Here is a 57671-nt window from a genome sequence, read left to right as displayed (position 1 = left end):
TCCACCCTGATCATCGCCCTGGTGCTTTACATCCCCTTGTTGATCATGGCTCCGGCCGTTATCTCCGGAAACAAGCGTCAGTGCACCTGGCTGTGTTTCCTGCTGCTGTTCTACTTCTGTGGCTATGCCGTGCAGCTGCTGGACCCGGCACCAGTGCGCACCCTGGCCATTGCCAAGATCACCCTGACCGTTGTGTTGTTCGTTCTGGCCGCGGTGCAGATTCGTCAGGGCCAGCATGCTGATTGACGAGCGACTCGAGATCGAGACACCGGAGGGGACGTTGCTGACACTGTCCCTGGCCGGCCCGGTTCCCCGGGCCATGGCCTATGGTATCGATCTGGTCATTCGTCTGGTGGTGTTTGGCATCCTCGCTGCGGTAGTGGGTGTGTTCGGGAATGTGGGCACCGGGATGCTGTTGATCTCGCTGTTTCTGCTGGAATGGTTCTACCCCACCCTGTTTGAAGCGTTCCGCCACGGTCAAACCCCCGGCAAGAAATTCATGGGCATTGCCGTGGTGCACAGTAACGGCACCCCTCTGAGCTTCAATGGCAGCCTGATTCGCAATCTGCTGCGTACCGCCGATGCCTTTCCCCTGTTCTATTTTCTGGGCTTCATCTCCACTCTGATCAGCCCACGCTTCCAGCGCCTGGGCGACATGGCCGCCAACTCCGTCGTCATTCATGTGGAGAGCAGCGCCAGCGCGGTGAAGCCCGACGACAGTAGCGCGACGCCTCCGGACTGGCCCCTCAGCCGTGAAGACCAGCTGGCATTGTTGGCCTTTCAGGAGCGTCACGCGCAGTTCTCGGAGCCTCGCCAGCAGGAGCTGGCCCAACTGGCGTACCCGGAACTCTCCCCCCCGCTTGCGCTGCAGCGCCTGAAAGGGGTGACACGATTCCTGGTGGAGGGCGCCCGATGAAACAGGCCCAGTTCGAACAACGATACCGGCCTGTTTGGGAATCCCTTGAGGATCAACTCAAACAGCTGGAGGCTCTCCATGTCAGCCGCCGCAAGGCACTGCCACTGGACCAGTTCGTTACTGATTACCGGCAACTCTGCCATCAGCTGGCCCTTACCCGTGAGCGAGGCTACAGCCTGGAGCTGCAGCAGTATCTGAACAATCTGGTGTTGCGGGCCCATCGGCAGCTGTACCGGTACAACCCACCGCTGGCAGATCGTATCGGTGACTTCCTGGCCCGTGGGTTTCCTCAAGCCGTGCGGCGGCAGTGGCGCTGGCACCTGGTCAGTGCGCTCAGCTTTGTGTTGTCCATCGCGCTGGTCTGGATCCTGGTGCACCAGCAGCCGGATATGGTCTATACCGTGCTGGACGAAAATTCCCTCACCGATATCGAGATGATGTACCAGCCCAATGAAGACGGCGGTAGCGACATCGATATTGGCCGCGGTGGCGATGACGACGTGATGATGTTCGGCTATTACATCAAGAACAATATCGGTATTGCCTTCCGCACCTTTGCCGGCGGCCTGCTGTTGGGCGTTGGGGCCATTATCGTGATGCTGTTTAATGGCAGCTTCTTTGGCGCCATAGCCGCGCACCTTATCAACGTAGGCGGCGACGAACCCTTCTTCACCTTCGTCATCGCCCATGGAGCCCCGGAACTGACCGCCATTGTGCTGGCGGGAGGTGCCGGGCTGAGACTCGGCTGGGCGATTATTGCGCCCGGCCCCTATACCCGCCTCAATGCGTTGCGACTGGCTGCGAAAGACAGCCTGCCAACCATGTACGGGGTGTTTGCCCTGCTGTTGCTGGCCGCCTTTATCGAGGCGTTCTGGTCACCCCGGGATTTTGAGCCGGTGGTGAAATACAGCGTGGGCGCCGCCTGCTGGGGCCTGTTGTATCTTTATCTTTTGTTCGGGGGACGTCATGGAACTGGAAAAGGCTAGCGCCCGACTGGCTCCGCGCAGCCCCTGGCAAGCCGTGGACATGGGCACACAGATGTTCCGCCGCTGGGCCTGGCCCACGGTAAAGATCTGGCTGGCATTCACACTGCTTCCCTTTGTCCTGCTGTTGTCGGTTGCATGGACTCAGGAGGTGTACTGGCCCATGGTGCTGTTCTGGTGGCTCAAGCCCGCCTGGGAGCGGCCACTGCTAGCCTGGTACAGCCATGCCCTGTTTGCCGAGGAGCTTACCCTCAAACAGCTGTTCAAACGCTGGAAGCAGTACGCCCTGCCCGGCCTGTTCGCCCAGCTCACCTGGCGACGCCTGAGCCTGGCGCGCAGTTTCAACACCGCCATCTGGCAACTGGAAGGCGCCCGGGGCGAACAAGTCAGCCAGCGACACCAGGTGCTGCATCGCTCCCCATCCAACCGCGCGGGTATGCTGACGATCATCTTGCTGCATATCGAGCAGTTCATGGGCTATGGCCTCATGGCGCTGATCTACACGCTGGTGCCCTGGCAGTTCAACCTGGAGCTCAGTGACTGGTTCTTCGAACAAAGCCTTCTGCAAACCGTCATCGCCACCTGCTGTCTGTATCTGGTGCTCTGTATTACTGAACCCCTCTATGTAGCTTGTGGCTTTGCCCTGTACCTGAACAAACGCACCTGGCTGGAAGGCTGGGATCTGCAGCTCGGCCTCACCCGTATTGGCAGGCGTCGCGCTCCTGCCGGCGCAGCAGCAGCCTTGCTGATCGCCCTGCTGGCCACGCCCTTCAGTGAACCCGCGCAGGCCGCGACAAATGACGTGGATGCCATGCACAGCGAACAGCAGGAAGTCATCGAGCTGTTGGCTGGCGAGGACTACATGCCCTTCGAGACCCGCACCAGCCGGGAATGGAAGGACCGCGATGAAGACGCTGAAAACAGTAGCTGGTGGCAAGAGTTCTGGAAGGCGTTTTTCGACCGGGCCGATGACCAGAGCTCCAGTTCCCGCAAGCCATTCTCTATTCCGGATAATCTGATCTGGGCAGTATTCTGGGCGCTGTTTGCCGGCATCGTGTTGTGGCTGTTGATGAAGGTCTCGTCGCAACTGGGCTTCGCGACCCCGTCCCGCAAGCGCAAGCACGATATCCCCACTCATGTGGCCGGCCTCGACATCCGCCACCAGAGCCTGCCTGACGACATCGCTGGCGCGGTGGAGAAAGCCCTGGAGGACAGGGATATCCGCACCGCCATGTCACTGTTGCTCCGCGTCAGCCTGGCTACCCTTCTGCGCGAATACCCCGTTCCTCTCGCTGCCGGCAGTACCGAACAGCATTGCCTGCGCACCCTGCAACGAGAGCATGGCAACGCCACGGGTATTGATGTGCTCAAGCCGGTGGTCGATGCCTGGGTGCGCACCGCCTGGGCCCATCGCCCAGTGACTGAAGAGGAGGTGCGCAGCCTCCTAGGCCAATGGCAGGCCGTGCGCTTCGTGGAGGTGGAACATGGCGACCCTGCGTAAGTGGTTCCCCGCGCTACTGGCGCTGACGGTACTGGGCCTCTTCGTAACCTGGTATGCCCTGACCGAGCCCGTCACCACGATCCACCGGGTCGCGCCGGACAGTGCGGTCCAGCGCGATCCCTTCCATGCCGCCCAGGCCTGGCTGAACCAGCGCGAGCAGCCCACCCGACGCATCCTCAGTGCCGCGGCCCTGTTCCCCCTGCCAGACGTGGACACCACCCTGGTGTTCGACAAGCAACGCGGACTGATGACGCGCGATCAGGTAGACACACTGATCAACTGGGTCATGGACGGTGGTGATCTGATTGTGGCCGCCCGCCCCTTGCCGGAATCCCGTGACGAAGGCACGGCCACCGACGAGCAGTGGCGTGACAATGATCCCCTACTCTACCCGCTGGGCATTACGGTCTGGGAAATCGAGGACGACGACGAATTTCAGGTACTGGAGGAAGATCCGCTGATCGCGTTGTTGGCAATGATGCCTGTTTTTGCCGGCGATCCACTGCAGTACTGTATGGAAAGCGACAACGAGGACCTGCGCGCCACCTGTGAATCCCTGTTCTGTGATGCACCGGAACAACCGGAGACCCTGGAACTGCACTCGGATGATGACATGCTGCCGCGGCATATCCAGCTCTACAGCGACCATGTGCTGTGGCACGACAGCTGGGATGAAGAGGACGATATTGAGCCCCATCGCGAGTGGCACACCGAGGTCATCGCCTACGCCGACAATGAACACGGCAGTCAGCTTATCCAGCTCTCCCTTGGCGAGGGCCAGATCACGGTACTCACCGATCTGAGCCTGTGGGACAACGAACACCTGCTCTATTTTGATCATGCCTGGCTGCTGGCCTGGCTGGCCGGCGATGACGGCGTCTGGTTTGTGCGCTCCGTGGCCATGCCACCACTGTTGCAGTGGCTGTGGCAGCGCGCTCCGGAGCTGATACTGGCGTTACTGGTGCTGCTCGCCCTGTGGCTGTGGTTACGCATTCCGCGGCAGGGGCCACTGCAGCCCGTGGCAGACGATTCCCACCATGACTATCTGCAACACCTGCATGCCAGTGGCTACTTTCAATGGCGTACCGAGCAACAGGACAACCTGCTCACCGCACTCCGACAGCAGGCCTCTGCCCGCCTGCGCGGATATCACAACAACGATGAAAAGGCGCTGACACTGGCTGCCCGGGATCTGAACTGCCCCGCCGGTGAATTGCACAGTGCCCTCAATGACACCCCGCAGACCCGTGACCAGTTGATCCATCAGGTCCGGCTGCTGCAAGCGTTAAGGAGCAACACATGAGCCAACCCAACACCCTGCAGGAAGCCGCTACCCTGGCCAGCGACATCGAACAACGCCTGAACCAGGTGCTGATTGGTCAGCAGCAGGTCGTCCGTGAAGTGCTGATCGCGCTGATTGCCGGTGGCCATGTGCTCATCGAAGGGGTACCTGGTCTGGGCAAGACCCTGTTGGTACGCAGCCTGGGGAAGGTACTGGAGCTGGATTTCAACCGGATCCAGTTCACTCCGGATCTGATGCCCACGGACGTCACCGGCCATGCCATGTACGACCAGAAGACCGAGCAATTCCGGATTCGCCGCGGGCCGGCCTTTACCCAGCTGCTGCTGGCAGACGAGATCAACCGGGCCCCGGCCAAGACCCAGGCAGCCTTGCTGGAAGTCATGCAGGAGCGTCAGATCACCATCGAAGGCAAGGCCTTCCCCCTGAAAGAACCCTACATGGTGCTGGCCACCCAGAACCCTCTGGACCAGGAAGGCACCTACCCACTGCCGGAAGCGGAGCTGGACCGCTTCCTGTTCAAGGTCATGATCGACTACCCGGATCATGGCGATGAGACCCGGCTGGTCAACATGGTGCTTGACGGTACGATCCACGCCAGTCTGGACGTGGATAGCCTGACTCCTGCCACCGACGGTGCCGGCCTGATGGCCATTCGCAAGCTATGCGATAGCATCCTGATCGACCCTGAAGTGCTCGACTACGCCCTGCGCATTGTACGTACCACCCGTGATTTCAGTGGACTCAGCCATGGCGCGAGCCCCCGGGCCAGTATCGCACTGGCGCGGGCAGGCCGGGTTCAGGCGCTGGTCGAAGGCCGGGATTTTGTCACGCCTGATGATATCCAGCAGGTGGCCCGCCCGGTTCTGCGACACCGGATTCAGCTCAGCGCCGATGCCGAAATTGAAGGGCAAACACCGGAAACGGTGCTCGGTCGCCTTCTGGAACAGGTGGAAGCGCCGCGCCAATGAAACCGGCCCGCCGACTACTCCAGATTGTCGCGATATGGGCGACACTGGCACTCCCCTTGATCTGGCTGGATTCCACGGGTCTGGTGACCCTGTGGTGGGCCATCGGCGGCGTGGTGCTGGTCATCAGTTTGCTGGATGGCTGGCAGTTGCGACGACAACCCGCGCCGGTAGCTCAGCGGATTCTGCCCAGCGCGCTCTCCGTGCAACAACCTCATCCGGTACGTATCCGGGTCAGCTCGGAGAGCCTGGCCAAAGGCACTTTGCTGGCGGATCGCCACCCCGGTGATGATGCCCATACCGGCTTGCCATGCCGTATTGATCCAGCCCGGGAGGAACTCACCGAGCTTGTCTACCCCTATCGACCCAGCCGACGCGGCCCTACCCGTTTTGGGGATCTGGAGTTCTGGGTACCCAGCCGGCTCGGTCTGTGGCATGCGCGCAAAACGATCCCGGCCCAGTGCACCGTACCGGTCTATCCGGATTTTTCGCGGTTGCATGCATCCAGCCTGGATGCCAGCCATTCCTATCTGTTCAGCGGCAGCCGCTTGCAACCCCGCCGGGGTGAAGGGATGGAGTTCCATCAGCTGCGCGAGTACCACGCTGGCGACAGCCTTCGCCAGATTGACTGGAAAGCCACAGCGCGGCGACGGACCCTGATCAGCCGCGAATACCAGGATGAACAGAATCAACAGATCCTCCTGATGCTGGACGGCGGCCGACGCCTGGCCATGCCGGTGGGTGAGCTGACAGGGTTTGATCACGCCCTGAATGCCGCGTTGCTGTTGTCATGGAGTGCCCTCAAGCAAAAGGACAAGGCAGGCGCCATGCTGTTTTCCGGTGACCAGCCGCGCTGGCTGCCCCCGGTTCAGGGCCAACAGGGCATTAACCACTTGCTGAATGGGCTCTACGATCTGCACCCCAGTGAGCATGCCAGTGATTTCAGCCTTGCGGCCCGGCAACTGCTCAAGCACAGCCGCCGCCGCGCCCTGGTGGTACTGATTACGCGCCTGCAGCAGGAAGACCGTGACGACCTGATGAGTGCCGTCAGCCTGTTACGCAAACATCATCTTGTGCTGGTGGCGGATATGCTGCTTCCCGAGCAGGTGCAGCTTGCGCGCACGCCGGTGGACGATTTTGATGGCGCCCTGCAAGTCTGTGCCGATGCTCAGGAACAACAGGACCGGCAACAACTGCATACCCGCCTGCGCCATGCCGGCGCCCTGGTCACCGCCACCACGCCGCAAAACATGCCGGCGCAACTGAATCACTTGTACCTGATGCTCAAACGCAGTGGGCGGCTGTAAAGACAGTTTCGAGTTGCGAGAAGCGAGTTGCGAAAATCAAAACACGCTAATCCGCAGTGCATACGCTTTTGCCTTTCGTAACTCGTAACTCGAACCTCGTCACTCTGTCTCGCTCGATTCGCACCTCAAGTGGTGCTCCTACAGCACAGAACGCTCCTTTCCCCTGATCCGGTCGACCTTCGCTTACGCAACATCAACCCCGCCGGGGGTGATAAAAAGGCCCCATATGTTAAGGTGAGCCAACAAGGGAACCACTGATTACAGTTTTTGTAGTATTCGCGGTGTGAGACAGCAGTTGAGATCTGACGGTCATCACGCCCTTGTTTTCAAGGCCAGGCCTTGTCCGTCAGTGCGCAGCGCAGAAGCTATGGTTCCCGGTAATGGCATCCCCCAAATCCGGAAAGGAGCTTCCAATGTCAGAGTCTGCCGAGCAGGAAATATCGTCCAAGCCGGGCATACACGACACCATCAATCCCCCTGTTTTCTACGGTTCACTCGCCATCATTGTAGGTCTCGTCCTGTTTTCTGTGGCTGCGCCTGAAACAGCCGGGTCCTTTTTCAACGGTCTCAAGCTGGCAGTCATTGAAGATGCTAGCTGGTTCTATGTGCTGACCGTGGCCATCATCATTTCCCTGGTTGCCTTCCTCGGTATCAGCCGGTACGGCGAGATCAAGCTGGGGCCAGATCACTCCGAACCGGATTACAGCTACGGCTCCTGGTTCGCCATGCTGTTCTCGGCGGGCATGGGTATCGGTCTCATGTTCTTTGGTGTGGCGGAGCCGGTGATGCACTTCACCAGCCCTCCCATGGCTGATCCGGGTACCGTGGCGGCGGCCAAGGAAGCCATGCGGGTGACCTTTTTCCATTGGGGACTACATGCCTGGTCGATCTACGCCATAGTGGGCCTGATTCTGGCCTACTTCAGCTTCCGCCGTGGCCTGCCGCTGACGCTCCGTTCCGCCCTTTATCCCATCATTGGTAAAAAAATCTACGGCCCTATTGGCCATGCGGTGGATATCTTTGCCGTGGTCGGCACCGTTCTGGGCGTCGCCACATCACTGGGCTTTGGGGTGCAACAGGTGAATGCCGGCCTGCACTACCTGTTCGATTTACCCGTCAGCGATACGGTGCAGGTAACACTGATCGTGGTGATCACCGGGCTGGCGACGATCTCTGTGGTCACCGGTCTGGACGCCGGGATTCGCCGCCTTTCGGAACTGAATCTGGCGTTGGCGTTCCTGCTGCTGGCCTTTGTCCTGCTGCTCGGCCCCACCATCTTCCTGCTCAAGACCTACATGCAGAATGTGGGTTCCTATCTTTCTGAGCTAGTGAGCATGACGTTCAACCTGTATGCCTACCAACCCAAAGTGGACGGCGGACCGCAAGCCTGGGTGGGGGGCTGGACCATATTCTACTGGGGCTGGTGGATTGCCTGGTCGCCTTTTGTGGGGTTGTTTATCGCGCGGATCTCCCGTGGCCGCACCATTCGTGAATTCGCCATGGGCGTCATGTTTGTGCCTGCGGGTTTTACCCTGTTCTGGATGACGGTATTCGGCGATTCAGGCATCAGGATGATCATGTCTGATTCCTTCGCTGATCTGGGGCGCCTGGTGAATGAAGACATGTCAGTGGCGTTGTTCCACTTTCTGGAACAGTTTCCCTTCTCAGGCTTTATCTCCGGTGTCGCTACCTTGATGGTGGTGGTGTTTTTCGTAACGTCATCGGATTCGGGCTCCATGGTGGTGGATATGCTCGCGTCAGGTGGTAGAGATGACACCCCCGTCTGGCAGCGCGTGTTCTGGGCCAGCTCTGAAGGGGTGGTCGCTATTGCATTGATGCTGGCAGGTGGGCTTGGTGCCCTGCAATCGGCCACCATCGCAGCGGCTCTCCCCTTCTCCGTGGTACTCCTCGTCGCCGCCTATGGTCTGCTGCGTTCCTTGAAGATCGAGAATATTCGCCAACGCAGCCTTGCTGCCGCTTTGTCACCGCCTCCGGAGGTGCATGTGGGCCATCAGCGCCCCCAGGGAAGCGGAGGCTGGAAATCACGGCTGAAAAACATGGTGAACTTCCCCCTGCGGGTTCGGGTGCTGGAGTTCCTTGAGGTCACCGTGAAACCAGCGCTGGAAACCGTAGCCAAGGAACTGGAGAGCTACGGGCTCAAGGTCGAAATTCGCCATGAGGATGACCGGGCCTACCTGGAAGTGAGCCATGGCAAGGAAACCGACTTTGTCTATGGTGTCCGGGTTCGCGGCTATACCCGTCCCTCCCTGACCATCCGCCAACTGGATCATGCGAAGAAGCATGCCGACAAGGACACCTACTATCGTGCGGAGGTTTTCCTGCAGGAAGGCGGTCAGGACTACGATCTGATGGGTTACACCAAGGACCAGGTGATTGTGGATGTGCTTGATCAGTACGAGAAGCACATGCACTTCCTGCATATGATGCGTTGAGAGACGCTACATGCACCACGCTTCACGCAACAACGCGATCATGGGTTGTTGCTGGCTGAAGACATGGAGGCCGCGCCTGTGAAGGGTGCGGCCTTTTTTGTGGTCGCTCTGCGGCTCCATCACGCAACACGCGGCATGCAAAACCGGGAGAGCCGCACTGTGGAAGCGGTGGCTCCACCGCGAAATCGCGCGCACATCACGGTCGCACCCAAAGGGCATAACAGACGACCGCTCCTATAGCGGCAATTGGAAGGTTTGTTGCAGGGCTTGAGACAAGGGAATCGACTGGCGCTGATAGCGGCCCGCCAGGGCGTCGCACCAGAGGGCGACACGATCGGGAAGACCCTGCTGCAGCAGGGCCTCCGCCCGTGCCCGGACCATCACAGCGAAGGGCCGCTCATCACCGCCATCACCATTCAGGTTGTCCAGCGACACCCGGAAGTCATGCCCACATGAGGCGCAAAACAGGGCTTCATAGGCCTGGGGGAGCACTTCCACGCTAGCAAACTGTGACTGCTGTTCGGCATTACGGCCGTCCGGCGCATACCAGTAGCCATAATCCACCTGCGCACGACGGGCCGCCCCCGCCACGCACCAGTGAGCAATCTCGTGCAGGGCACTGCGAAAGTAGTCATGGGTATAACAGATTCGGTGGGGACTGCCGGGTAAATAGACAGGCTCCGGAGCTCCACCCTCCAGCACGGTGGCAAAATCCTGAAAAAAAGTGGCCCGAAAAAGCGCCTCAAGGTCGGCACTACAGTGCACCTGCCCCCCGCTTTGGGTTATGGTAGCGAGCTTTCTCAGGTCCTGGTTCTCACCCATAAGATTCGTCGCGCCTATGTCTTCCCGCCGTCAGGAGTTTACTGCCCAGCTTACGCTCGCCCTGCCGATCCTCGGCGGCCAGCTGGCCCAGACGGCCAATGGTTTTGTGGACACCTTGATGGCCGGACGTGTCAGTGCCAATGATCTGGCCGCCGTTGCCGTGGGGGCCAGCATCTGGGTGCCCCTGTACCTGTTCATGACCGGGGTACTGATGAGTGCCACCCCGATCCTGTCTCGCCATCTTGGCGGCGAAGCTTATCATCGTATCAACCCTCTGGCCCAGCAAGGCATCTGGCTTGCCATGGGGCTCGGGGTACTGAGCGCCCTGATTCTACGCAGTATCGGCCCTGTTCTGGTGTGGATGGATGTCGACCCGGCAATAAGGCCCATGGTCACCGGCTACCTGGATGCCCTCAGCTGGGGGATGCCCGGTGCGGCACTGATGTTGGCTATGCGTAGCTATACCGAAGCCATGAACCACACCCGGCCGGTACTGCTGATCAGTGTCATTGGCCTGTTAATCAATATCCCCAGCAACTATGTCCTGATTTACGGCAAGCTGGGCTTCCCGGCCATGGGGGGCGTGGGCTGCGGCTGGGCCACGACGCTGGTGATGTGGTCAATGGCCTTGATGATGTTGATCTACACTCATCGCCACCCGGTGTACCAACACGCGCCCCTCAACCTGCGGCAGCGTTACTTCGAGGTCCCCAGCCTTGGCTACATGCTGCGGCTAGGTTTGCCGGTCGGGTTGAGTATCTTTTTTGAAGTCAGCATCTTCGCGGTTATCGCGCTGTTGATCGGCAGCCTGGGGGCTCACACTGTGGCCAGCCACCAGATCGCCCTGAACTTCACGTCGCTGATTTTCATGATTCCGCTGAGCTTTGCTATCGCCGCCACGGTTCGGGTGGGCCATGCTCGAGGCAGGAATGACCAGACCAGCCTTCGTCACGCAGTACAGGTGGCCCATATGATCACCATAGCCATTGGCTCCGTAGCCTCCCTGTCACTGGTCCTGGCGCGACACTGGATTCCGCATATCTACACCGAAAACCAGGAAGTCATCGAGTTGGCCACCTACCTGCTCCTGTTTGCGGCGCTTTACCAGATCTCTGATGCCCTGCAGGTCTGTTCGAATGGCTGCCTGCGTGGCTTCGAAGATACCGGTTGGCCCATGATCATGACCCTGTTCGCTTACTGGGGCGTTGGCCTGCCAATGGGGTATGCCCTCGGTCTCACCACCTTGTTTGGCGACCCCATGGGGCCAGCAGGCTTCTGGATTGGGCTGGTGGCAGGCCTTACCGTTGCCGCCATTCTGTTGGGGCTGCGGCTAAAATGGCGGATGAAACAGCCCATGCCGGCTTCGCAACCTGCACCGGCCAAAGAGCCACAGAAAGCAGCCTGAGGCAAAAGAGCGTGACCTGGAATCAACGTATTCACCAGCCACTGATCTCACCCCGCCATTTATCCCGCTAACCAACCACTCTTCATGTCACTTTCACGACGACTTGCATGGATTTGGCTGACAGGCTAAGTTGAATTAACGGTCGCCATGGCATGTGATCGTGCCAGCACCCTGCCGGGTGTAACACTATTGGCGACCCTCTAGGACACGTACCGGGAGGTGCCCATGACTTCGGCTCACCGGCAACACCCTGGCGGGAACAGCAACGTTGTTCCTTTCTCTCCACGTCGCAAAGCGGCACAGCCCCCTATACTTCGCCTGTCACCGGAATACGATGGCATTGAGCTGCTCTATGCCAATGACCAGCACCCGGACACCCTCTTCTCGCTGAAAATTCTCGCCTGGGCAAGACTTGCCAATGGTGACACTGTCGCCATGGTTCCCTGGCTGAAAAACCCGGTCACCGCCATGGCGCTGGCAGATCCACTCAACGGTCGCTGGGAAGGCTACCGCCTGCCCGATAGTGATTACCTGTTTGTGGATGCGCCGGAGTACAAGGTGCAGGAGCTGGATGCCGCCATCCGCTTCTTTGGCAAACCACGTCCCGGTCAACATACAGTGCAGGAAATCCCGGACACCATTGGCACCCACGCCGTATTCTCCGCTGACGAATTCCACACCATCAGCTTGATGGAAGTAGTGAGCTGGCGGCTGGACGCGGACGGAAAACTCACCGCCATGGTGGCGGAGGAAAGTGACCCGGTGGAAACACCAATCCTGCCGGGGGCTAAATGCCTTGTGTCGGCTCAAGAGAAAGAGGATTTCCGCTACTTTTTCCAGCACGGCATCGCCAACAAACTCAAGGAACGCGACCCGGAAGCCCTGGCGGCAGTGGCTATGTTGGCGACAGAGCGGTGACGTTAATTAATAGTTAATAATGAATAATTAATAACGTCGCGAGACGTGTTTTCGTGTTTTGAAACGAATGAGGCCGCGCCCAGGATTTGGGCGCGGCCTCATTGGCTCCAGATCAAACCATCGCAGGCCCGCGACGTTATTAATTATTCATTATTAACTATTCATTGCTTCTTACGTATCCAGTAAACATACAACTCTCCCTCTACTTGCTGCCCTTCCAGGGTATGGCCCAGAAACTGGCAGAATTTGGGGATATCACGTTCGGTGGAAGGGTCCGTCGCCCTGACTTCGAGAAGCTCTCCAGGTGCCATGTCACGCACCTTGTTATGCAGCATCATGACGGGCTCAGGACACAACAGGCCGGTGGCATCAAGGTGGTGCTGGGCTTCCATGGGGACTCCGTTGGGTCTGGATGGCCCGCCATTATAACGATTGTGGCGCGATTCGCAGCTGAAGGGGCCGGTAGAAACGAGACGCGCCACGACCTCAGACACGCCCCTCTCTCCCAAAGCTGCTAACAGGATCAGGGTGTCTCGGCACAATTGGGTTGCGGTGACGTGCCTGACAGGACCTGTTCCAGGAACTGATTGACCCCGGGATTCCCGCGGTAAACCAGATTGATGTGGCGAATCACACCGCTACTGCCCTGGGTATCCATGGGCACCCAGGTCAGTTCAACCCCCTTGGCACAATACAGGTTGCGAAGATCCTTCGCCTGCCCAAAGGCCACCAGACCATCTTCCATTTCATGATATTGGTAGACCGGCACATTGATGGTGCCGTTGCCTAACTGATTTTCTGCGATGCGTTCAAGCCGGGGGCCAGTCAGCGGATTGATATCGGTGACATCCGCAAGTGAAAGCCCTTGAAAATCCTGCAACAACTCCAGGATACACATATCGCTAACCATATCCTCCACTGCCTGCTTTCCCGATGCATTCAGGTAAGGGTCGAGGGATAACTCCGGATAGAGGTTATCCTGGCCCAGCAAGGCATAGAGAAGTACCCCAAATCCTTCCTGGCCATTCAAGGGTAAAGCGACCTGCGCCAGATTCGCGGGAACGCCTCCAGCCACGACCCCGCGTAAATCAAGTTCAGGGGCATAGCTGTCGATCATCTGCCCGGCCCACATGGCGGCAGCGCCACCCTGGGAGTAGCCCCTGAACATTACCGGCGCATTACTCGACAATGAAACTGCCGGCATACGCTGTGCGGCACGGACGATATCAAGCACCGCTGCCCCCATGGAGCGGCCAATAATATAGGTAGTGGACGGTTCAGGGTGATAGCCCACGTAATCCGTCACGGCCACGGCATAACCGCTTGCCAGCATGTCGTTGATGGCGGGCTGCTCGTAGTAGGCGCCCTTGTTAATCATCCTTGAGGGGGCACAACGAAAGGCAGGCCCCGCTGTGCCCGGAGCAATGGCAATAATGGGCATGCCCTGAGTGGGCAACCCTTTCGGAACCAGCAAGGTGCCCGAGACCGCCATGGGGTTACCCAACCCATCCGTGGACAAATACATCAATTGCCAGGCCTCAGCCAGCGCACGAGCAGAAGGTGGCCCCGCCTGAGCAGAGCGCCACCTGATGATATCCCCCGGCGAACCAGCAGGTAACGGTACGGGTGGCACGTAGAAGCTATCATCAAGAGTGGCGGCTGCCGTTGAATTACACGGAAAGGCCATCACAAAGCCTGCCAGAATAAATGACCGCAAAGCAGGGCCAAAGCCCCTCTCGCGTGCCCCTCTTCCGCGAGCAAGACAGGGAACGCAGAGCAGAACCATAGGGGCAAAGAATAGTTTTAATGACATGGCTCAAAGCTCCCCTGTCAGGGTGATATTCATGTGGTTATCCATTCCGGATATCAACTGATTGATGGCGCTGGTGAGAAGACCGCAGTCAGTAAAAGGCGGAAGCTCAAATTGCCCTTCCAACGGCCCACCACCGTTCAACGAAAAGTTCCCGTCCCCGGGGGTGGATAAGTTCAGCATTACCGGCGACTGAGACTTGCATTGCCCCACCCCTGAACTGGAAATCGGCAGCCCAAACATCTTCAGCCTCGCGTTCTGTAATTGCACTTCTGTGGACTGCCGGAGTGTCAGGCTATCATCACTGATCGAACCGTCAGCCTCACCCTGGGGATGAAAGGCCACATCCGCTTCCAGAGTTAGCGTGTTAAAAAAGCTGATAACCTTGACAATAAGCCGGGCTGAATCAAAAACCATATCCCCAGCTATATCCGTGCTACCCGGTTCGACTGCCAGCACCAAGGTTCCTGACAAGGGCAGGTCGCTGTGTTGATTGATAGTGGCCTGCCCAATAAAAGGAAACACCGCGTCTTGTGAAGTTTCTTCATCAACGATGATGGTGTGCAGCAGCCCGGTCTGTCCGCTATCCAGACTACATTCACTTTCAAAAAAACCGAGCCCAGTCGGGTTCGTGTTTCCATCCAGCGGCTGCAATTGCATGACCAGATCACCAACAACAATATCCACTTCACCTGTGTTAGCGGTGGTAAAGCTCAGCGAAGGTGTTTGCCCTGAGGCAGACACACTGAATGCTTCCTGGCTGTCGGGTAACGCCTTGCTCGGAATTTGCATGGGAATCACCAATGGCAAGGTAAGTCCAGGGGCGGAGATCACGCTGGCCGCATTCACTTTACCCGATAACGTCTTTGAGCCAACGAAGTGAAGGCCATTCCAGGCATCTGCGCTGACTGTCGCAACCGCATCGATATTGAACACACCACTCGCTTCCCCTGGAGCCAACCTTTCGGGCATGTCTGAAGTAATCGCAACCTGCATGGATTGCTCTTCGATAATCGGGAAAACACAGGTGTAATCCAGGGTCGCGTCAACAGGAACGGCCGATACGATACCGGGTGAAAAAGTCATTGCTGCTGCCAAAAAGGCGGTATGAAAACCATCAAATCGATGTTGTTTTGTCATGGTGTATTCCATAAAAAACCGCCGAAACCAGCTCGTTTGTGAAATGACTTGGGCGGTATTTTGGCGTTGCGTAAATGTGAATGCTGTGCCCTTTCGGGCACAGCAAAAGACCTTAGAGGGATAGTGCCCTGATGAATCAGGGCACCTTCACCCATTACAGATCAGGGGTGAGAGACAGGTTGATGGTGTTGCCACTGCCAGCCATGAAGACATTCAGCAGATCGGTCAGACCACCACAGTTCTCGAGAGGCGGCAGGTCATAGGTGCCTGCCAGGCTGCCACCTGCACCCAGCGGGTCAAAGGTTTGACCTTCCGGAGTTTGCAGGCTGATGGATACCGGCTCGGAAGTGCGGCATTCGTCACCACCACCGACTGGCAGCGGAAGACCAAACAGCTTCATCTTCACGGACGGCAGCTTGATATACATCTCGGTGTCAGCTGACAGGGTGCCATCGGTGGCCAGAGTACCAGTCGTCTCACCTACAGGTTCGAACTCGATGTCAGCCTCAGCAGTTACCAGCTTCCAACCCCACAGAATCCTGAAGCTGCCACTGGTGGGCACCAGGCTCAGATCGGCTGTGAACATACCGGTAGCAAGATCCAGCACCGCATCAATGGCACCACTCAGAGAGACATCCCCGTAGGCCTTCTTGATATGAGTGCTGCCTGCCAGACCATAGGCGACTTCAACGCCACCAGAGCTGTTGGAAATACCGGAACCAGTCAGATCTACAACAACACTGGGCGCGTTTGGATCGTTGGACGCGATGGTCAGAGTAGCCGCCTTGGCGCCTTCGCCCGCCGGGGTAAAGGTCAGATCCACCGTACAGGAAGCATCAGGAGCCACATCAACACAATCATTGCTCTGGAAGAACTCGCTGGCGTTGGCGCCACCAACAGCAACGCTGTTTACAGACAGCACCGCAGTACCTTCGTTTGCAACGGAAACGCTCATGTTCTTGCTGGAGCCCACGGTGACGGAACCAAACGCAACCGATGCGGGATCCACGACCACAGACGGCTCGGGTGCCAACACACTCTGTCCGGACAGTGCGACCTCAACAGTCGGGCTGTCTGGGTCGTCAGACTGAATAGACAGCGATGCGCTACGGCTACCCTCACCGGTAGGCATGAAGGTGACATCAACCGTACAGCTTTCACCGGAGGCCAGTGTGGTGCAGTTGTTGGTCTGCATGAAGGAACCAGCATCGACACCATTGAGTGCAATGCCGTTGATACCCAACGCAAGACCACCCGTGTTTTCAATGGTGATTGACTGCATTTCAGTCAGACCACCCTGAACCTGCCCAAAGTCAACACTTTCGGGGTTCACGGCAATGTTCTGTTCACTCGCGCCGGAGGTCACTTCGAACGAATGCAGGAGGTTGGTCACACCGTTTTCAGCCATTCGGGCCTGATCCATTGTACAGTCAACCAGAAAAACTTCCGGGTTGTTGGGATCATGCCAGGCAGAACCAAAGTCTACATAGGTGCCATCGGCCTTGCGGGCAATCATGGCCAGAGTCATGGACTCTTCCACAAAGATGTCAACTGTGCCCACATTACTTTCCATGAAAGTCAGTGATGGCGTGTCACCCGTTGCTACCAGATCAAAAGGACCGGATACGCCAGAAATATCCGTAACCGGAATATTCAGGGGAATGGTGAGAGGCAGATTCAAGCCCGGAGCACTTACCGTTGAATCTGCTTCTGCGGTACCTTCGATGGAAGTTGCCCCAACAAGGCTGAGGCCCTGCCAGGTATTCCCTTCTGCGGTGGCAGTGATATTCAGGGTAAAGGCACCGGTGGCTTCGCCCACACCAATGCTTTCAGGCATATCGGTCTGGATGTCGGCCGTCAGCGGCTGCTGACCGATCAGTGGGTAGGTACATTGAAAATACATGTTTGATTGGACAGGGATCGCAGAAGCAGCACCACTGGCAGCCATCATGGCTGCAGCAGCAAGCGCTCGCATCTTCAACGGGCCCATTGTCGTTTTTTCGGGGGTCATGACTCACTCCTCGTATTGATTGTTATCAATATTGGTTGCATCGCTTTAGTGAGATATCGTCCTGGATCTCACCATCGATTCATGTACCCACTACTTCACAACAGGAACACTCAGGCAGGTGTTGCACTGCTCTCAGGTACATTGAGTCATTATTAGGAAGCCCTTTTTTCTATCATTGTCAGGAATGACGTATTCCTTGTTAAAAGGGACAGCTGTGATCGCTGACACACATGCGAAGAGACCGCTTATTCATTAACAAGCAGTAGGCAGTGAAGTTTTAATCTCAAGAAAAGAAAATATCAGGAAGGTGTTGAAGAAAATTTTCGCCGGGTATCTCCCGGGGTAACGCCGGTCCAGCCCCGGTATGCTTTGGTAAAACTTGCCTGATCGCTATAACCCAGCACTTCGGCAATCTTGTTTAATGGCATGGACGTTTCTTTCAGGTACCGCACGGCAAAGGTCTTTCTCACTTCATTTCGAATATCATGAAATGATACCCCCGCCATTTTAAGGTGATAGCGCAAAGACCGGGCGGACATGCCCATCTTCTCACCTACCCGTTCAAGCGTGCCCTCTCGCCCAGGGTAGCGGGATACGAGCTCACGTACCCTGGCCGCGGTTTCCATATGCTCATTACGTTTTACCTCGTCTCGAGATCGGGCGCTCGCAAGGTAATAGGAAAGCTCCTCATTGCCGTCTCTCGCTGGCCTGCCCGATAAAGGCAATACAACCTGATTCTGGGACGCGGAGAAGGATAAACGGGCATGTGGTGCCAGCCGCTTCCAGTTTTCATCGTCATGGGAAAATGCGAAGTCAAATTCGAAATAGAACCTGCGGCAAATCAAGGAAGTCAGCGCATAAATGCTGCCCATGTAAACCTTGACGAAGAATGGGCGCAGGTTTCCCAGATCCCAGACATCGATTAGCGCAATGCGGATTTCTTCACCACTACAAGACACTTTCATGTCCAGAATCGGCAGAGAAACCCGCAAATACTGCACTATCATATTGGCGAGATCGCGAAAGTCTTTTTGCTTGAGCAAGGCAAACCCCAGCAGCCCATGCCCTTGTAAATCCAGCATTTTTCCAAACTCAAACCCAGCCAGGTCATCATCAATAAAGCGCTGGGAGGACTCCATTAGCTTGGTGAGCTGGTTCATGCTCAACAACGTGTTGACGGAGCCCGAAAGCACATCCTTCAGCCCTGTTCCTTCCAACAGGGCATCACGGCTGATGCCTCTATTCTCCATAAACTGAATAAATCGTTCCGCATAGAGATCGGAAACCAGTGGAACTTCATAAGCCATGCTGTTGATTTTGAACATGCCTGTTCCTCGCCCTGGTCGTTATTTTTTATATTTCAGGGCCTCAATCCCTCCAGAAATCCAGAAGGGAATGGGCAACCTGCGTCCCTGCAGGCTCAATGTCGATTCACCCTTCACAGGGTGAGACAGAAAAGCGAACACAACTAATATTATCTTCTTAATTTATCCAGGCATTTAATGCTCAAGTGCAAACCCCTCTTTCGTTCATGCTTTTAAAAAAACCGTTCAGAGCGAAAAGATACTAGCGCCGTTTTTTTATTTTTATCCAGCCGCTGACCGCTAATGACAAAAAGCTCTGTCAATTCTGGCCGTTTCAATGGGTCGCAATTCAATTTCCGTGACAGGCGTCAAATTTCATTTTTATATCGCTTTCGTATGAACAGCATTTACCAGACTCTGCTTCACTGGGATCCAGGCCAAAAACAATAACGACAGGAGCAATCTTGATGACTTCGCTAAAACACGGCATTTATCTGGGTCTGGTTTTTATGACCTCATTCCTGGTCTTTTTCATTGTGTTAACGCCAGCAGGCATTGTGACGGCGTACCTCTCTTCCGCTGACAAGGACAGCAGTCCGCGACCTGAACTCTACGGCTTGTGGTGGCACGGAAAGGGCGTCTTCGATATCGAAAACCAGAAACTCTCCATTCGCTGGGAGCTGGACTGGCAAGGTCTGGTGCCAGGTCTTAGTCTGGTTATTGGATCAGGGGATGTAGAGGCGAGTGGCTGGGTTGGCGCTGACTGGGGAGAGTGGCGCCTCGCGGACTGGGAGGCCCGACTTCCAGCAGAGGTCATTAACAGCTTCCTGCCACAAGGCAAAGCCAGTGGAATGATGGCGATTACACTGGATGAACTGCACCTCGCAAACAATACCATTACGGCCGCAAGCGGGTTGATCCGTTTTGACGGCGGGCAAGTATCGCTAGGAGAAGGGATGGAGCTTACCGTACCGCCGATCCACGGTACCCTGGCAATGGACAAGGACAGCCCTGTACTGGCCGTGAGCGGACCGGAGGAACAACCCCTTGCCACCGCACGCCTTAGCGGCAAAACGTTAAGCTTGCAGGTATTTCGGGCCTTCCCGCTTCTGCTGGAAATGAGCGAGGGTGGCGATGCTTCAGAGGTCGTTTTTAGTACACAACACGATATCGATCTATCCGGTGGCTACGCTGGCTGACAGCCTTGGTGGCTGCCAACGCCAGGCCAATGGAATGATCATTCCTACCAGCAACGCAGCCAGCAGGAAGTGCCCGTCGTAACCCAGCCACGCTGCACTGAAACCACTCCCCAACGTGAACAGGCCCACTGCAAACAGGCGTACTGAAGCCTGCATGGAGTAATCGCTTCCTTCGTGGCCTTCACGGCAGTAATCCATGATCAGGGTAAAAAACGCCACGGTGGAAAGCCCATCAGTGAACTGTTCAAACAGCGCCACCGGCCAGACCCAAGCCATGGCCTCGTAATGGGCCAGGAGCGCCCAGCCAGCGAAAGCCAGGGCCTGCAGCACCGCGAAGCAGAACAAGGCGGTGCGATGGGCCATGCGGATCATCAACAGCCCAGCCATGGCGGCCCCAGCCAACCCAGCGAATGAAATCACCAGATCCAGGGTGCCAATCTCCACCAGGCTCCAGCCCTGATCCACCAGGAAGGGATTGATCATGCGCGTGCCGAATCCATCCCCTACCTTGTAGAACAACAGCAGGAACAGCCACAGCCCCATGCCAGGACGCCGCCAGAAACGGGACAATTCCCTGAGCCACCAACGGAAGCTGGCCTGCTCACGCTCACGGGGCGGCTCAACGGGCTCATCGAACCGGGTCACCTGAACCAGCACCAGCATCATGCCAACGATCACCAGTCCCAGTGTCGTTTTCCACCCCCACCAACCCACCAGAATCAGCAAGGCGCTGCTGCCGACCATCATGCCAATCTTGTAGCCATTGACCTGAATACTGTTGCCCAGCCCTCGCAAGGCCGGAGGCAACATCCGGGTAGCCAGCCCGTCCGTGGCGATGTCCTGGGTGGCGCTGAACAGGTTAAGGAGGAAAAGGAGCCCCAGCAAAAGTACGAAGCCCGGCCCCAGCAACCACTTCTGCGGGAATAGCGACACCACGAAAACGACCGCCATCACGGCGATCAGGCAGCCCTGAATCCAGCGCTTGCGATGATCAGGACGCCCTGCACCCCAGCGATCCACCCACGGCGCCCAAATGAATTTCAGCGCCCAGGGAATGGCTGGCAACGCCAGAAAGCCAATCCACTCGGTGGGCAGGCCCGCATCGCGTGCCAACGCAGGCATCGCCTTGACGAGCATGCTCACAGGCAGTGCCTGGGCAAAGTAAAGTGCGCCCAACGTCGCGTAGAGGCCCAGGCCCGGCCGCGCAGTCATACTTAATAATCCCGCTGGTAGCTGGCCCACACCGTGATTTCTTCACGGTCATAGTAGAGGTGTGCCGCCTTGATGATCACCTCCCCTCTTTCCGGGTGGCGCTCCATGGTCGTGGCCAGCTTTTCCAGCAATTGCCAGACCTCCTGGAAACGCCGTTTCATGGGCAGTTTCAGGTTAAAAAGTGCCGCCTTGCTCCAGCCCTGATCCAGCCACTTCTCCATCTGCTGCAGGGTTCGGGCAGGCTTGTCCACCACATCACAGACCACCAGATCCACACTGGTTCTGGGCCGCCAGGTAAAGGCATCACCGTAGATATGCTGTACCGGATATTCATCCAGCAGGCGGGCATTCAATTTGCCGTGATCCACCGCCTGGACCTTGATGCCACGGCGGGCCAGCTGCCAACTCCAACCGCCTGGCGCGGCCCCCAGGTCCACCGCGGTTTTGGCAGTGAGTGCCTCGGTGGTACCGAAGAAACGCAGCAGCGCCTCTTCCACTTTCAGTGCCGACCGGCTGGGCGCTTCTGAGGGTAACTTGAGGCGACGCACCCCACCCTCAGCCAAAGGCACCTCCAAGGGACTAATGGTGACCCAGCCATTGTGCGAGTCACTGAAAAACAGATGCACACGGTTCGCTGCCTTGCGGCGCAGCAAGCCCGCCTTTTTCAGACGAGGCTCAAGGGCTTTCCTGAAGCCTTTGAGAAAACGCTGCATTTCTCGCCCGTCGTTGGTGTCCGGGTGATCAAGAAACACCTCCCCAAAAGGCGCAGCTGCTTCCAGCAAGGGCCACAGAGCACTGATGCGATCATCACCGATATCCATGAACTCGCCGATCCCGAGACTCAGGCTACGGGCAAAGATCAGGCCACTGTGCAACAGTGGCGCCATACTGCCCTGCTGGCTGTGCCACAGCACATAACCACTGTTGCCCGTAGTGCGCGGATACCCCGCCACCATCTGCTCTGCCGCATGAAAGTTAAGCTCAGCGGCAAGATCCGCCTCAAAGCCCGGGCGGCACAGTGCCATAAGGGTTTCCGTGCCGGTGTTCAAGAAGTCGCTGGGCATGTCGGTCTCACGCTGGTTACAATACAAGGCTGCTACATTGTCCTTATCACAACGGCTGGATCAATAATGAAAACAACACTGCCGCTGACATTGGCGCTCGTTGGCGCCCTGATTAGTCCCCTGCACGCCGAAGAAGAGCTGGCTCCGCCGGACGTGGATTTCTTTGTTCAGGCCCAGATGACCCAGGCGGACATGGATCCCTATGGCTTCGATACCGCCGATGGCCTCACTATCAATATCGGCATGTGGCTGAATAGTGTCGATCTGGGTGAAAAGTCCCGCTTTGGCCTTGAGGGCGGCTTCGTCACCCAAGGGGATGTGGATGAGCTCAATGAATTTATCCGCTCACCCACCGTCTCTGAGACCGGTGCCGGCGCTGACTCAGTCCGTGTACGCCAGGAAGAGTCTCTGGAATTAAGTGGTTTCACTGCCGGTGTTGTCTGGCAAAGCCCCTACTGGCTTTACCTCAAGGCGGGAGGCTACCTCTATGACCTCAAGCTGGACAATCGCCAGCAACGCATCTTGCTGAATGTAAACGGCGACACGGTGACCACCGTTAATGATGCACCGCAGAGCGAGAGCCAGTCAGGCCTTGCCCCCTACGTTACCGCAGGCATCGCCATTCCCGTGCTCGACCGACTGTCCCTGACCGCCCAATATCAATACACCAATCTGGAGTCCGAGAACTTCGGCACCCTGGGTATCGGCCTGAGATTCACCAACTAAACGCAACAGGCTGCACGCTCACGGCGTGTTACGTGCAGCCTGTTGCCAGATGCGTTATTTAACGAACACCACGGTCTTGTTGCCGTCAACAATCACCCGGTCTTCCAGATGCCAGCGCACAGCGCGCAGCATGACCTGACGCTCCACATCCTGCCCCAGCGCCTTCAGTTCGTCCGCAGAGTGACGGTGGCTGACCCGCTGAACGTTCTGTTCAATAATCGGTCCCTGATCCAGATCTGCGGTGACGTAGTGACTGGTGGCACCAATCAGTTTCACGCCCTTGTCGTGAGCCTGCTGATAGGGGTTGGCGCCCACGAAGGCCGGCAGGAACGAGTGGTGGATATTGATCACCCGGTGTGGGTAGTGAGAAACAAATTCCGGGCTGAGGATCTGCATGTAGCGCGCCAGCACGATCACATCGACCCGGCCTTCCAGCAGCCGCAGCGCCTCCGCTTCAGCTTCGGCCTTGTTGTCCGCTGTCACAGGGATGTGATGGTACTCAATACCGAAACGTTCTACCTCGCCGCGCAGGTCATCGTGATTACTGATCACCAACGGGATCACCGCTGGCATATCACCGCGGGAAGTGCGCCAGAGCAGATCCATAAGTACATGGTCATGCTTCGATACCAGCACCGCCATGCGCTTCTTCTCGCTGGCATAGCTAATCTGCCACTGCATGCCATAAGGCTCGGCCACACGGCTGGCGAAGTTGCTTCTCAGCGCATCACGAGAACAGTCCAGATCCGGGGTCTGAAACTCCAGACGCAGGAAAAAGGTGCCGCCATGGGCATCACTGGAATGCTGATCAAAATCGGTGATATTGGCGCCGTGATTGAACAGGAAGGTGCTGACTGCACTGATGATGCCCGGCTTGTCCGGGCAGGTTACCAGCAGTCGCGCCGTGGTGGCGTCGGTCATGGTCATGTCAGGTCCTGATACAGGTAGCAGCCGGGATCACTGGCTGACACCAAAATGTTCCTTACGATAGCTGGACGGGGTTTTTCCGGTCCACTTCTTGAAGGCTCGGTGGAAGGAGCTGGCTTCACTGAAGCCCATCAACAGGGCAATCTCGTCGATACTGAGTTCCGGCTTGGACAGGTAGTAGACCGAGGCATCCTTGCGGATGGAATCCTTGATCTCCTGGTAGCTGGTATTGGCTTCCTTGAGTCGCCGACGCAAGGTCTGCGGGGTCATGTTCAACTTGCCGCAGATTTCCGTGAAATCCGGGAAGCTGTTGCCATACTCATTGGAAATGATGGCTCGAATCTGGGCCGGCAGTCCCACGTTATGGATATTGCCATCGAACAGCTGAGCCAGCGAATCCTTGAGAAACTTGGACAAGGACAGCTCGTTCTGAACCAGCGGCAGGTCCAGAAATTCCGACTTGAACGTTACTGAGTTCTCGTGCGCTCCGTATTCAATCAGGCAATCGAACAGGAAACGGTGCTCTTCGTCATTTTGGGTATCGGAGTAGTCGAGACGGACCTCCTGGGGCTCAATGGCCTTGCCCACCAACCAGCTCATAAAGCGCAGCCAGATAAACAGGGAGGCCTCAATGATCACCTCACGAAAATCCAGGCGCGGGTCAGCATTCACCACCAGGCGCGCCATCTCTCCGTCTATCTCAACGCCAGTACGGGAGCTGAGCTCAAACAGGTCATAGAAACGGATACCGCGCTCAATCGCTGAACCCAGATTGGGACAGTTGATTACCGCGTGCGCCATCATGGAAAAGGTACCGGGTTTGGATTTACGACCCTGGCCAAACCCCAGGAACTCATCCTGAGTCTGCTCCATGATCAGGAGCATCATCTTGATAAACACATCGCGCTCGATTGTGGCGTCCGGATCTTCCAGAAGCTGGCGGGGAATACCGCATTTATCGAGTAACTCTGGAATGCTGGCACCGGATCGAGCTGCCCCCTGCAACAACTTGACCACTCGATTGATATTGATCGTTCTGCGATGGTACATCGATCAGCCTGTCCTCTACCGTCCAATGCGCCCGTTCAGCATTATTGTCAGCCGGGCTGCTGTTGCTCATAGAGCCTTGAGCCGCCAATAATAAAGAAAATGCAGGCAATTGACATACTCTTGGGAAAAACGCCTTTTGCGCGGGTAACCATATCCTTTTCGAGGGCCGACTACCGCCGAATGTTGCAACTTGTCACACTAATTGCCGCGGTCGTCATTATGCGCTCTTGTGCTCAAACCCCGCTTCAGATAAAAACACCACATGCGCATTCTCGTTGTAGAAGACAACAAGGCGGTTAGCCTGATCATCTGCCGTATCATTGAGGAGCTGGAGCATGAATATGTGCTCGCAGCCGACGGTGAGGCCGCTCTGCGCCTGTTTCGCCAGCGCGAAGTGGATCTGATGATTCTGGACGTGGAGCTCCCCGTTCTGGACGGCTTTAGTGTTGCTCGTGAAGTGCGCAACGCTGACAGTCATATCCCTATCCTGTTCATCTCCGGCAATAGCAGCGAAGCCTACCAGCAGCAAAGTCTGGATGCTGGTGGAGATACCCTTATGGCCAAACCCATCCGCCCGAGTGAGCTTCGCCGCTGGCTGGAGGGTTACCTGGCCAAAGCCAGCTAACCAAACCGCGCCATGACGGGGCCTGCCCGCCACCCCTGACGACTAGTTCTCCGTGTCCTGCAGCAATGCACGATAGCGGTCTATACAGTCCCTGTTTTCTTGAGGATAGTCTGGAGCCAGCGCCATCAGCGTTGCGGCCAGAATCGCGGCCACCTCGGCACGCGCTGCGGACTTGCTGTCGTTGGGAATCACATGCCAGGGTGCACACTCGGTATGGGTAGCGGGTAACACCTCATTCACCAGGCTCAGATAATCGTCACGCGCAGCCCAGCTTTGCACGTCGGCATCATCAAACTTCCAGCGCTTACGTGGCGTTTCAAGCCGCTTGAGCAACCTCTGACGCTGCTCTTCTTTAGAGGTATTGAGCCAAACCTTGATGATTCGTGTCCCTTCGCGATGCAAATGCTGCTCAAAGGCATTGATGGATTCATATTTGCGTGGCCATTCATCACTGGCATGCTCGGAAACGGGCCACAACCGCTCGGCCAAAACCGATTCATAATGGCTGCGATTGAAAACAACCACCTCGCCTCGCTCAGGTAGATGACGCCAGACCCGCCACAGAAAGTCATGATGCACCTCCTCAGCCAGCGGCCGGCTAAAGCTATGCACCCTGAATCCGGCAGGATCCATACCGCGTGACAGCGTTCGTATCAGGCTATCCTTGCCTGAAGCATCCAGCCCCTGCACCACCAGCAACACGCCATAACGACGATTGGCACGCAAACGCCGCTGGTATTCACGCAGCGTGGCCAGCGCCTCATCCAGGTCGGCAACCATGCCCTCAACTGGGCGGGTTCCCAGGCTGTCGATGTTCATTCCCTTTGCAACCACATCGCTGAACGTGGACTTTGGCATATTCCTTACCCTCCCTTGCTCTCTCCAGCATAATGGCATGCAGAACCACCGAATAGCGGAGAAAAAGCGGTGCAACCCAGAATCAGCATGATCACACTTGGCGTCAGGGATCTCGCCTGCGCCATTACCTTCTATGAGGAGGGGCTGGGCCTGCCACGCCGGCCCATGCCAGAAGATGCGCCAGTGGCGTTCTTTGAGCTCAACGGCACCTGGCTCGGTCTGTTCGGCCATGATGCGCTTGCCCATGATGCCGGCGTCAGCGCCGAGGGTAGCGGCTTTCGAGGCGTTGCCCTTGCCCACAACCTCGACTCGCCCACAGAGGTTGATACCTTACTGGATCAGGCCGCAAAGGCTGGCGCCACTATCGTCAAACCAGGTCAGCCCACCGAGTGGGGTGGCTACGCCGGTTACTTTGCAGACCCGGATGGGCATTTGTGGGAAGTCGCCTGCAATCCGCATTTCTGGGTTGGGCCGAGATAAGAGAATAAGCCTGTTGAAAGACGTCAGGGGCCGCGCTCTGGCGTCAAACCGTGCAACTCACAGTACAAGACTCTTCTTTCTGAAAGGTCTCTGCCAGCCGGATCTCACCTTGCCTCACTTAGGCGAGGATCGCTTGCAGGCAAGTTATTCGCTTCGCTCACCCCTTCGGGGCCGCACTACGCGCGTTACTGCGCTACGCCAAGTGCCCACTGCAGATTCGTGGAAAACATGAATACCGCAAACCTTTTGGGCTGCCCCTGTTCAGCCGAGCCTAGCTCGCCTGGCTTGGCGGGCAAATACAAAAAAGCCCGGCACTTGGCCGGGCTTTTTTGTGTTGCGGGAAAAGGAGATCTTACTTGAAGATTTCACCCTTCTCGGCTTTTTCCACCAGCAGTGCCGGCGGATTAAAGCGATCACCGTACTTGGCTGCCAGCTCCTGGGCGCGGACAACAAAGCCCTTCAAACCACCCTCGTACTGGTTGATGTACTGGATCACACCACCTGTCCAGCCCGGGAAACCGATACCGAAGATGGAACCGATGTTAGCATCGGCCACGGATTCAATAACGCCTTCCTCGAAGCACTTCACTGCTTCCATGGCTTCAATGAACAGCATGCGCTCTTGCATGTCTTTCATCGGGATCTCGGTGGAATCACCGAACGCTTCTTTCAGGCCCGGCCACAGCTTCGCCTTGCCGCCTTCCGGATAATCGTAAAAGCCTTTGCCCTGGAGTTTGCCAGGACGATCCAGCTCTTCGACCATCTTCTTCATCACCAGCTCGGCTGGATGCTCGGGGGGCATCGGGGTGCCATCTCGCTCGGCATCATCACGGGCAGCCTTGCCAATTTTCAGCGCAGTTCCCATGTTGATCTCGTCGATCAGCTTCAGGGTACCCACCGGGTAGCCTGCCTGCTGCGCCGCCTGCTCCACGGAAGCCGCAGCTACGCCCTCACCCAGCATGGCAATACCTTCGTTGGCGAAGGTGCCGATGACGCGGGTAGTGAAGAAGCCGCGAGCGTCGTTGACCACGATCGGGGTCTTGCGGATCTGCAGACAGTAATCGTAGGTCTTGGCCAGCACTTCCGGAGAGGTATCTTTACCGCAGATGATTTCCACCAGCGGCATCTTGTCTACCGGGCTGAAGAAGTGGATACCGATGAAGTTGTCCTGCTTCTTCACCCCCTTGGCCAGACCCGTGATCGGCAGGGAGGAAGTGTTGGAACCCAGCACCGCGTCGGGCAGTACCACGTCTTCAATTTCCTGGAATACCTTGTGTTTCAGCTCGGTGCTTTCGAACACGGCTTCGATGACGAAATCCACGCCTTCCAGATCCTTGGCATCCGCAGTTGCGGTGATCAGGGACAGTACCTGCTCTTTCTTCTCTTCGGTCATCTTGCCGCGGGAAATGGCTTTGTCCAGCAGCTTGCGGGAGTAGTCCTTGCCCTTTTCGGCATTTTCCACAGAGATGTCTTTCAGTACTACTTCGGAACCCGTCATGGCGGTCACGTAGGCAATACCTGCGCCCATCATGCCCGCACCCAGTACCCCCACTTTCTTGGCAGTGAACTTCGGCACATCCTTAGGACGGCTGGCGCCACCGTTAATCGCCTGCAGGTTAAAGAAGAAGGCGTTGATCATGTTCTTGGCCACCTGCCCGGTGACCAGATCAATGAAGTAGCGCTCTTCGATCTTGAAGGCGTTGTCCACATCGACCTGGGCAGACTCCACGGCAGCCGCCATGATGTTTTTCGGAGCCGGGTAGTTGGCACCTTTCAACTGCTTGCGCAGGTTAGCCGGGAAAGCCGGCAGGTTGGCGGCAAACTTCGGCGTAGAGGGCGTTCCACCGGGGATCTTGTAACCTTTTTCGTCCCAGGGCTGCTGGCACTTCGGGTTAGCCAGGATGAATTCCTTGGCCTTGGCGATCATCTCTTCTTCAGAGTCCACCACTTCATCGATGATGCCAACCTTGAGGGCCTTGTCGACCTTCATGCGCTGACCCTGCATGAGCACATTCATCAGTGCGTTCTGGATCCCCAGCATACGCACGGTGCGGACGATACCGCCGGCACCCGGCAGCAGGCCCAGAGACACTTCAGGCAGGCCAAACTGGGCCTTCGGGTTATTCAGGGCAATACGACGGTGACAGGACAGGGCAATCTCAAGACCCCCACCCAGCGCGGTGCCGTTCAAGGCACACACCACCGGAATACCCAGAGTTTCCAGCTTGCGCAGATCACCTTTAAGCAGCTTCCCGCCATCCGCCATTTGCTGGGCATTTTCCGGCTTCACCTGGATCAGGTCACGCAGGTCACCACCGGCGAAGAAGGTTTTCTTGGCAGAGGTGACGATAACGCCGGCAATATCAGCTTTTTCTTTTTCGAGTCGTTCCACCGTGTCATGCATGGACTTGGTGTAACGATCGTTCATGGTATTCGCAGACTGCTGCGGATCGTCCAGGGTCAGGATGACAATATTGTCCGCGCCCTTTTCCCAGCGAATAGTCGATTCTGTCATTTCAATATCTCCAATTCCGGTGGCCGCTTACAGGCGCTCAACAATGGTGGCGATACCCATACCTGCACCCACACACAGGGTACAGAGGCCAAATTTCTGGTCTCGACGCTCCAGCTCGTCGAGCACGGTGCCGACGATCATGGCACCGGTGGCACCCAGCGGGTGACCCATAGCGATAGCACCACCATTCACATTGGTGATGTCATAGCTGATTTCCATGTCCTTCATGAAACGCATGGCCACAGAGGCAAAAGCTTCGTTGATTTCCCACAGGTCGATCTGGTCGGCAGTCATACCGGCCTTGGCCAGAGCCTTGCGGGCAGCAGGCGCCGGGCCGGTCAACATGATGGTCGGATCGGCACCGCTCACGGCGGTAGCAACCACACGGCCACGGGGCTTGGCACCGATCTTGTCACCGGCTTCCTTGGAGCCCATCAGCAGCAGGGTGGCGCCGTCCACGATGCCGGAGGAATTACCCGGGGTATGAACGTGGTTGATCTCTTCCAGCCAGTGGTACTTCTGCAGGGCAACAGCGTCGAAACCGCCCATTTCGCCCATCATGGCGAAGGAGGGATTCAGGTTGCCCAGCGAGTCGGCAGTGGTGCCTGCACGGACGTGCTCATCACGGTCCAGCACCACCAGGCCATTCATGTCTTTGACCGGGACAACAGACTTGCTGAAATAGCCTTTTTCCCACGCATTGGCTGCGCGGGCCTGAGAGTTGGCCGCGTACTCATCCACATCACGACGGGAGAACCCTTCGATGGTGGCGATCAGATCAGCACCAATACCCTGCGGGATAAAGCCGGTATCAAAGTTGGTTTCCGGATCCAGCGCCCAGGGGGTGCCATCAGAGCCCATCGGTACGCGGCTCATGACTTCTACACCACCCGCCAGTACCAGATCTTCGAAGCCGGAGCGCACTTTCATGGCCCCCAGGTTCACCGCTTCCAGGCCTGACGCACAGAAGCGGTTGATCTGAAGACCGGAAACCGTTTCCGGCAGGCCCGCTGCCAACGCAGCAATTTTGGGCAGTACGCCGCCCTGATCTCCAAGGGGAGAAACAATGCCCATGACGATGTCATCAATCATCGCCGGGTCCATGTTCGGGAAGCGGGCCTTGATTTCATTAATCAGGCCAACTACCAGGGAAATCGGCTTCACGGTATGCAGCGAGCCGTCCTTCTTGCCCCGGCCTCGGGGCGTACGAATCGCGTCGTAAATATAGGCTTCGGTCATGGAACCTTCCTCTTGCCTCAGGCAGATGTCAGCGTTTGCTGACGGGTTATGGAGGGCAGCGCAATAACTGGCGTTCTGCCCACGATGGAAAGACGGTAAGAGTGCCTCCTGACGCCCGTTCACTCAATGACATGAGTTAACAGGGGGGGTGAGCGGAAAGGGCAAACACTTTTGCTGGGTCTGTGCAGCCATTGCACCGTCGTTTCGAACTGCTATGGTGCTGGCATTCAATCAAGGAGAACGTTGATGTCACATACTCTGAACGTTTTGCAGTCACTGGCATCGTCTGTGCTTCAGCAAGGGCGCGGAATCAGCACCAGGGGGCATGTGCGCGAACCCGCCGAGCCGCTGGAACTTTACGACATGGAGGGCTGCCCATTCTGTCGTCTGGTTCGTGAGGCGCTCACCGATCTGGACCTGGACGCACTGATTTTTCCCTGCCCCAAGGACGGTGACCGTTATCGACCGCTGGTCGAACGGCTGGGGGGCAAACAGCAGTTTCCCTACCTGATGGACCCGAACACCGGCGCCGCCCTCTACGAATCAGCAGACATCATCGAATACTTGTATCAGGAATACGGCGGTCGCCCTGCCCCAAAACGCTGGCTGATCCGCAGCATCCGTACCGCTGCGTCCGTAACCGCCTCGCTGCCCCGCGCCCGTCGCGGCATCTACAGTGACGCCTCTGCCATACCGGAGAAACCGTTGGAGCTTTACTCCTTCGAAGCCAGCCCCTTCGCGCGACTGGTTCGTGAGCGGCTCACCGAACTGCAGATCCCCTACCTGCTGCGCCAGTCGGGTCGAGACCAGCTGCATGACTGGCTGTTGCCCCCCCTGCGCAAGCAGTTGGTGCCGGACTACACCCCCAGCCAGCGTAATCGTGTGGATCTGATGGACCGTGCGGGCAACATTGCGGTGCCCTATCTCATTGACCCGAACACCGGTAAGGAAATGTTTGAGTCCGCCGCTATTCTCGATTACCTGGAACAGACCTACGCCCGATAATCCGTTCATCCGTTCCATCGTCCGTAGCGGCAACAAATGCCACTACGGACACTTCTCCCGCCTCCGGTTTAGTGCTATATATCGCTTCAGACGCCAGCAAATCTGTCATGCTACGGATCAAGAGCTGCGTCCCTTCTATCAACAGCGGAAAGTGAGCAGCACCATGGGTCGTCGACAATTTGATGACTATGAACCAGCAGAATGGGAAGAAGAACATAAACGTGCGGATCGTGAACGTCGCAAACGCGACGCGAAACGGCAGCGACATCACGGTGAGGAGAATAACGAGAAACGGGAACACCGTGACTCACGTTATTCCTGACCCCTGAACGGCGTTAAACCGATCTCTCTGCAACGCTGAAAGCCTGCATCCAGTCAGGCTTTCAGTTCTTCCCTTTTCGCTTTTCGCCGCGTTAAACGTCTCCGTAACGCCCTGCCAGGGTTGTCAGAATGGAGACCGCATTGTCATCCACCTGCAAGTGGAACCCTCCACGCCAGTGGCCGTTGGGCAGGTAGTCATGCCAACAAGGCGTTGCCATCACCGCCACTTCACGCTGTCCGTACAAGGGTATGGGTAAGTCCAGCCGCAAGGGCTGCACCTGACTGGGAGGAACCCCTCTACCGGTGAGACAAACACCTTCATCGGTAAGGTTTAGTACATGACCAATAGGCTGGCTGCCGATACTGGCCTTAACGTTCAGGCGTAACCGGGGCCTTCGAAAACGACGACGTTCCATAACGAGTCCTCTTTCAAGCCGGTCCTTGTGCCAGTTTCCTCCCGCTTTGTGTACCATGCAATATGAAGTTTCCGATCTGTGGAGCAGTTCCGTGCCCAGTAATGACGACGATCTATTCCGTCTGGAAATGGCGGATGTGACGCCCATCAAACCGGACGGCAGAGCCGATCCTGGCAAACCACAGCGAAAAGACAGTATTCGCGAGCAGTTACGCCGTGCCGCCGCGGTCGACGACAGGCGCGACAATAATCCTCTCACTGTGCCGGAACAGGTAGAGCCTATCGGCCCACTGGACATCATAGGCGTTAAGAAAAACGGTGTTCAGGAAGGCGTATATCGCAAACTGAGACTGGGCAAATACGAGGCACAGGACAGCCTGGACCTGCACCGGGTTCGGCTCATGGATGCGCGCAACCAGGTCCACCAGTTCCTTACTCGCGCCCACGAAAACAGCCTTCGTGCTGTCCTCATCAGCCACGGCAAGGGCCTGCACAGTGAGCGCCCCGGCTTTCTTAAAAGCTACGTGATGCACTGGCTGCACGAAAGCCAGCTGGTCCTCGCCTATCACACTGCCCCCGCCAACCGTGGCGGCACCGGCGCCACCTTCGTGTTGATCCGCAAGAACAGCCAGGCCAGGCAGCGTAATCGGGAGTTTTTTATGGAGGCGGGCAAGAATAACCGCTAATTAATAGTTAATAATGAATAATTAATAACGTCGCGAGACGTTTCTTTGTGTTTTGAAACGCATGAGGCCGCGCCCAGAGTTTGGGCGCGGCCTCATTGCCTGGCATGAAGACAAGTGCTGCTCGCGCAGCTATTAATTATTCATTATTAACTATTCATTATCTTCTGATTCTGTTGATGCCATTAATCGCCGCCACCCGATACGCTTCCGCCATGGTTGGGTAGTTAAAGGTCGTGTCGATAAAATATTCCAGAGTGTTTTGTTCGCCGGGCTGACGCATGATGGCCTGGCCGACGTGGACAATCTCCATGGCCTGATAACCGAAACAGTGGATACCCAGGATGGCCAGGGTTTCGCGGTGGAACAGGATTTTCAACATCCCTACCCGCTCACCGGTAATCTGGGCCCGGGCCAGGTTGCGGAAAAAAGCCTGCCCCACTTCGTAAGGAATTTTTGCTTCAGTCAACTCCTGCTCGGTTTGCCCCACGGAGCTGATGCCGGGAATAGTGTAAATGCCGGTGGGCACATCCTTGACCTGCTTGATTTCGTCACCAGCGATTGCGGCGGCACAGAAACGCCCCTGATCATAAGAGGCACTGGCCAGTGATGGCCAGCCCACCACATCGCCCACCGCGTAGATGTTTTCAACGTCTGTCTGGTAACGCTCATTTATCGTGAGCTGGCCACGATTGTTCGGTTCCAGGCCAACCATTTCCAGCCCCATATTACCGGTATTACCCGAGCGACCGTTGCACCACAGCAAGGCATCAGCACGCAGCTTCTTTCCTGATTTCAGCTCCAGGGTCACCCCATCTTCATCGGCATCTACCCGCGTATACTCTTCACCCTGGCGGATAGTGCAGCCCTGGTCACGAAGGTGATAACTGAGTGCGTCAGAAATCTCCGTGTCCAGAAAATCCAGCAAGTGATCCCGGGAATTGACCAGATCCACACGAATGCCCAGCCCGGTGAAAATGCAGGCGTACTCAGAGCCGATGACACCGGCACCATAAATAATGATGTGCCGGGGGGTGTGATTCATGGTCAGGATGGTGTCCGAGTCATACACCCGGGGATGATCGAAATCCACATCCGCCGGATGATAGGGGCGAGACCCGGTGGCGATCAGGATATTTTTCGTTTCCAACAGATGGGTACGGCCTTCCGTGTCATCCACCTGAACTTCATGAGGGTTGGCGATACGACCTCGCCCGGCAAAGATCGTGACGCGATTACGGATATAGAAATCGGTGCGCACCCGAACCTGGGAATCAATCACTTCGCGGGTTCGGGCAATCAGATCCTGCCAGCGCACGTCACGGGGGTTGATAATGCCACGCAACAAGGGATTTCGCTGCGTACGAATCACCTGACGCACCTGATGCCGTAGAGCCTTCGAGGGAATGGTGCCCCAGTGGGTACAGTTACCACCCATGGCCTTCTGGTCTTCAACGATGGCCACTCGCAGATCTTTCTTGGCAGCCTGCATGGCCGCCGCCTCCCCTGCCGGGCCACTACCAATCACCACAAGATCCCAACCGGAACTGATGTCCATTCACACCTCCATCTCATACGTGCGTACAGTATAGAGCGGTGGCAGAGTGACGACGAGTTAGACTAAGGTGAGAACAAGAAGAAAAACAGATTGAATCTCAGGGAGACAACATCATGGAACAGGAATCAAGCGTGAAGAAATCGTCCATCGTGGCCCGCAGCGGTAAAAAGTCTGGCCAGTGGCTGATTACCCACCCGGTCGGCGCCATTCAGCTTCTCGGGCTGGTACTTCTGATCATCATTGTGGCTCAGAACCTGGAACCCACCAGCATCGACATCCTTTTCTGGACACTGGTGGACATTCCCAAATTGCTGCTATTGCTGATCAGCATGGTGACCGGCGCCCTGGTCTGGGAGTTGGTCAAGCGTACCCTGTTACGCCGTAAAACGACGGCGTAACAGCAGCAGTACGCCACCCAGCAACATCCAGCCCATACTGCCGGAGCCGGCTGAGGTTTCCTTGTTGTTGTAGCTGATGGTGAATCTTGCCTGCTGGGACGTGGGCCCACAGTTCATGTCCTGCACTTTCAGCGTAAAGACATCCTTGAACGTATTGTAATTACTGTCCGGGGTATAGATGACTTTCGCAGGGCGGTTGGCATCTGCAGGATCGCTGTGCGGGATGGAGTCCTCATCATAGCGATCGATGATAATCAGGCCTGTGCCCTCTGTTTGGCCATCTTCATCGCGCTTGGCAAATGACGGCTTGGTGGCAAGGGTGATGTTGTAACGTGTCCAGTCGATCACCGCATCCGGGTTGTCCGGGTCTTCGATCTTGATATCGAACTCGATGCGTTTACCTGGCTGATTGACAACAGACGCACCTTGCAACACTGGCGCCTTGTCCTTCAGGGTCATCACCGCAGTGGCTTCATTCGAAACCTGACCTGCACTGTCCTCAAAAGTGTAATTGAACGCTACGGTTACCGGGTTCTCGCTGTCGCTGTTACACATGCGAGTGTCAAACTCTTCATTAGACGGCGGAGTAAAGAGCACCACGCACTCATCGGCCACATCCCCGTCTTCAAACAGGCTCGGGTTGGCATCAATAATATTTTGCGGAATGGGATCGCCACAGTTGAGGTCATAACCGGCGCGATCTTCGTTGTAGTAGAGCCACACAAACCGGATGGTTGCGCCATTCATGGAAGGGTCTGAAGGGGTCGGCCCCATATCCAGCGTAAACAGAGTCTTGTCCGTGGCATCCTGCACATATTCGTCTGTGGTGCTCAGATACTCTTCCGGGTCCAGCCCCTGCGGCTCGGCATGCCAGAATGTATAGATATTCGTCGCGAACTCGGGCGGGTCACCACCATCAAGTAAGACAAACTCGGCGCCATCGCTGGGCAGATCATTATCCAGAATATCCACCGGCACCTGGCGGGCGGGGGTATTCTGGTTGCTGCCCTCATCGTCTTCGGCGGTGATCTGCTGGTATTCGAACGCCCCAACATCACAGATGCCCCCGGAGGTACGATCAATGCCGCGCAAATCAGTGGCGCGGCATGCCAGCGGTGAGCCTGTACCGCTGACCAGTGAGGCAACATCATTACCCTTGTTCAGCAGCACGGTATCGAATTCACCGTTGACGATGCCCAGATAGGGAGGCACATAGTCATCACGGGTGCCCTCGCCGTTCGGGGCAGCAGGGGTCACCATCGCAGTCAAGGACGAAGAGCCGGTAGACGCCTGATCGGTAGTGCTGGCGGTGTCCGCCACACAGGCTGTTCCGGAATAGGCGTTGTACTCACTTTCATGGAGGATGGTGGTGCCGGTGCTGCAGCTGTCACCACTGTCGAAATAGGCGCTGTTGCCCATCCGGGTTTCCGTGGCAGCGTCACCAAGGTCAATACCCAGGCCACCGGTATTGTTCATGAAAGTAGAGTTCATGATATTGGCATTCACCGCCAGGCCACTGAAATCCAGTGCCGAACCTTTCGGCGCCACGCTGTTCACAAAGGTGCTGTTGGCAATCTGCACTTCACCGGCACGAATGTTGGCGTCCAGAACGCCCCCTTCCACCGCTGCACTGTTGCCATCAAAAGTGCTGTCGATGATGGCAACCTTGAAGGTTTCCTTGTACTGAGCGGTGCTGGACATGACCCCACCAGAAATGCCTGCGGTGTTGCCGCTGACAAAACTGCGGTTAAAGGTGAGCAGTTTTTCCTCGCCAGCATTGGCGCGCATAAAGACCACGCCGCCATTGGCTTCAGCGTAGTTATTGAGAATGCGTACGCGATCAAAGATGACCGATCCACCGGTGATGATCACCGCGCCGGACCCGGTGCCATCGGTACCATTACCAGAGACATTACCATCTTCCAGGGTCAGGTACTGGAAACGAACGGAGGGATGGCCCAAGTTCGGGTTCGGTGGCTGCACTTCGAATAAACGACTGCTGCCATTACCACGGATTGTGGTCAGGGTTTCTTCATCATCGGTGGCATCGTCAAGGGCGCCCTTGCCGACAATCTCTACACCACCGCCCTCGATAATCAGGGTACCGGCAAGTTGGATCTCCCCCGCCGGCAGCAGGATGGTATCGGTGGAGTTGCCCCCGTAGGCACAATCCGGGCTGGCCGCCGCACCTGCATTGAGCAGCGCTTCACGAAGGGTACACTTGCCATCGTTAGGGATAGAAGGGATACGGTCTTCCAGAGAATTCACGGTGATTTCCACCGCCATGGCCTGGCCGGCGGTGAGCAGCGCCGCCGCTGGCAGCAAAATGCGGGCAGCGCGAGCGAAACGGCGCAGCATACCGGCGAAAACCAACATCAGCGTCATGATGCCACCGAAAGAACCAATACTGTCCTTCTCCGTCAGCCCACTGGCCGGTTCCGCGAAGAAGTTGGCAATTTCGTCCTGGTCCTGCCCCAGGTCAGCACCGCCGTCAAAGGCGTCCTTGTCCACCTTGTAGCGAATCTGGTCCACACCGTGGAAATTGGAAGACGGGGTGTAACGAATTCTCGGGTAGCCGTTGGCATCGATCACAGGCACAGCGGTTCCCAGCTCAGGGTACTCGATAATGGTCAGACAGCGATCAAGAATGCCCTGATCGATACAGGCCTGATCTCCCGCACAGCTGTTGTCTACATCGACAATATCGTTGAGCAAGTTGCAGTCGATCACGGTGTCATTCAGATCATTGGCGACCACGTCACCCAGCACACTCTTGCCGCTGATCATGTTGATTTCTTCCGGCTCGGCTCTGGCGCGCAGGAATTCGATGGAGCCCACATCACATCGGCCGCCAGGGCCACCACGGGCGTTGCCGCGATTATCGGTGCCTTCACAGGTATCAACAGAGGAGTTTTCCGGATTGCCGCGATCAAACAGGCTGGCAAAACCGGGGCTGGCCAGCGGATCCGCCACTACTGCCGCAGGATGCGGATTGGGCAGGAAGCCCGGGTAAGGGCCGCCGATTTCTTCTGCTGTCATGGGCAAACAGGCGCCTGCGCCCTTGATACCGATCGCACACTCAACACGGCCTTCGCCAAGGAAGACATCTTCCTGGGCGCCATTGGGATTAACCGTGACCGGCACACCCTCGGTCTGCTCTTCCGGGGTCGGGCAGTTGGCATCGTCGGTAATGGTAAACAGCAGGCGGGCCGCCGCATCCGCATTCACTGCAGTGCCGTCCAATACCGCACCCGCGCAGGCACCGCCATCGTTACCGACGATAGCCGTGTGGAGAATGTGATCGCGAGTTTCTGCATCGGCAGGATCAGCAAAGCCGGATTCGGCTAGCGTCAGGGCAACGCCTTCATTAAAGGCAATGGTCATGTTGACCAGCACCGCAGTGTGATTCTCAGACACTACGTTGATCACCCCACCGGTGTTGCCAGTGATGGTGCCATTACCCAGTTCCATGCCGATTCCCACCCCGGCCACCGCAGGAGTCACCACGACAGGTGGGTTTACGGAGTTATCCATCACCGCCGCCTGAGGAGCGACACCGCCATCCATATAGATGACGCCAGCATCCACACCGCCACCGGCGGTATTGTTGGCCATGTAGAAGTCATAGCCGATGATGTTGCCATCGAAAGTGTCAGAGGTGGCGATGACGGAACCAAAGCCGGTGGCGACGTTGTCCTCGAAGCGACCGCCATTAGAAAAGGAAGTGCCACTGCCTTCGGTCATATACAGAGCGCCGCCATTCCCGGCCGCACCACCGGCCAGCACCACATTTCTGTTGATGATCACCGTGCCAGCAGCGCGAATAAGGCCACCATTGTTATCGACTTCTTTCTCGGCAATCTCAGGGTCCGTCAGGACCGGCACAGTCGCATCGCCATCCCTCAGTTCAAGGTTGGCCAGTGACATGGCGCCACCATCATGGATGGTAAACACCCGGGATTGATTTCCCGCCGAAATAACCGGTCGCACCTTGTCTTCGGCGTCTTCAAAGGCATCCAGCTGGATGTTGATGGCGATCTGGTTGGATAATGGTTCGAAGGTGACCGTGTATTCGGTCTTTGTATCATTCGGGTCGGGAGTATCCGTGTCCGGCACTTCCTCAGATGTCACGACCACCTTTTCGCCGATACCGATTGGCAAGCTGCCCTGGCTGAGCAAGTAGTTTGTGTTTGCCTTGAGCTTGATGGTGTCGCTGCCCGTGCCAGCCGCACAACCGTCTACAGAAATGCGATAGTTACTAGCATAAACGGCCTCACGGACCGAACAAAGGCCATCTGCTACGGATGTGGTCGCCTGCCACTTGGTATCTTTATCCCAAACTTGGGGGTTCGGAGACTCATCAATATTATCCACAGCGACTACAGTCACTACAGGGTCCGTAGTACTGTTGATCTCGTAAACCGTCGCATGGGAAGTGGCTGCAAAAATCAGGGTACAACCAGCAAGGCACTGCCAAAGCCCAAGGTGGCGCATTGTGTTCTCCTGCAGACGGTAATTCCGCCTGACATTATTGTTCTAATTGGTCTTTCGGAGCCCGTGGGTTAGTACAATGTAACCCTATGTAATTAGGGGCAATAGTATCGCTTATTACAGTATCAGACTGTTGCATCTGTGTAAGCGACCCTTTTTACCACCCCAGCGCATCCTTGACAAAGGGAATAGTGACAGAGCGTTGCTGCGCCAGTGCCAGTTGGTCAAGACGATTGAGTAACCCAACCAACCCGGCAGGGCTGCGCTCGCTGCGAAGCACAATAAAGTGGGCAACCTCAGGCTCAAGACGCAATCCACGAGTGCGTGCGCGCTCCACCAGCAGGGATTCCAGCCCTTCGTCCCCCAGAGCCTGAAGCCGGTAAACCGGTCCCGCAGCCAGGCGGGTAGCCAGATCTGGCAGCATCAGCCCCATGGCCACTGGCGACGCATTGGCCGTGACCAACAAGCGTCCTCCTCTGGCCATCAAGCGGTTGTAAAGGTGAAACAGGGCTTCTTCCCAGCGCGCATCGCCGGCGAAATGCTGGCAGTCATCCACCGCCAGCAGGTCAAACTGCTCCATGGACTCCAGCACTTCCGGACTCAGAGGTAGAAGCTCTTCAGCCGGCAACAGACAGGCATTCAAACCATGCAGCTGCGCCAGGCGCACCGCCCCTTCCAGCAGGTGGCTCTTGCCCTGACCGTCAGGGCCCCAGATAAAGGCCTGGCGGTCGACACCGACAACGGCTTCCCGGACACCCTGAAACAGGGCGCCATTTTCACCAACGATAAAGTTCGAGAGGTCATTGCCCTCGCGAAGCTGCAGGGCAAGCGGTAGTTGTGAGGCCATTGATCAGCGACGCCAGCAGTAACGCCACTGGGGCCCGGCCACGGTCTCATCAGGGCAGGGCGTCAGCGATGAAGACAGGGACAACAAGTCGCGCAACTGGGCGTCACTGCCGGCAAAATCCAGCCCATAGATCAGGGAATCGCCGGAGACCTGCACCAGAGATACACTCTGGACGCCCCCCAGGCCAGCCAGGAAGTCACGCAGGGATTTCCAGTCGCCGAGTGATCCCACCGTTTCAACGGTCAACAGGGTACGCTGGTCACTGGCCCCTCCGGCAACGGCAAAACGATCCGCCAACTGATTGGTCACGCTGTCGACCAGATCCGCAATAGCCTGCTCTGTGGAATCCGCTTTAAGGCGGCCATCATCCAGTGTCTTGCGGCCCTGCAATACTCGCCAGCTGACCGTTGCCGGACTGCCACTATAGAGCACCGCCGCCAGCACCATTTCATGGGGGTATCGGGCGGAGGCATCGAGAATCTGGTTATCGAAACGGCCTCGGATGTCGGCCACCGCCAGAGCACCACGATCAACGGAATCCCACTCCGGAAGCACCACATCGAGCCCTCGACGGTCTGCCTCCTGCTTGAGCATGGCGAAATCCGGATGCCCGGGGTTCACCATACTGCCCTTGCCAGTGCCCTGATCGACCAGCCACACCAGCACACGGGGACGCGGCACGCCCCACACCGGGGCCCGGCGTGATGACAGCAGCTGCATCAAACCACCCGTATCAAAGCGCGCCACCAGCTGCCCATCACGGAAGTCCTGACGAATCACCCAGCGGTTGAGCTGCTCGGCAGCTTCCCCGGCCACCGGCAGCTCCAGCACAGACGGCTTGCCGCTCAGGCGCACCAGCACCTGATTGAGCGCCTCACCCAACGCCCGCTGCTGTTCTTCCGGGGTCCGGTTTTCCACCGAAACCGACACCGTATCGAGGGTTCCTGCCAGTGCCACCGGCACTCCCAGCAACAATATCAGTGCCGCTACAACCTGCTTTCCATAGTTCCGCATGAGCGCCAAATCCAACCAGTCTTACAAAGCGCGCTATTATCACCTATTCGTTGCACACTGGCGAACCGGATTTTCTCTGCCAATCTCTTCCACTCAGCGGTGGAAAGATGGGCCCCGGACTCTTAAAATACGCGCCTTCATTAATCCGGAGCCCCCCATGACCGAACAGAAACGGCCACTGACCTACCGTGACGCTGGCGTCGACATCGATGCCGGAAACGAGCTGGTAAAGCGTATTGCCCCTGTGGCCAAGCGCACCCGGCGCCCCGAGGTCCTGGGTGGCCTGGGCGGTTTTGGCGCTCTCTGCGAGCTGCCCACCCGCTACAAGAACCCGGTTCTGGTTGCCGGCACCGATGGCGTGGGCACCAAACTGCGCCTGGCAATTGATACCGGCCGCCATGACAAGGTGGGTATCGATCTGGTTGCCATGTGTGTCAACGACCTGATCGTGGGTGGCGCCGAGCCGTTGTTCTTCCTCGACTACTACGCCACCGGCAAACTGGACGTGGAAACGGCCACTAGTGTTGTTACCGGGATCGGTGAGGGCTGCGAAATGGCGGGCTGCGCCCTTATCGGTGGTGAAACCGCCGAGATGCCGGGCATGTACGAAGGCGAAGATTACGATTTGGCCGGCTTCTGTGTTGGTGTGGTAGAGAAAGACGGCGTTCTCGATGGCAGCAAGGTTCAGGCTGGTGACAAACTGATCGCCCTCGCCTCCAGTGGCCCCCACTCCAATGGTTACTCTCTGGTTCGCCGCATCATGGCCCAGGCAGACACCAATATCGAACTGGAGGGCAAGCCGCTCATGGAGCACCTGCTGGCCCCCACCCGCATTTATGTGAAACCGCTACTGAAGCTGATTGAGCAGGTAGAAGTTCATGCACTGGCGCATATCACTGGCGGCGGCCTGCCTGAAAACCTGCCCCGGGTCATGCCGGAAAATACCCAGGCGGTGATCGACACCAACAGCTGGGAGTTCCCGGCAGTATTCCAGTGGCTGCAGGAGGAAGGCCAGGTACCTGCATTTGAAATGTACCGTACCTTCAACTGTGGCGTGGGCATGGTCATCGTGGTGCCTGCGGATCAGGTCGATGCCACTCTGGCGCTGATGGAAGCCGAGGGTGAGAAAGCATTCCTTATGGGCGAGATACGCGAAGGGCAAGGCGAACCAGAAGTCGTTCTGGAAGGCCTGAAAGACTGATAACGCCGGGCTGCCAGCCTTCTGGCAGCCCTCCTCCCCATTTCGGAACCCGGCTCCATGACCGACACTCCCACCCCCTCGTCTCACCGCCTTGCTGTCCTGATCAGTGGCTCTGGCACCAATCTTCAAGCCATCCTTGATGCGATTGCCGAAGGTAGCTTGCAGGCCCAGGTCGCTGTGGTGCTGTCCAACAAGGCAGATGCAGGGGGCCTGGAGAGGGCCAGGCAAGCGGGCATTCCAACGGAAGTGCTGGATCACCGCCAATTCGATAGCCGCGAGGCGTTCGATCAGGCCATGATCGACAAACTGGACGTGTATAAGCCCGAAACTGTAGTGCTGGCCGGCTTCATGCGTATCCTCTCCCCCCTGTTTGTGCGTCACTACACCGGTCAGCTCATCAATATCCACCCGTCCCTGTTGCCCAAATACCGGGGCCTGCACACCCACGCACGCGCCCTTGAAGCGGGTGACCGTGAGCATGGCTGCTCTATCCACTTTGTTACAGAAGAACTGGATGGTGGTCCGCTGATTGCCCAGGCACGGGTCGAAATTGTTGCGAACGATAATCCGGAATCCTTGTCCAATCGTGTACAGATACGCGAACATCAGCTCTACCCGCTGGTGTTGCAATGGCGCGCAGAACAGCGCCTGTCACTCGACGAGCAGGGAGTCTTGCTGGATGGGAAGCCTTTACCAGAACAAGGTCATCAGGTCCCTTAGGGTCTTATTGCTGCTGGCACCAATCCTGGCCGTGGCTCCTGTTGCCTCGGCCCAGCCACCTGTCACTCCCTTTACCCTTGATTATCGCCTCAAGAGCGAGGGCGTTCCGTTTACCATCACCGCTACCCGCACACTCAAGCAGGTCAAAGGCGGCCTGTGGAAAATGGAAGTCAGTGCCAAGAACTGGTTGGGCGAGATCCGTGAGACGGCGCTGTTCAACTGGCAGTCCTGCACGCCGCAAAGCAGCTATTACGGCTACATGCGAAAGGGACTGGGACGTTTGAAGGAAGCCTCTCTCCACCTGGACAGGGAGACGGGGATCGCTGCCAGCGAGCGCAGCGGCAAAGGCATGCTCAGCTACCCGATCTCAGACACCGCCACTGATGAGCTTTCTGTCAGCCTGGCGTTGCAATGTGCACTGGAGCGCGGCGAGAAAGATATCGAGCTGGATGTGGCCGATGAAAGGTCACTGGAAACCCAACGCTTCAAGGTGGTGGGCGAGGAAACCCTGAAGATTGATGGCGAACGGCTCAAGACAGTGAAGGTGCAGCGGGTTCGTGATGACAACAGCCCACGACAAACTTTCATGTGGTTTGCACCGAACCATCAATTTCTTCTGGTACAGTTGCAGCAAAAGAATAAAGACGGAGAGCATGTGATGACGTTGCAATCCCTGGAGGGGAAATAACCGTGCGTTTGTTTTTCCTTTGCCTGACCCTGATTTTCTCAAGCTTGGTCCATGCCGATACTCTTGCGCCTTTCGCCGCCGAGTTCCGCATCTACGTGAACAAACTACCCACGCCGGTTAAGGCGGATCTGGTGCTGGAACCAGCCGAAGGAAAGGACAGCTATCACATGCTGCTCAAGGCCAGTTCTTTCCTGCTCACCAACACCGAAGAAAGCTTTTTCGAGTGGCGTGACTGTCAACCACGCACCAGCCGTTACCTGCATGAATTCGAGGGTTTCGGCCAACACCGCTATCACCGCATGAACTTCCAGTGGGCGCCCCCCCGCGTTCACAACGTCTCCGAAGACGACAAGGAAAGCCTGGATATCCCTGACAACACGCTGGATGAGCTTACCATCCTGCTCAGGGGCCGTTGCGTGTTTTCAGAAGGCGCCGATCAGTACTCCGTCACCAGTGTTTATGGTGATCGCATTCGTACCCATCGTTTTGCCGTGATTGGCAGGGAAACCATCAAGACACCGCTGGGCAAGCTGGACACGCTGCTAGTGGAAAAGAAGCGCGAAGGTGACAGCAAGAAAAAACGGCGCACCCTGTTCTGGGTTGCGCCGTCTCTTGACTACATGGTGGTCAAGGCAAAGCACATCGAGAGCACCTTCCTCAAGGCCGAGCTCATCATGACAGACTACAGCGGTCCGGATCCTGATACCGCAGCCACCCAGGCAGTCAGCAATCAGGAAGAGTCGGCCAGGCCAGCCTCAGGACTTACGCCCGAGGCAGGGTAACGCCACGCTGGCCCTGATATTTTCCGCCACGGTCGCCGTAGGAGGTCTGACACACCTCGTCTGACTCGAAGAACAACATCTGTGCCACACCTTCATTGGCATAGATCTTCGCGGGCAGCGTGGTCGTATTGGAGAATTCCAGGGTCACATGCCCTTCCCACTCCGGCTCCAGCGGCGTCACGTTCACAATGATGCCGCAGCGAGCATAGGTGGATTTGCCCAGACACACCGTCAATACATTACGCGGAATCCGGAAGTACTCCACCGTGCGCGCCAGCGCGAAAGAGTTCGGCGGGATGATGCAGTACTCTCCCTTGATATCCACGAAGCTGCGCTCATCGAAGTGCTTGGGATCCACCGTGGCGGAATGGATGTTGGTGAACACCTTGAATTCATCCGCGCAGCGCACGTCATATCCATAGCTGGATACGCCGTAGGAAATCAGCTTGTTGCCACTGGCATCGGCACGCACCTGCTCGGCCTGGAAAGGCTCGATCATGCCGTGCTCATTGGCCATGCGGGTAATCCAGCGATCCGATTTAATAGTCATTCCTGCCTCTCGGTTCCGAAATAGGGCCAGTAATTTCAAGCGCTCAATGGTATAGACGCTGGACGCCGGATACCAGACGCGGACCATTCAGACGCCCGGCTTCCGGTATCCAACAGCATTTCAGTGCTGTGTCACCTTCGGGAAAGCCCGTTTGCCCTTGCTGGTCAACGACAGTCGTGCCGCCATGCGCCTTGCCGCCTTGCGGTACAAGGCGGCCTCCTCGCTATCCGGACAGGCCGCCACTACCGGTTTGCCACTATCGGCCTGTTCGCGGATCTTCAGGGAGAGCGGCAGCGCAGCCAGCACCTCGGTATCGTAGTCCTGAGCCATACGTTCACCGCCACCCTGACCGAATACGTGTTCCTGGTGACCGCACTCGCTGCAGATATGCACCGCCATATTCTCAACGATTCCCAGCACCCGGATATCCACCTTGCGGAACATCTCTACCCCCTTGATGGCATCCAGCAACGCAATGTCCTGTGGCGTCGTAATCACAACCGCACCCGCCACCGGGATCTTCTGGGCAAGAGTTAACTGAATATCCCCGGTGCCCGGAGGGAGATCCACCAGCAGGTAATCAAGCTGCTGCCAGCGGGTCTGTTCCATCATCTGAACCAATGCGCCACTGGCCTTCGGGCCACGCCACACCACCGGTGTCTGCTGGGTGGTCAGATAGCCCATGGACATGGTCTGCAGGCCATAGGCGTCCACCGGCACAAAAGTCTTGCCGTCCAACACTTCGGGACGGGTACCATCAGGCTTGCCCAGCATCAGTGGCTGGCTGGGACCGAACACATCCGCATCCAGCAGCCCCACCCGGGCACCTTCCGCCTGCAGAGCAAGGGCCAGATTCACTGCCGTTGTGGACTTGCCCACCCCGCCTTTGCCAGAGGCTACAGCAATCACGTTGGCCACCTGGTCCAGGGCCGGCATGTCGGACTGGGTACGATGGGCAGCCACCTGACTTTTCAGCACAAGAATAAATTCGCGCCCCTCCAGCAAAGCGTCCAGATGCGCTCGCATCTGACTTTGCAGCTGGCTCTCAACTCCTGCACAGGGGTATCCCAATGTCACCGAGGCAGTCACCGTATCGCTGCTGGTTTGAATGCCGATTTCAGCACCGGCCTGATCCAGACTCACACCCAGATCTTCCGGCACGAAGCGGCCAAGCTGTTCCCGTATTGTCTGCTCTGCTGCACTCATGCCTTCTACTCCCATGTCGCAGGCTGCGATGATAGGGACTTACGCGCTATCAACCAAGGGGCTCAACGTACTGCGCGCCCCTCCTTCATTCATGATAGAAAAAGAATCACCACAAACCCGGTGCAATGCACTGGCTATCCTCGGTGAAATTCGCACAATAGGCGCTACTGGGTATACAAAATAACAAGGAGATATCATGAAAGGCTTTAACGTAGCGTGTCTGGCCAGCCTCTCAATTCTGTTTCTCTCTGCCTGCGGCCCAACCCCTCTGCCCCAGGAGCGTGACAGCATCACGGTTTCCGGCCACGGTGAGGTAACCGCCACCCCGGACATCTTTTCCGTCAATGCCACGGCGCAGGAAGAAGGCTCAGATATTGATGCCATGAAATCCCGAGTCGATGATCAGGTCGAAGCCATGTTGGAACTGGCCGATGATCTGGACATCCCGGAAGCGCAAACCCGCGCCACAGAATTCCGCGTTTCCCCGCAGTGGCAGTACCAGCCGGAGCAAAAGCTGATCGGCCATCAGGTCTCCCGCTCTGTCCATTTCCGGGTCAACGGGCTCGACACCTATGCCGAATTGCTCGACGGCCTGGCAAAACTGAATATCCGCAACATTCAGCCCGCCGGTAGCGAAGTCAGCAATGCCGATACCCTCTCAGACGCGGCCCTGAAGAATGCCGTTGAGGACGCCAGAAAGCGGGCAAACGTCATCGCAAAAGCCGCCGGCCGTGATGTGGGTGAGGCCATTCGCATTGAGTCCCATACCGTCGGCAGCCCTCGCCCCATGATGATGATGGCCCGTAGCAAGGAAGGCGCCGCTGACAGCTTCCGCGCTGGCGAAACCGACATCACCGCCCAGGTACAGATCACCTTCGAGCTGGAGTAATCGGCCATGAGTGATCTGGGTGAAATCAGCAGTGCCGCACTGCAGCAGTATCTGGCCCATGCCGACAAGCTGGGGCTGGATACCGCTGCTGCTCTGATCCATGCAGGCATTGATCCAGAGCAAGCCCTGCGACCCGAAGCCCGAATCGATGGGCGGGAGTTTCAGCGCCTTCTGCAGCGCCTGGCTGACCAGTCCGGGGACCCTCTGTTTGGCCTTCACACCTCTGCCTTCATCCAGCCGGGTTCGTACAATGTGATGGGCTATATCTCAATGAGTGTGCATACACTCCACGAGGCACTGCTCAAGGTCACGCTGTACGAACGCCTGGTGGGGGACATGGGCACCACCGACATCAATATGGAAAGTGAGCAAGCCCAGATTCGTTGGCACTGCCGCTACCCGGACCAGCCCGTGCGGCGCCACCTGATCGACAACGTGCTCAGCTCCTGGCTATGTTATGCCCGCTGGCTCACCGGCAATGACAAACTTGCCCCTGCGGAAGTTCTGCTCGAACACCCGGAACCAGCGGCAACGCAGATAGCCGAATACGAGCGTATCTTCCACTGCCCTGTGCGTTTCGGGCAGCCCCACTCGGCCCTGGTCGGTGCGCCGGACCTGCTCATGCTACCCACTCGCCAGCCTGATCCATTGCTGCTTTCGACACTGGAAGCCCACGCCACCGCACAACTGGCACAGCTGGGTATTGAAACCAGCCTCAGTCAGCGGGTTCGCCAATGCATCAAGGATGCCATTGGCCACACCCTGCCTCGCAAAGAGGCCGTGGCCGAACGATTGGGCATGAATATCCGCACCCTGCACCGCCATCTGGCAGATGAGGGCCAGAGCTGGCAGAAATTGCTGGATGAGATTCGCCTTGACCAGGCAAAGCAGCTACTTCGCAATACCGATCAGGCTCAAACCTTCATTGCAGATGCCCTTGGCTACTCCGATATCCGCTCCTTCCAGCGCAGCTTTAAACGCCATACAGGCCAGACTCCGGGCCAGTTCCGCAAGACGGGCCAGACACTGTAAGACATCTCTTACAAGCGTCCAGGCTATTGTCTTACGGAATATGCAGCCATTTGGACAAACGTTCCACTTGCTTTCCCTATAGTTGATTTTTCAGCCATCTCAACGGGCCGTTCATCGCCATCTCTTTGCCACCCCATGGCTTCATCCCTACAAAGAAGGAAAGAAGTTCAGATGTTTTGTGAAGAAGGTGCCAAGATCAGTAGTGCGCTACCCACCATGGGGTATGCGAACCGCACGGAGAGCGGCAATGGAAAACAGAAAGCTTGCATTTGTTGGACTCGAGGCGGATACCACCAGCGCCTGCCTTTCCATGCTCAAGATCATGAATGGTCGTTCCAGCGTGGAATGGATGCAGGCTGAGCCTGATGAGGCCGATGTGCTGATGCTCGCCAATGACGACAGTGACACCAGTCGTCAGTGGCAAAACAGCGACAAGCCCTGCATCGTCATTTACCACAACAATGAAAGCAAACCCTCCGCAGCCTATACACTTTCTCATCCGTTCAGGGTCATGCAGCTGATTTCCGTTCTGGAAGATGTCTCCAGAACACTGGAGGATGCCTCCCCCGACGAAAGCTCACTGAAACCAATATCAGCGCAAACACAGGCAGCAACCCCTCACCGCCCGTCCGGACAAACCGATTTCAGTGAGTCGCTCTACCAGGCCGTCACCAGCAAGAATGCCCAGGAGCTTTATCAGTCCGATAGCCCCAAAGGCTCTCTCTTTGTTTCTCCTTCTGCAGGTGCCTATTTCATTCAGGAGCCCTTGTTCAATGAGGTTCGCCACAAGACGGCGGCCCTCACTGCACTCAAGCCAGCCAAAGACGCCGACCTCAGTGCTTATATACGCCGTCCTATTACTGAGCTGGCCTGGATGACGGCCCAACTGAGCAGCACGCTGCCCGCCTGGCTACCCAAGGATGGCAGCTACCGTCTCAAGCGCTGGCCCAATGTACGTTCGGCCAAAACCGACAGGGCCTACCTGTCCATGAGTGCGCTGATGACCAAGCAACCTTGCCGGCGCGAACAACTGGCGGCACATGCCGGCTGCGCACAGCAGCAGGTAGACCGGTTTCTTTCCGCCTGCGCCATGAGCAACCTTCTTGTGTGCGAAGCCGCCTCAGCCGCGCCTTCCACCCGTGCAGCCACACCTGATGAACCCCGTCGGATCGGCTCGTTCATTCAGGGGCTGAGACACCGCCTTGGACTGAGTAGCTAATCATGAATGCAGTCGCCAGTAACGAATTCAAGATTCTCTTTACCGGCCCCATGGGCGCAGGGAAAACCACCGCGATTTCTGCCATCAGCGATCATGAAGCGGTATCCACTGATGTGATCAATACCGATCTGGCCCAGTGCAACAAGGAACTGACCACCGCAGCGCTGGACTACGGCCAGATCCTGCTGCCTGACAACAGTTGTGTTCGTCTCTATGGCACCCCCGGCCAGGAACGTTTCCGCTTCATGTGGCCCATCCTGCTGAACAATGCAGCCGGGGTCATCGTCCTTCTCAATGGTGAGCACCCGGAGCTGCTTGAGCACCTGGAGCACTATGTGGATGCCTTCGGGGCCGGCAAAGTCCCCATGGTAGTCGGTGTGGGTCGCTTGCCCCCGGAAGATCTTTCCCGCCTAGAAACCCTGGCCATGCGCCTGGAAGAACGCGGTATTGCCTTACCTATATTTGATGCAGACGTTCGCCAGCAGGACGATGTACTGCTGCTGGTGGATGCCCTGCTTTGCCAGATCGAAGCCGATGACTGCAGGAGTCTTGAAGCATGACCGCACAATCCCCTCTGGGAAAGGTTGGCACCTCTATCGCCACCAAACAGCTGGAAAAATTCGGGCAGGAAACCAAAGGGGTTACTTCAGCGGTACTGCTAACCAATGATGGCTTTCAGGTCGCTTCGCTGCATTTAAACGACGAGAGTGCCAGCAAGCTGGCTGCCATGGGCAGCTCCCTCGCTGCCATCGGGCAAGCCATTGCCAAAGAAGCCAGCCTTAAGGAATGCAGCCGGATGATTGTGGAATCTGAAACCGGCGTGGTGACCGTCATGGAAGTCCGTGGCGTCTCCCCCCCCATGTCATTGGCCGTTGTCGCCAATGATGCCTCCATTCTCGGGCAGTTGCTGTGGGCATCCAAAGAATGCTGTCGCAGCCTCGCCGAGCAACTCAGCAGAAAGTAATACCAATGTGTAACCACAAAAAAACACCCTCATGGAAGTAAAGCAAGGAGAACAACATGGCTAATGTAAAAGAAAGTCTTTCCGTCCTGCTGCAGCCCGATGGCGCTATGTGTACGGCGATCGTGGATGCCAACAGCGGAATGGTTCTCGGCCAGGATGGCACCGGTCTGGATCTGGAGCTGGCCGCTGCGGGCAATACCGAGGTGGTTCGCGCCAAAATGAAAACCATGAAGTCACTGGGGCTGAACGATTCCATCGAGGACATCCTGATTACCCTCGGCACCCAATATCACATCATCCGTCCTGTGGCAGCGCATGATGGCCTTTTCATCTACCTGGTACTGGACAAGTCCAAATCCAACCTGGCCCTGGCCCGTCGCGCCTGCCAGGAAGTGGAATCCACCCTCTCCGTTTGATCTGGGCAGGGGCAGTCTACTGCTGCCCCGTTTCCCTTCGCTGCTGAAACCCTCCTCTACCTTTCTCTGACCCCGACACTCCGAAAGGCTCTCGGCGACTACTCTTTACCTTTTGTCAGACAATTGCTTCAGTATTCATCCTTTTCATGGCTATACTGCCATCATCCAATGACAATAATTAATCTGACGGAGACACGTCATGAAAGGCACGCTCAAGCAACTGGAACGCGCCATTGACCACGCACAAAACTACAGTGAGTGGTATGAAGCCAGCCAGGAACACGATCGCTTGTCCGGTGCGGATGAATGGAAGGAAATCGACCGCTCCCCCCACTACGATTACGAGCTGATCCGCAACCGCCTGTGGCAAATTCGCCAGGCCCGTGAGCGCGGCGACGTCAACAAGCTGGTCTTCCACCTGCATGAAGGCCTGCACGGCAATCTGGGCAACATCTCCAACCCGCACCTTTATCAAAACAGCCGGGTCGGCACCAAGCACCTTATTGAAAACTACCTGACAGAAGTCACCACCGCCCTTAACTACCTTTGCGACACCAATTTCAAGGAGTTCGGGCTCAAGGAAAAGCTGGATTTCTTCGAAAACACCGGGCAGGCCTTCGGCCAGAGCTGCCTGATGCTGTCTGGTGGCGCTGCGCTGGGCCTGTTCCACATTGGTGTGGCCCGTTGCCTCTGGGAGCAGGACCTGCTTCCGACCATCATCTCCGGATCCAGTGCCGGCAGCATCATTGCTTCCGTGGTCGGCACCCACAACGATGAAGAGCTCAAGCTCAAGCTTGAACCCGAGAATATTTACCTGGAAGCCTTCAAGGTGCTGGGCTGGAAGGGCCTGATCCGCGGTACCCCGGTGCTGGATGGCGACCATCTGGAAGCCTGTCTGGAAGAAAATATTGCCGACATGACCTTTGAAGAGGCCTACCGGCATACCGGACGGGAAATCAACATCACCGTCAGCCCCTACGACCGTAACCAGCACGCACGCCTGCTCAACTGGCGCACCTCACCCAACGTGCTGATTCGCAAGGCCTCCCTGGCCTCCTGCGCGATTCCTGGCATCTATCCGCCAGTCTCCCTGTGGGCCAAGAACATGGATGGTGAGCGAGTGCCCTACATTCCCGGTCGCAAGTTCGTGGACGGCTCCATTGTGGATGACCTGCCCATTCGCCGGTTATCCCGGCTCTATGGGGTCAACCATTCTATCGTCAGCCAGACCAACCCCCATGTGGTGCCGTTCCTGTCTCGCCGTGATACCGCCAGTTCACTGAGTGTCATGGGCGACTGGGCACTGCGCAATGCGTCCATGAATATTCGCTATGCTCTCAAGCTGATTCAAAATCGTGTGGCATCCAACGATGTGGGGCTGATGATCGACAAGGCCAAGAGCATGGTGACCCAGAAGTACATCGGCGACATCAACATGATTCCGCCGCGGCAACCCCTGAATGCCTTGAGAGTACTGAGCAACCCCACCCTTCAGGATGTGCGCAACTATATCCGCAAGGGCGAACAGGCCACCTGGCCCAAGATAGAAATGGTCGCCAACACCACCATGATCAGCCGCACCTTCCGCGATTGCCGTGCCCGCCTGGACCGCATCGAGGAGCGCATGCTGGATCAGGTACCCATGTCAGTGGTTTGAATGAACGCCCGATGCTCCACGCCAGAGGCCTGAGGCTGAACGGTGTTTACCCTGAAGGGCGCGATAGCCTCGAGTTTCGACAAGCGAGTTACGAAAATCTAAAGCGATAATCCTCAGATCCGTAGGGCGGAAAATTGGCGAATGCCGATCTCCGCCTTTTTATTGGCCGCTCTGCGGCTGCAAATCCTTCACGCAACACGGGCACGAGAAGAAGGAAAACCGCGCTGTGGGAGCCTGCCTGCAGCCGATTTTGGCGATGCCTTATCGCGTGCAGGCACGCTCCCACAACAAACCTGAGGCAAACCATCCCGGCTTTTGTCTTTCCTTGTCGCTTGAGGCTTGTCGCTGCTTTTCAACCAACCCGCGGCAGATCACTCAACCGCGTGGTATAGGCCGGTGACAGGTGTGCCCGACGCATGCTCCACAGGCACTGCTCCCCGGCTTTCATCCCCCGTCCTGCCAGCCAGACACGGCCCTTGCCGCTACGATTGATCTGATCCATCACCGTCATCAGCTTCTCCCCCTGCCTGGCCTGGTTCGCCTCAAACAAACCACCTTGGGCATGCTCCGCCGTACATAGCTCCGTCAGCATCACACCGACCTTGCCGTAGTGCAGCCCCGGCTTCCACAGCCGCTCCAACAACTGTATGGCCAGCCGAGCAAGCTCTCGGGTATCGGCACTCGCCTGAGGAAGCCCGGTACTGAACGAGTCCGGCCACAGCTGCTGGGGCTTGCCCATGGGGGCGGTGCGCAACCAGACGCTAATGCGTCCGGCCAGCATGCCTTCTCCCCGCATCTTCTCTGCCGCCCGGGCAGTATAGTCATTCACTGCCTGACGCAGTGGCGGTAGAGATACCACCGCCTGACCAAACGAACGGGAATAAATGATCTGCTGGCGTGGTGGCGGCTGCAGCTCGAGGGTCAGACAAGGCTCACCGTTCAACTCCCGTACCAGGCGCGCCTGCACTACAGAGAAGTGCCGTCGTACCCAGGCATAATCCAGCGCCGCCAGATCCGCACCATTGTTCACGCCCAGGTCTGCCAACCGTGCAGCCAGCCGTCGCCCCACTCCCCAGATGTCCCCCGGAGGCGTCTGCGCCAGAGAGTCTCGCCAATCGTGCGGAGCACACCACACCTCCACGCCACTCCCCCGTCTCTTGGCGTAATGATTGGCCAGCTTGGCCAGCGTCTTGGTGGGCGCCACGCCAACACAGACCGGCACGCCTACCCAGCGCTCCACCCGCTCCCTTAACTGCTCGCCCAGTGCCTGCAGCTGCTGCTCCGGCACCATGGAAAGGTCCAGAAAGGCTTCATCAATGGAATACACTTCTACTGTCGGCACCAGCGATTGCAACGTAGCCATAACGCGCCGGGAAAGATCGCCATACAGGGTGTAATTGGAAGAAAACACTGCCACCCCGTGCTTGCGAATCAACTCGCGCACCTGAAACAACGGCACACCGGTACGAATACCCAGCGCCTTGGCTTCTGCCGAGCCAGCCACCACACAACCATCGTTATTGGATAACACCACCACCGGAGCATGACGCAGGTCCGGGCGAAAAACCCGCTCACAAGACGCGTAGAAGCTGTTGCAGTCCACCAGCGCAAACATCTCAGCGGCAGCTCCCGGTGCTACCACCACGCAGGGTATGCAAGGCAAATGTCGCCACCCCGAATAATTCCCAGCCCCCCTCTTCCGGCAGGATCGGAGCATAGCGAGGGTTACGGGGAAGCAGACGGGGGGACGGTTTCAAGGCCAGTTCCTTGACCGTGAACTCTCCTCCCACGGCCGCCACCACAATGTCACCGTGAAGCGCCTCCAGGGAGCGATCCACCACCAAAATATCACCGGGATAAATGCCCGCATCGATCATTGAGTCCCCTTCCACCCTCAACAGGAACGTGGCCGCCTCCTGACGAATGCAGAGCCGGTTCAGATCCAGGGGGTCTTCCATGTAGCCCTGGGCAGGGGAAGGAAAGCCCGCCCGGACGGCTTCAGTAAATAGCGGTAATGCAGCCATGACACACCTGACTCATTAGAGGAAAAAGTTCATCGCGTTGTGCAGGGATATCTTCAGTGGCAAGCCAACTGCCATGCACCGGCTACCTGACGCCAGAAACTGGATGCCTGGCCCTGAAATCCGGAACACCCGGCGAATCGCTGAATGCAGAGGGCAGGTTAAAGAATGGTGCCCGCTTCTTGCATCCGGCAAGACAGGTCCAGCCCCGCCCATCCGCGAAGAAAGAGAAAGTCAGGTTACTTTAATACTGTCCATATGTACAGTTTATTGACGCAGATACGAAACCTGAACACGGATCACAAACACTCACAAAAGCGCGCAACAATCACTATCCGCTCAGTGCAACTTATCGCTTAAGGTTGACCCGTAAAAGGAAAAATGGCCGCAGGCCAGAGGTCTGGGAGAGTATGAACGTAGAAACCAACCCGAACTGGTTCTCCGACTTTGTGGAGGAACTGGGGCTGCCCTCCAGTGCCGTCTTTCAGGGCTACGTCCTCTACAATGACGAGCAGGATGGCTTTCTGGCATTCAATCAGCACGGTGGCGAGCAACGCATCCACTATGTGAGCCCTAGCGCCTGGGGCCATCGCTACCCGTATATACAGCTGGCCAGCGATGCTGTTCACAGCCTGATTGAGCCCACCGAAATTCAGGCCCTGTTCCTGATCGGCAAGCGCTTCATGGCCTTTCCTGTCTAGGCTATTCGCCCCGCCCCTTGCCCGGCGGCACAAAATGCAGCCGGGCAAGGGCTACCTCTTCATGGATAACGCAATCCCTCAGGTGATCGTTGACCAGTCCCATGGCCTGCATGAAAGCAAAACAGGTGGTTGGCCCTACGAATTTCCAGCCGCGTTTTTTCAATGCTCTGGATAGCGCCACAGATTCGGGCGAAGTCGTCACCGTCTGAGGATCAGACGTCCCCTGCGGGTCAGCCTCAAAGCGCCAAAAAAATGCCGCCAGACTCCCTTCCTGCTCCACCATTTCGACTGCCCGCCGGGCGTTGTTGATGGTGGCCTCTATTTTGCCTCGGTGGCGAATGATGCTGGCATCCTGCAGTAGTGCCTCCACCTTGTCATCCTTGAAGGCGGCGACTTGATAGAAATCAAACTGCGCGAAAGCACGTCGAAAGTTTTCACGTTTGGCGAGGATGGTCCGCCAGCTTAGTCCGGACTGGAACCCCTCAAGGCAAATTTTCTCGAACAGGCGCACATCATCATCAACAGGAAAACCCCATTCACTGTCGTGATAGTGAAAAAACTCAGGCGCCGCAGCGCACCAGCCACAGCGTGGTCGCCCATCGTCACCGGGAACGGTCTTCTGCATCACTTTCTCCGGCTTAACCCGCCAACAGGAATTCCAGGCGAGGATCAGCCTTGGCGGGAGCCAGCTCAACCACCTCGGCAGTCACCACACCCTCCACCACAAACGGATCCGTCTGCACTCGTTGCTCCAGTGCTTGCCGGCTTGCCCCATGAGCGAGAATCCCGCCTCCCATGCCGGAATCCAGGCTGCCGGCCAATAAAAAAACGCCATCATCAAAGCCTTGTCGAAGCCAGGCATTGTGGGCATCCATATACTCCTTGGCCTTGTCCCGGTGTTCAGAAAATCGCAATTGCACAATAAACATCGTTGTCTCCTCCTGAGATCAATATCAATGGGTATCAAAACGCTCCATCAGCCACTGGCACAGGTTCTGGACCTCTCTTTCAACAAAGGCCTCATCCTGATATGCCACGGCCATCGTGGCGACTCCCTGACTAAAAGCGAGCACATGCATGGCAAGTTCATCGGCACGGTCTGCCTGGCCTGCGGCCCTGAACTGATCGCCAAGCCAACGACGAAAAAGGGTAAAGACACGGACCGCATCTGTTCGGGCCGGGTGGTTGAGTTTGGCCAGCTCATTACTGAGAGACCCCACAGGGCAGCCGTGTAGAAAGATCTTTGCCTGGTTGGCAATCAGAATACGGATGAAACAACGCACTCTCGCCATGGGCGTGTCGCCTTCACGCTCCCAGGCTTCCAGCATGGTCCTGGTCACCGAAAGCCGGTGATCAATAACCGCTGCGAGAATTTCATCCTTGGTTTTGAAGTGGTAATAGAAATTACCCCGTGAAATCTCCACCAGGCTGGCGATATCAGCGAAAGAGGTGTGCTCAAACCCCTGCTGGTAGAACAACTCGTCCGCCGCTTCGACAATCCTCTCCCGGGTCGCTTGTGCACTCATGACTTGCTCGAAAAACCGAATAGGACACCCATCCTAATAGAGTGAAACCAATTAGGTCAAGCATCCTAATTCAAAACAAAAAGGGAATCACCCAGGGTCGCACACATTGGTTTACAGGGCCTGGCCAGTACACCAGCCGCTGGCCCAGGCCCACTGGAAGTTGAACCCGCCCAACTGTCCGGTCACATCCAGCACCTCGCCAATGAAGTGCAGCCCCGGCACGGATTTCACTTCAAAGTTCTTCGAGGAAATCGCATCGGTATCGACGCCGCCCAGAGTGACCTCTGCAGTCCGATAGCCTTCGGTGCCGGAGGGCTTGAAAGACCAGCCCTTCAGGGTGGCGGCCACTGCCGAAAGGCGCTCATTACTGAATTGCTGGAGGTTGCCCTGCCAGCCGAACTGATCCGTGAGGGCAGCCGCAAGCCGCTGGGAAAAATACTGGCGCAACCAACGCTCCAGGCCGCGGTTGGGATGCCGCTGGCGCTCAGTCACCAGTTCGGCAACCGGATCAACCACCTGGGGCAACCAATCCACGGTCACCCCCTGCCCCGGCGTCCAGAAACTGGAGACCTGCAACATGGCAGGGCCAGAGAGGCCACGATGGGTAATCAGCATGGGCTCGGCAAAACGGGCA

General features: G+C 57.2%; 56 protein-coding genes (2 of these 56 running past the window's edge). 30 read left to right on the top strand and 26 right to left on the bottom strand.

Going from position 1 to position 57671, the window contains the following annotated elements; translation table 11 throughout:
* From GFN93_RS10670 to GFN93_RS10635, 8 genes are all read left to right on the top strand, one after another.
* On the top strand, positions 1–246 hold the 3' portion of the coding sequence (locus GFN93_RS10670; RefSeq protein WP_235901793.1) for a DUF2069 domain-containing protein. 99 nt of this gene lie to the left of the window's left edge; only the last 246 of its 345 coding nucleotides appear in the window; the start codon falls outside the window, past its left edge; it ends in the stop codon at positions 244–246.
* Positions 236–916: an RDD family protein gene (locus GFN93_RS10665; RefSeq protein ID WP_153501077.1), complete on the top strand. Its 681-nt coding sequence runs from the start codon at positions 236–238 to the stop codon at positions 914–916. Before GFN93_RS10670 ends, GFN93_RS10665 begins: the two co-directional genes overlap by 11 nt.
* Positions 913–1902, top strand: a complete 990-nt coding sequence (locus GFN93_RS10660; RefSeq protein ID WP_153501076.1) for a stage II sporulation protein M — start codon at positions 913–915, stop codon at positions 1900–1902. Before GFN93_RS10665 ends, GFN93_RS10660 begins: the two co-directional genes overlap by 4 nt.
* Positions 1883–3400, top strand: a complete 1518-nt coding sequence (locus GFN93_RS10655; RefSeq protein WP_153501075.1) for a DUF4129 domain-containing protein — start codon at positions 1883–1885, stop codon at positions 3398–3400. The genes GFN93_RS10660 and GFN93_RS10655 overlap by 20 nt, the downstream gene beginning before the upstream one ends.
* The gene (locus GFN93_RS10650; RefSeq protein WP_153501074.1) at positions 3384–4703 is read left to right on the top strand and encodes a DUF4350 domain-containing protein; all 1320 of its coding nucleotides are present in this window, start codon (positions 3384–3386) and stop codon (positions 4701–4703) included. Before GFN93_RS10655 ends, GFN93_RS10650 begins: the two co-directional genes overlap by 17 nt.
* A complete protein-coding gene (locus GFN93_RS10645) occupies positions 4700–5671 on the top strand; it encodes an AAA family ATPase (protein ID WP_153501073.1) in 972 nt (323 codons plus the stop codon). Before GFN93_RS10650 ends, GFN93_RS10645 begins: the two co-directional genes overlap by 4 nt.
* Entirely contained in the window at positions 5668–6975 is a 1308-nt protein-coding gene (locus GFN93_RS10640) for a DUF58 domain-containing protein (protein WP_153501072.1), read from the top strand. The genes GFN93_RS10645 and GFN93_RS10640 overlap by 4 nt, the downstream gene beginning before the upstream one ends.
* A gap of 413 nt (positions 6976–7388) precedes the next feature.
* Complete coding sequence (locus GFN93_RS10635) at positions 7389–9428, top strand: BCCT family transporter (RefSeq protein ID WP_153501071.1); 2040 nt, start codon at positions 7389–7391, stop codon at positions 9426–9428.
* A 234-nt stretch (positions 9429–9662) separates the two neighbouring features.
* Here GFN93_RS10635 and GFN93_RS10630 read toward each other — a convergent pair whose 3' ends face one another.
* The gene (locus GFN93_RS10630) at positions 9663–10193 is read right to left on the bottom strand and encodes an elongation factor P hydroxylase (RefSeq protein ID WP_328594526.1); all 531 of its coding nucleotides are present in this window, start codon (positions 10191–10193) and stop codon (positions 9663–9665) included.
* A gap of 73 nt (positions 10194–10266) precedes the next feature.
* Here GFN93_RS10630 and GFN93_RS10625 point away from each other — a divergent pair, with 73 nt between their 5' ends.
* On the top strand, positions 10267–11655 hold the full coding sequence (locus GFN93_RS10625; protein ID WP_153501069.1) for an MATE family efflux transporter: 1389 nt from the start codon (positions 10267–10269) through the stop codon (positions 11653–11655).
* Between the two features lie 225 nt (positions 11656–11880).
* A complete protein-coding gene (locus GFN93_RS10620) occupies positions 11881–12573 on the top strand; it encodes a hypothetical protein (RefSeq protein WP_153501068.1) in 693 nt (230 codons plus the stop codon).
* 161 nt (positions 12574–12734) lie between these two features.
* Here GFN93_RS10620 and tusA read toward each other — a convergent pair whose 3' ends face one another.
* The 5 genes from tusA to GFN93_RS10595 all read right to left on the bottom strand — a co-directional run bounded on the left by tusA (position 12735) and on the right by GFN93_RS10595 (position 18859).
* Positions 12735–12965 (bottom strand): sulfurtransferase TusA, encoded by a 231-nt coding sequence (gene tusA / locus GFN93_RS10615; protein ID WP_153501067.1) that lies wholly within the window; start codon positions 12963–12965, stop codon positions 12735–12737.
* A gap of 131 nt (positions 12966–13096) precedes the next feature.
* Entirely contained in the window at positions 13097–14260 is a 1164-nt protein-coding gene (locus tag GFN93_RS10610) for a lipase family protein (protein WP_235901791.1), read from the bottom strand.
* 129 nt (positions 14261–14389) lie between these two features.
* Entirely contained in the window at positions 14390–15523 is a 1134-nt protein-coding gene (locus tag GFN93_RS10605) for a DUF6801 domain-containing protein (protein WP_153501066.1), read from the bottom strand.
* Between the two features lie 154 nt (positions 15524–15677).
* Positions 15678–17534 (bottom strand): choice-of-anchor D domain-containing protein, encoded by a 1857-nt coding sequence (locus GFN93_RS10600; protein ID WP_235901789.1) that lies wholly within the window; start codon positions 17532–17534, stop codon positions 15678–15680.
* 299 nt (positions 17535–17833) lie between these two features.
* A complete protein-coding gene (locus GFN93_RS10595) occupies positions 17834–18859 on the bottom strand; it encodes an AraC family transcriptional regulator (protein WP_153501065.1) in 1026 nt (341 codons plus the stop codon).
* A 446-nt stretch (positions 18860–19305) separates the two neighbouring features.
* Here GFN93_RS10595 and gspN point away from each other — a divergent pair, with 446 nt between their 5' ends.
* Positions 19306–20037: a type II secretion system protein N gene (gene gspN / locus GFN93_RS10590; RefSeq protein WP_153501064.1), complete on the top strand. Its 732-nt coding sequence runs from the start codon at positions 19306–19308 to the stop codon at positions 20035–20037.
* On the opposite strand, the gene GFN93_RS10585 is transcribed toward gspN, so the two are convergent.
* Positions 20014–21249 carry an MFS transporter gene (locus GFN93_RS10585; RefSeq protein WP_153501063.1) on the bottom strand — a complete coding sequence of 412 codons (1236 nt, stop codon included), beginning with the start codon at positions 21247–21249 and terminating at the stop codon, positions 20014–20016. The two genes, gspN and GFN93_RS10585, sit on opposite strands and share 24 nt — an antisense overlap.
* 2 nt (positions 21250–21251) lie before the next feature.
* Positions 21252–22313 (bottom strand): 23S rRNA (cytidine(2498)-2'-O)-methyltransferase RlmM, encoded by a 1062-nt coding sequence (gene rlmM / locus GFN93_RS10580; RefSeq protein ID WP_153501062.1) that lies wholly within the window; start codon positions 22311–22313, stop codon positions 21252–21254.
* Positions 22314–22379: 66 nt separating this feature from the next.
* Here rlmM and GFN93_RS10575 point away from each other — a divergent pair, with 66 nt between their 5' ends.
* Complete coding sequence (locus tag GFN93_RS10575; protein ID WP_194285790.1) at positions 22380–23039, top strand: outer membrane protein; 660 nt, start codon at positions 22380–22382, stop codon at positions 23037–23039.
* Positions 23040–23093: 54 nt separating this feature from the next.
* On the opposite strand, the gene purU is transcribed toward GFN93_RS10575, so the two are convergent.
* On the bottom strand, positions 23094–23966 hold the full coding sequence (purU, locus tag GFN93_RS10570; RefSeq protein ID WP_153501060.1) for a formyltetrahydrofolate deformylase: 873 nt from the start codon (positions 23964–23966) through the stop codon (positions 23094–23096).
* 30 nt (positions 23967–23996) lie between these two features.
* A complete protein-coding gene (locus GFN93_RS10565) occupies positions 23997–25016 on the bottom strand; it encodes an AraC family transcriptional regulator (RefSeq protein ID WP_153501059.1) in 1020 nt (339 codons plus the stop codon).
* Between the two features lie 262 nt (positions 25017–25278).
* Here GFN93_RS10565 and GFN93_RS10560 point away from each other — a divergent pair, with 262 nt between their 5' ends.
* The gene (locus GFN93_RS10560) at positions 25279–25641 is read left to right on the top strand and encodes a response regulator (protein ID WP_153501058.1); all 363 of its coding nucleotides are present in this window, start codon (positions 25279–25281) and stop codon (positions 25639–25641) included.
* A 42-nt stretch (positions 25642–25683) separates the two neighbouring features.
* On the opposite strand, the gene GFN93_RS10555 is transcribed toward GFN93_RS10560, so the two are convergent.
* A complete protein-coding gene (locus tag GFN93_RS10555; RefSeq protein ID WP_235901788.1) occupies positions 25684–26499 on the bottom strand; it encodes a PPK2 family polyphosphate kinase in 816 nt (271 codons plus the stop codon).
* Positions 26500–26568: 69 nt separating this feature from the next.
* On the opposite strand from GFN93_RS10555, the gene GFN93_RS10550 reads away from it, so the two are divergent.
* Positions 26569–26979, top strand: coding sequence for a VOC family protein (locus tag GFN93_RS10550; protein WP_328594523.1), 411 nt, complete (start codon positions 26569–26571; stop codon positions 26977–26979).
* A gap of 352 nt (positions 26980–27331) precedes the next feature.
* Here GFN93_RS10550 and GFN93_RS10545 read toward each other — a convergent pair whose 3' ends face one another.
* Both GFN93_RS10545 and GFN93_RS10540 read right to left on the bottom strand, forming a co-directional pair.
* Positions 27332–29494, bottom strand: coding sequence for a 3-hydroxyacyl-CoA dehydrogenase NAD-binding domain-containing protein (locus GFN93_RS10545; protein ID WP_153501057.1), 2163 nt, complete (start codon positions 29492–29494; stop codon positions 27332–27334).
* A 27-nt stretch (positions 29495–29521) separates the two neighbouring features.
* Positions 29522–30733, bottom strand: a complete 1212-nt coding sequence (locus GFN93_RS10540; protein ID WP_153501056.1) for an acetyl-CoA C-acetyltransferase — start codon at positions 30731–30733, stop codon at positions 29522–29524.
* Between the two features lie 246 nt (positions 30734–30979).
* On the opposite strand from GFN93_RS10540, the gene GFN93_RS10535 reads away from it, so the two are divergent.
* Positions 30980–31738, top strand: coding sequence for a glutathione S-transferase N-terminal domain-containing protein (locus GFN93_RS10535; RefSeq protein WP_153501055.1), 759 nt, complete (start codon positions 30980–30982; stop codon positions 31736–31738).
* A gap of 163 nt (positions 31739–31901) precedes the next feature.
* A complete protein-coding gene (locus tag GFN93_RS10530; protein ID WP_153501054.1) occupies positions 31902–32060 on the top strand; it encodes a hypothetical protein in 159 nt (52 codons plus the stop codon).
* 91 nt (positions 32061–32151) lie between these two features.
* On the opposite strand, the gene GFN93_RS10525 is transcribed toward GFN93_RS10530, so the two are convergent.
* On the bottom strand, positions 32152–32475 hold the full coding sequence (locus GFN93_RS10525; protein WP_153501053.1) for a hypothetical protein: 324 nt from the start codon (positions 32473–32475) through the stop codon (positions 32152–32154).
* Between the two features lie 91 nt (positions 32476–32566).
* On the opposite strand from GFN93_RS10525, the gene smrA reads away from it, so the two are divergent.
* The gene (gene smrA / locus GFN93_RS10520) at positions 32567–33160 is read left to right on the top strand and encodes a DNA endonuclease SmrA (RefSeq protein WP_328594522.1); all 594 of its coding nucleotides are present in this window, start codon (positions 32567–32569) and stop codon (positions 33158–33160) included.
* A 157-nt stretch (positions 33161–33317) separates the two neighbouring features.
* Here smrA and sthA read toward each other — a convergent pair whose 3' ends face one another.
* Positions 33318–34715: a Si-specific NAD(P)(+) transhydrogenase gene (gene sthA / locus GFN93_RS10515; RefSeq protein WP_153501051.1), complete on the bottom strand. Its 1398-nt coding sequence runs from the start codon at positions 34713–34715 to the stop codon at positions 33318–33320.
* A 113-nt stretch (positions 34716–34828) separates the two neighbouring features.
* Here sthA and GFN93_RS10510 point away from each other — a divergent pair, with 113 nt between their 5' ends.
* Positions 34829–35113, top strand: coding sequence for a hypothetical protein (locus tag GFN93_RS10510; RefSeq protein ID WP_153501050.1), 285 nt, complete (start codon positions 34829–34831; stop codon positions 35111–35113).
* Here GFN93_RS10510 and GFN93_RS10505 read toward each other — a convergent pair.
* The 3 genes from GFN93_RS10505 to GFN93_RS10495 all read right to left on the bottom strand — a co-directional run bounded on the left by GFN93_RS10505 (position 35090) and on the right by GFN93_RS10495 (position 41465).
* Positions 35090–39607: a choice-of-anchor Q domain-containing protein gene (locus GFN93_RS10505; protein WP_153501049.1), complete on the bottom strand. Its 4518-nt coding sequence runs from the start codon at positions 39605–39607 to the stop codon at positions 35090–35092. The genes GFN93_RS10510 and GFN93_RS10505 overlap by 24 nt on opposite strands.
* A gap of 154 nt (positions 39608–39761) precedes the next feature.
* Positions 39762–40451, bottom strand: a complete 690-nt coding sequence (gene hda / locus GFN93_RS10500) for a DnaA regulatory inactivator Hda (RefSeq protein ID WP_153501048.1) — start codon at positions 40449–40451, stop codon at positions 39762–39764.
* A 3-nt stretch (positions 40452–40454) separates the two neighbouring features.
* Positions 40455–41465, bottom strand: a complete 1011-nt coding sequence (locus GFN93_RS10495) for a DUF2066 domain-containing protein (protein ID WP_153501047.1) — start codon at positions 41463–41465, stop codon at positions 40455–40457.
* 157 nt (positions 41466–41622) lie between these two features.
* Here GFN93_RS10495 and purM point away from each other — a divergent pair, with 157 nt between their 5' ends.
* From purM to GFN93_RS10475, 4 genes are read left to right on the top strand one after another with little or no spacing between them, the layout of a single operon-like run.
* Positions 41623–42666, top strand: a complete 1044-nt coding sequence (gene purM, locus GFN93_RS10490) for a phosphoribosylformylglycinamidine cyclo-ligase (protein WP_153501046.1) — start codon at positions 41623–41625, stop codon at positions 42664–42666.
* Positions 42667–42723: 57 nt separating this feature from the next.
* A complete protein-coding gene (gene purN, locus GFN93_RS10485; protein ID WP_153501045.1) occupies positions 42724–43386 on the top strand; it encodes a phosphoribosylglycinamide formyltransferase in 663 nt (220 codons plus the stop codon).
* Positions 43346–44074, top strand: coding sequence for a DUF3108 domain-containing protein (locus tag GFN93_RS10480; protein ID WP_153501044.1), 729 nt, complete (start codon positions 43346–43348; stop codon positions 44072–44074). Before purN ends, GFN93_RS10480 begins: the two co-directional genes overlap by 41 nt.
* A gap of 2 nt (positions 44075–44076) precedes the next feature.
* The gene (locus GFN93_RS10475; RefSeq protein ID WP_328594518.1) at positions 44077–44856 is read left to right on the top strand and encodes a DUF3108 domain-containing protein; all 780 of its coding nucleotides are present in this window, start codon (positions 44077–44079) and stop codon (positions 44854–44856) included.
* Here the strand turns inward: GFN93_RS10475 and dcd are convergent.
* Both dcd and apbC read right to left on the bottom strand, forming a co-directional pair.
* Positions 44837–45406, bottom strand: coding sequence for a dCTP deaminase (gene dcd / locus GFN93_RS10470; RefSeq protein ID WP_153501043.1), 570 nt, complete (start codon positions 45404–45406; stop codon positions 44837–44839). The genes GFN93_RS10475 and dcd overlap by 20 nt on opposite strands.
* 120 nt (positions 45407–45526) lie before the next feature.
* Positions 45527–46612, bottom strand: a complete 1086-nt coding sequence (gene apbC / locus GFN93_RS10465) for an iron-sulfur cluster carrier protein ApbC (RefSeq protein ID WP_153501042.1) — start codon at positions 46610–46612, stop codon at positions 45527–45529.
* Positions 46613–46808: 196 nt separating this feature from the next.
* Between apbC and GFN93_RS10460 the strand changes: the two genes are divergently transcribed.
* The 7 genes from GFN93_RS10460 (at position 46809) to GFN93_RS10430 (ending at position 52789) form a co-directional block, all read left to right on the top strand.
* A complete protein-coding gene (locus GFN93_RS10460) occupies positions 46809–47501 on the top strand; it encodes an SIMPL domain-containing protein (protein ID WP_153501041.1) in 693 nt (230 codons plus the stop codon).
* A gap of 6 nt (positions 47502–47507) precedes the next feature.
* Positions 47508–48533, top strand: a complete 1026-nt coding sequence (locus GFN93_RS10455) for an AraC family transcriptional regulator (RefSeq protein WP_153501040.1) — start codon at positions 47508–47510, stop codon at positions 48531–48533.
* A 247-nt stretch (positions 48534–48780) separates the two neighbouring features.
* Positions 48781–49752, top strand: a complete 972-nt coding sequence (locus GFN93_RS10450) for a hypothetical protein (protein WP_153501039.1) — start codon at positions 48781–48783, stop codon at positions 49750–49752.
* Positions 49753–49754: 2 nt separating this feature from the next.
* Entirely contained in the window at positions 49755–50312 is a 558-nt protein-coding gene (locus GFN93_RS10445) for a GTP-binding protein (RefSeq protein WP_153501038.1), read from the top strand.
* A complete protein-coding gene (locus tag GFN93_RS10440; RefSeq protein ID WP_153501037.1) occupies positions 50309–50716 on the top strand; it encodes a roadblock/LC7 domain-containing protein in 408 nt (135 codons plus the stop codon). Before GFN93_RS10445 ends, GFN93_RS10440 begins: the two co-directional genes overlap by 4 nt.
* 56 nt (positions 50717–50772) lie before the next feature.
* A complete protein-coding gene (locus GFN93_RS10435; RefSeq protein ID WP_153501036.1) occupies positions 50773–51132 on the top strand; it encodes a hypothetical protein in 360 nt (119 codons plus the stop codon).
* A 199-nt stretch (positions 51133–51331) separates the two neighbouring features.
* Positions 51332–52789, top strand: a complete 1458-nt coding sequence (locus GFN93_RS10430; protein WP_153501035.1) for a DUF3336 domain-containing protein — start codon at positions 51332–51334, stop codon at positions 52787–52789.
* 352 nt (positions 52790–53141) lie between these two features.
* Here GFN93_RS10430 and GFN93_RS10425 read toward each other — a convergent pair whose 3' ends face one another.
* Positions 53142–54404 carry a Y-family DNA polymerase gene (locus GFN93_RS10425; protein ID WP_153501034.1) on the bottom strand — a complete coding sequence of 421 codons (1263 nt, stop codon included), beginning with the start codon at positions 54402–54404 and terminating at the stop codon, positions 53142–53144.
* 1 nt (position 54405) lies between these two features.
* Positions 54406–54813 carry a translesion error-prone DNA polymerase V autoproteolytic subunit gene (umuD, locus tag GFN93_RS10420; RefSeq protein ID WP_153501033.1) on the bottom strand — a complete coding sequence of 136 codons (408 nt, stop codon included), beginning with the start codon at positions 54811–54813 and terminating at the stop codon, positions 54406–54408.
* 407 nt (positions 54814–55220) lie between these two features.
* Here umuD and GFN93_RS10415 point away from each other — a divergent pair, with 407 nt between their 5' ends.
* Positions 55221–55511, top strand: coding sequence for a hypothetical protein (locus GFN93_RS10415; protein WP_153501032.1), 291 nt, complete (start codon positions 55221–55223; stop codon positions 55509–55511).
* 1 nt (position 55512) lies between these two features.
* On the opposite strand, the gene GFN93_RS10410 is transcribed toward GFN93_RS10415, so the two are convergent.
* The 4 genes from GFN93_RS10410 to GFN93_RS10395 form a co-directional block, all read right to left on the bottom strand.
* Positions 55513–56136, bottom strand: a complete 624-nt coding sequence (locus GFN93_RS10410) for a DNA-3-methyladenine glycosylase I (protein ID WP_153501031.1) — start codon at positions 56134–56136, stop codon at positions 55513–55515.
* 13 nt (positions 56137–56149) lie between these two features.
* Entirely contained in the window at positions 56150–56440 is a 291-nt protein-coding gene (locus GFN93_RS10405) for a YciI family protein (RefSeq protein WP_153501030.1), read from the bottom strand.
* A gap of 24 nt (positions 56441–56464) precedes the next feature.
* The gene (locus GFN93_RS10400) at positions 56465–57037 is read right to left on the bottom strand and encodes a TetR/AcrR family transcriptional regulator (RefSeq protein ID WP_153501029.1); all 573 of its coding nucleotides are present in this window, start codon (positions 57035–57037) and stop codon (positions 56465–56467) included.
* 111 nt (positions 57038–57148) lie between these two features.
* Positions 57149–57671 carry the end of a BaiN/RdsA family NAD(P)/FAD-dependent oxidoreductase gene (locus GFN93_RS10395; RefSeq protein WP_153501028.1) on the bottom strand. Its footprint extends 668 nt past the window's final position, so the window shows 523 of its 1191 coding nt (coding positions 669–1191); the start codon falls outside the window, past its right edge; it ends in the stop codon at positions 57149–57151.

The sequence above is a fragment of the Alcanivorax sediminis genome (assembly GCF_009601165.1).
GTDB lineage: Bacteria > Pseudomonadota > Gammaproteobacteria > Pseudomonadales > Alcanivoracaceae > Alcanivorax > Alcanivorax sediminis.
Note: the sequence above shows the minus strand (reverse complement) of the source record. Positions and strands in the feature narration are given on the sequence as shown.

Coding starts and splice junctions, on each gene's coding strand:
- GFN93_RS10540 (WP_153501056.1), bottom strand. CDS start 30,733: ATGACCGAAGCCTATATTTACGACGCGATTCGTACGCCCCGAGGCCGG.
- GFN93_RS10665 (WP_153501077.1), top strand. CDS start 236: ATGCTGATTGACGAGCGACTCGAGATCGAGACACCGGAGGGGACGTTG.
- dcd (WP_153501043.1), bottom strand. CDS start 45,406: ATGACTATTAAATCGGATCGCTGGATTACCCGCATGGCCAATGAGCAC.
- GFN93_RS10530 (WP_153501054.1), top strand. CDS start 31,902: ATGGGTCGTCGACAATTTGATGACTATGAACCAGCAGAATGGGAAGAA.
- GFN93_RS10505 (WP_153501049.1), bottom strand. CDS start 39,607: ATGCGCCACCTTGGGCTTTGGCAGTGCCTTGCTGGTTGTACCCTGATT.
- GFN93_RS10635 (WP_153501071.1), top strand. CDS start 7,389: ATGTCAGAGTCTGCCGAGCAGGAAATATCGTCCAAGCCGGGCATACAC.
- GFN93_RS10430 (WP_153501035.1), top strand. CDS start 51,332: ATGAAAGGCACGCTCAAGCAACTGGAACGCGCCATTGACCACGCACAA.
- purM (WP_153501046.1), top strand. CDS start 41,623: ATGACCGAACAGAAACGGCCACTGACCTACCGTGACGCTGGCGTCGAC.
- purN (WP_153501045.1), top strand. CDS start 42,724: ATGACCGACACTCCCACCCCCTCGTCTCACCGCCTTGCTGTCCTGATC.
- GFN93_RS10410 (WP_153501031.1), bottom strand. CDS start 56,136: ATGCAGAAGACCGTTCCCGGTGACGATGGGCGACCACGCTGTGGCTGG.
- GFN93_RS10645 (WP_153501073.1), top strand. CDS start 4,700: ATGAGCCAACCCAACACCCTGCAGGAAGCCGCTACCCTGGCCAGCGAC.
- GFN93_RS10510 (WP_153501050.1), top strand. CDS start 34,829: ATGGAACAGGAATCAAGCGTGAAGAAATCGTCCATCGTGGCCCGCAGC.
- GFN93_RS10575 (WP_194285790.1), top strand. CDS start 22,380: ATGAAAACAACACTGCCGCTGACATTGGCGCTCGTTGGCGCCCTGATT.
- GFN93_RS10405 (WP_153501030.1), bottom strand. CDS start 56,440: ATGTTTATTGTGCAATTGCGATTTTCTGAACACCGGGACAAGGCCAAG.
- GFN93_RS10535 (WP_153501055.1), top strand. CDS start 30,980: ATGTCACATACTCTGAACGTTTTGCAGTCACTGGCATCGTCTGTGCTT.
- GFN93_RS10565 (WP_153501059.1), bottom strand. CDS start 25,016: ATGTACCATCGCAGAACGATCAATATCAATCGAGTGGTCAAGTTGTTG.
- sthA (WP_153501051.1), bottom strand. CDS start 34,715: ATGGACATCAGTTCCGGTTGGGATCTTGTGGTGATTGGTAGTGGCCCG.
- apbC (WP_153501042.1), bottom strand. CDS start 46,612: ATGAGTGCAGCAGAGCAGACAATACGGGAACAGCTTGGCCGCTTCGTG.
- rlmM (WP_153501062.1), bottom strand. CDS start 22,313: ATGCCCAGCGACTTCTTGAACACCGGCACGGAAACCCTTATGGCACTG.
- GFN93_RS10660 (WP_153501076.1), top strand. CDS start 913: ATGAAACAGGCCCAGTTCGAACAACGATACCGGCCTGTTTGGGAATCC.
- GFN93_RS10560 (WP_153501058.1), top strand. CDS start 25,279: ATGCGCATTCTCGTTGTAGAAGACAACAAGGCGGTTAGCCTGATCATC.
- GFN93_RS10480 (WP_153501044.1), top strand. CDS start 43,346: ATGGGAAGCCTTTACCAGAACAAGGTCATCAGGTCCCTTAGGGTCTTA.
- GFN93_RS10415 (WP_153501032.1), top strand. CDS start 55,221: ATGAACGTAGAAACCAACCCGAACTGGTTCTCCGACTTTGTGGAGGAA.
- GFN93_RS10460 (WP_153501041.1), top strand. CDS start 46,809: ATGAAAGGCTTTAACGTAGCGTGTCTGGCCAGCCTCTCAATTCTGTTT.
- GFN93_RS10600 (WP_235901789.1), bottom strand. CDS start 17,534: ATGACCCCCGAAAAAACGACAATGGGCCCGTTGAAGATGCGAGCGCTT.
- hda (WP_153501048.1), bottom strand. CDS start 40,451: ATGGCCTCACAACTACCGCTTGCCCTGCAGCTTCGCGAGGGCAATGAC.
- GFN93_RS10495 (WP_153501047.1), bottom strand. CDS start 41,465: ATGCGGAACTATGGAAAGCAGGTTGTAGCGGCACTGATATTGTTGCTG.
- GFN93_RS10595 (WP_153501065.1), bottom strand. CDS start 18,859: ATGTTCAAAATCAACAGCATGGCTTATGAAGTTCCACTGGTTTCCGAT.
- GFN93_RS10545 (WP_153501057.1), bottom strand. CDS start 29,494: ATGACAGAATCGACTATTCGCTGGGAAAAGGGCGCGGACAATATTGTC.
- GFN93_RS10655 (WP_153501075.1), top strand. CDS start 1,883: ATGGAACTGGAAAAGGCTAGCGCCCGACTGGCTCCGCGCAGCCCCTGG.
- GFN93_RS10555 (WP_235901788.1), bottom strand. CDS start 26,499: ATGCCAAAGTCCACGTTCAGCGATGTGGTTGCAAAGGGAATGAACATC.
- GFN93_RS10650 (WP_153501074.1), top strand. CDS start 3,384: ATGGCGACCCTGCGTAAGTGGTTCCCCGCGCTACTGGCGCTGACGGTA.
- GFN93_RS10620 (WP_153501068.1), top strand. CDS start 11,881: ATGACTTCGGCTCACCGGCAACACCCTGGCGGGAACAGCAACGTTGTT.
- tusA (WP_153501067.1), bottom strand. CDS start 12,965: ATGGAAGCCCAGCACCACCTTGATGCCACCGGCCTGTTGTGTCCTGAG.
- GFN93_RS10425 (WP_153501034.1), bottom strand. CDS start 54,404: ATGTTTGCGCTGGTGGACTGCAACAGCTTCTACGCGTCTTGTGAGCGG.
- GFN93_RS10585 (WP_153501063.1), bottom strand. CDS start 21,249: ATGACTGCGCGGCCGGGCCTGGGCCTCTACGCGACGTTGGGCGCACTT.
- purU (WP_153501060.1), bottom strand. CDS start 23,966: ATGACCATGACCGACGCCACCACGGCGCGACTGCTGGTAACCTGCCCG.
- umuD (WP_153501033.1), bottom strand. CDS start 54,813: ATGGCTGCATTACCGCTATTTACTGAAGCCGTCCGGGCGGGCTTTCCT.
- GFN93_RS10445 (WP_153501038.1), top strand. CDS start 49,755: ATGAATGCAGTCGCCAGTAACGAATTCAAGATTCTCTTTACCGGCCCC.
- gspN (WP_153501064.1), top strand. CDS start 19,306: ATGACTTCGCTAAAACACGGCATTTATCTGGGTCTGGTTTTTATGACC.
- GFN93_RS10435 (WP_153501036.1), top strand. CDS start 50,773: ATGGCTAATGTAAAAGAAAGTCTTTCCGTCCTGCTGCAGCCCGATGGC.
- GFN93_RS10450 (WP_153501039.1), top strand. CDS start 48,781: ATGGAAAACAGAAAGCTTGCATTTGTTGGACTCGAGGCGGATACCACC.
- GFN93_RS10610 (WP_235901791.1), bottom strand. CDS start 14,260: ATGGCCTTTCCGTGTAATTCAACGGCAGCCGCCACTCTTGATGATAGC.
- GFN93_RS10440 (WP_153501037.1), top strand. CDS start 50,309: ATGACCGCACAATCCCCTCTGGGAAAGGTTGGCACCTCTATCGCCACC.
- GFN93_RS10625 (WP_153501069.1), top strand. CDS start 10,267: ATGTCTTCCCGCCGTCAGGAGTTTACTGCCCAGCTTACGCTCGCCCTG.
- GFN93_RS10455 (WP_153501040.1), top strand. CDS start 47,508: ATGAGTGATCTGGGTGAAATCAGCAGTGCCGCACTGCAGCAGTATCTG.
- GFN93_RS10605 (WP_153501066.1), bottom strand. CDS start 15,523: ATGACAAAACAACATCGATTTGATGGTTTTCATACCGCCTTTTTGGCA.
- GFN93_RS10400 (WP_153501029.1), bottom strand. CDS start 57,037: ATGAGTGCACAAGCGACCCGGGAGAGGATTGTCGAAGCGGCGGACGAG.
- GFN93_RS10525 (WP_153501053.1), bottom strand. CDS start 32,475: ATGGAACGTCGTCGTTTTCGAAGGCCCCGGTTACGCCTGAACGTTAAG.
- GFN93_RS10640 (WP_153501072.1), top strand. CDS start 5,668: ATGAAACCGGCCCGCCGACTACTCCAGATTGTCGCGATATGGGCGACA.